At 69.2% G+C, this 56,655-nt stretch carries 50 protein-coding genes and 2 pseudogenes (2 of these 52 cut by a window edge); 14 read left to right on the forward strand and 38 right to left on the reverse strand.

Annotated features, from left to right (window positions below; all coding sequences use genetic code 11):
• The 8 genes from tsaE to BHS09_RS21950 form a co-directional block, all read right to left on the reverse strand.
• Positions 1 to 456 carry the 5' portion of a tRNA (adenosine(37)-N6)-threonylcarbamoyltransferase complex ATPase subunit type 1 TsaE gene (tsaE, locus tag BHS09_RS21915; RefSeq protein WP_140792900.1) on the reverse strand. It extends 30 nt beyond the left edge of the window, so 456 of the gene's 486 nt are visible here — the first part of the coding sequence; its start codon is at positions 454 to 456; its stop codon lies beyond the left edge, outside the window.
• Positions 453 to 1,988: an NAD(P)H-hydrate dehydratase gene (locus tag BHS09_RS21920; protein WP_140798838.1), complete on the reverse strand. Its 1,536-nt coding sequence runs from the start codon at positions 1,986 to 1,988 to the stop codon at positions 453 to 455. The genes tsaE and BHS09_RS21920 overlap by 4 nt, the downstream gene beginning before the upstream one ends.
• Positions 1,989 to 1,992: 4 nt before the next feature.
• Positions 1,993 to 2,373 (reverse strand): holo-ACP synthase, encoded by a 381-nt coding sequence (gene acpS, locus BHS09_RS21925; RefSeq protein ID WP_011554351.1) that lies wholly within the window; start codon positions 2,371 to 2,373, stop codon positions 1,993 to 1,995.
• 6 nt (positions 2,374 to 2,379) lie between these two features.
• Complete coding sequence (locus BHS09_RS21930) at positions 2,380 to 3,105, reverse strand: pyridoxine 5'-phosphate synthase (protein ID WP_140792904.1); 726 nt, start codon at positions 3,103 to 3,105, stop codon at positions 2,380 to 2,382.
• Positions 3,106 to 3,216: 111 nt separating this feature from the next.
• A complete protein-coding gene (gene glmM, locus BHS09_RS21935; protein WP_140792906.1) occupies positions 3,217 to 4,611 on the reverse strand; it encodes a phosphoglucosamine mutase in 1,395 nt (464 codons plus the stop codon).
• 261 nt (positions 4,612 to 4,872) lie between these two features.
• Positions 4,873 to 6,087, reverse strand: coding sequence for a dihydropteroate synthase (gene folP, locus BHS09_RS21940; protein WP_140798841.1), 1,215 nt, complete (start codon positions 6,085 to 6,087; stop codon positions 4,873 to 4,875).
• A gap of 86 nt (positions 6,088 to 6,173) precedes the next feature.
• Complete coding sequence (locus BHS09_RS21945) at positions 6,174 to 6,578, reverse strand: OsmC family protein (RefSeq protein ID WP_140792910.1); 405 nt, start codon at positions 6,576 to 6,578, stop codon at positions 6,174 to 6,176.
• A gap of 72 nt (positions 6,579 to 6,650) precedes the next feature.
• Complete coding sequence (locus BHS09_RS21950; RefSeq protein WP_140792913.1) at positions 6,651 to 7,199, reverse strand: YceI family protein; 549 nt, start codon at positions 7,197 to 7,199, stop codon at positions 6,651 to 6,653.
• 134 nt (positions 7,200 to 7,333) lie between these two features.
• On the opposite strand from BHS09_RS21950, the gene BHS09_RS21955 reads away from it, so the two are divergent.
• The 3 genes from BHS09_RS21955 (at position 7,334) to BHS09_RS21965 (ending at position 9,997) form a co-directional block, all read left to right on the forward strand.
• Positions 7,334 to 8,215: a LysR family transcriptional regulator gene (locus BHS09_RS21955; RefSeq protein WP_140792915.1), complete on the forward strand. Its 882-nt coding sequence runs from the start codon at positions 7,334 to 7,336 to the stop codon at positions 8,213 to 8,215.
• Positions 8,216 to 8,343: 128 nt separating this feature from the next.
• Positions 8,344 to 9,039, forward strand: coding sequence for a pirin family protein (locus tag BHS09_RS21960; protein WP_140792917.1), 696 nt, complete (start codon positions 8,344 to 8,346; stop codon positions 9,037 to 9,039).
• A 31-nt stretch (positions 9,040 to 9,070) separates the two neighbouring features.
• A complete protein-coding gene (locus BHS09_RS21965) occupies positions 9,071 to 9,997 on the forward strand; it encodes a pirin family protein (RefSeq protein ID WP_140792919.1) in 927 nt (308 codons plus the stop codon).
• 99 nt (positions 9,998 to 10,096) lie between these two features.
• Here BHS09_RS21965 and ftsH read toward each other — a convergent pair whose 3' ends face one another.
• Both ftsH and tilS read right to left on the reverse strand, forming a co-directional pair.
• On the reverse strand, positions 10,097 to 12,013 hold the full coding sequence (gene ftsH, locus BHS09_RS21970) for an ATP-dependent zinc metalloprotease FtsH (protein WP_140792921.1): 1,917 nt from the start codon (positions 12,011 to 12,013) through the stop codon (positions 10,097 to 10,099).
• Between the two features lie 180 nt (positions 12,014 to 12,193).
• Complete coding sequence (gene tilS, locus BHS09_RS21975) at positions 12,194 to 13,549, reverse strand: tRNA lysidine(34) synthetase TilS (protein WP_140798842.1); 1,356 nt, start codon at positions 13,547 to 13,549, stop codon at positions 12,194 to 12,196.
• 454 nt (positions 13,550 to 14,003) lie between these two features.
• Here tilS and BHS09_RS21980 point away from each other — a divergent pair, with 454 nt between their 5' ends.
• Both BHS09_RS21980 and BHS09_RS21985 read left to right on the forward strand, forming a co-directional pair.
• Positions 14,004 to 14,207, forward strand: coding sequence for a TIGR04563 family protein (locus tag BHS09_RS21980; protein ID WP_002638649.1), 204 nt, complete (start codon positions 14,004 to 14,006; stop codon positions 14,205 to 14,207).
• Positions 14,208 to 14,213: 6 nt separating this feature from the next.
• Entirely contained in the window at positions 14,214 to 14,474 is a 261-nt protein-coding gene (locus BHS09_RS21985; RefSeq protein WP_140792925.1) for a TIGR04563 family protein, read from the forward strand.
• 36 nt (positions 14,475 to 14,510) lie between these two features.
• On the opposite strand, the gene BHS09_RS21990 is transcribed toward BHS09_RS21985, so the two are convergent.
• Both BHS09_RS21990 and BHS09_RS21995 read right to left on the reverse strand, forming a co-directional pair.
• Positions 14,511 to 15,350 carry a 5'-nucleotidase C-terminal domain-containing protein gene (locus tag BHS09_RS21990; protein ID WP_140798844.1) on the reverse strand — a complete coding sequence of 280 codons (840 nt, stop codon included), beginning with the start codon at positions 15,348 to 15,350 and terminating at the stop codon, positions 14,511 to 14,513.
• Complete coding sequence (locus BHS09_RS21995; RefSeq protein WP_140798846.1) at positions 15,350 to 18,166, reverse strand: TonB-dependent receptor domain-containing protein; 2,817 nt, start codon at positions 18,164 to 18,166, stop codon at positions 15,350 to 15,352. Before BHS09_RS21995 ends, BHS09_RS21990 begins: the two co-directional genes overlap by 1 nt.
• A 114-nt stretch (positions 18,167 to 18,280) precedes the next feature.
• Between BHS09_RS21995 and BHS09_RS22000 the strand changes: the two genes are divergently transcribed.
• Positions 18,281 to 19,822 (forward strand): ChaN family lipoprotein, encoded by a 1,542-nt coding sequence (locus tag BHS09_RS22000; RefSeq protein ID WP_174258861.1) that lies wholly within the window; start codon positions 18,281 to 18,283, stop codon positions 19,820 to 19,822.
• A 6-nt stretch (positions 19,823 to 19,828) separates the two neighbouring features.
• Here BHS09_RS22000 and BHS09_RS22005 read toward each other — a convergent pair whose 3' ends face one another.
• The 4 genes from BHS09_RS22005 to BHS09_RS22020 all read right to left on the reverse strand — a co-directional run bounded on the left by BHS09_RS22005 (position 19,829) and on the right by BHS09_RS22020 (position 22,992).
• Entirely contained in the window at positions 19,829 to 20,749 is a 921-nt protein-coding gene (locus BHS09_RS22005) for a hypothetical protein (protein ID WP_237079756.1), read from the reverse strand.
• A gap of 144 nt (positions 20,750 to 20,893) precedes the next feature.
• Entirely contained in the window at positions 20,894 to 21,295 is a 402-nt protein-coding gene (locus BHS09_RS22010; RefSeq protein WP_140798848.1) for a hypothetical protein, read from the reverse strand.
• Between the two features lie 139 nt (positions 21,296 to 21,434).
• Positions 21,435 to 22,226 (reverse strand): class I SAM-dependent methyltransferase, encoded by a 792-nt coding sequence (locus tag BHS09_RS22015; RefSeq protein ID WP_140798849.1) that lies wholly within the window; start codon positions 22,224 to 22,226, stop codon positions 21,435 to 21,437.
• A complete protein-coding gene (locus tag BHS09_RS22020) occupies positions 22,216 to 22,992 on the reverse strand; it encodes an SDR family NAD(P)-dependent oxidoreductase (RefSeq protein WP_140800736.1) in 777 nt (258 codons plus the stop codon). The genes BHS09_RS22015 and BHS09_RS22020 overlap by 11 nt, the downstream gene beginning before the upstream one ends.
• 243 nt (positions 22,993 to 23,235) lie before the next feature.
• Here BHS09_RS22020 and BHS09_RS22025 point away from each other — a divergent pair, with 243 nt between their 5' ends.
• Positions 23,236 to 24,405 carry a serine/threonine-protein kinase gene (locus BHS09_RS22025; RefSeq protein ID WP_140798851.1) on the forward strand — a complete coding sequence of 390 codons (1,170 nt, stop codon included), beginning with the start codon at positions 23,236 to 23,238 and terminating at the stop codon, positions 24,403 to 24,405.
• A gap of 15 nt (positions 24,406 to 24,420) precedes the next feature.
• Here the strand turns inward: BHS09_RS22025 and BHS09_RS22030 are convergent, their stop codons facing one another.
• Positions 24,421 to 24,759, reverse strand: coding sequence for a helix-turn-helix domain-containing protein (locus BHS09_RS22030; protein WP_140792938.1), 339 nt, complete (start codon positions 24,757 to 24,759; stop codon positions 24,421 to 24,423).
• 199 nt (positions 24,760 to 24,958) lie between these two features.
• Here BHS09_RS22030 and BHS09_RS22035 point away from each other — a divergent pair, with 199 nt between their 5' ends.
• Positions 24,959 to 26,800, forward strand: coding sequence for a serine/threonine-protein kinase (locus BHS09_RS22035; protein ID WP_140798852.1), 1,842 nt, complete (start codon positions 24,959 to 24,961; stop codon positions 26,798 to 26,800).
• A 47-nt stretch (positions 26,801 to 26,847) separates the two neighbouring features.
• A complete protein-coding gene (locus tag BHS09_RS22040) occupies positions 26,848 to 27,750 on the forward strand; it encodes a DUF2381 family protein (RefSeq protein ID WP_237079757.1) in 903 nt (300 codons plus the stop codon).
• A gap of 134 nt (positions 27,751 to 27,884) precedes the next feature.
• Here the strand turns inward: BHS09_RS22040 and BHS09_RS22045 are convergent, their stop codons facing one another.
• From BHS09_RS22045 to kamD, 11 genes and pseudogenes are all read right to left on the reverse strand, one after another.
• Positions 27,885 to 28,463: an imm11 family protein gene (locus tag BHS09_RS22045; RefSeq protein ID WP_140798855.1), complete on the reverse strand. Its 579-nt coding sequence runs from the start codon at positions 28,461 to 28,463 to the stop codon at positions 27,885 to 27,887.
• Positions 28,464 to 28,466: 3 nt separating this feature from the next.
• The gene (locus tag BHS09_RS39475) at positions 28,467 to 28,940 is read right to left on the reverse strand and encodes an AHH domain-containing protein (protein WP_237079758.1); all 474 of its coding nucleotides are present in this window, start codon (positions 28,938 to 28,940) and stop codon (positions 28,467 to 28,469) included.
• 440 nt (positions 28,941 to 29,380) lie between these two features.
• Positions 29,381 to 29,977 carry a hypothetical protein gene (locus BHS09_RS22055; protein WP_140798856.1) on the reverse strand — a complete coding sequence of 199 codons (597 nt, stop codon included), beginning with the start codon at positions 29,975 to 29,977 and terminating at the stop codon, positions 29,381 to 29,383.
• Between the two features lie 75 nt (positions 29,978 to 30,052).
• Positions 30,053 to 30,643: a hypothetical protein gene (locus tag BHS09_RS22060; RefSeq protein WP_237079759.1), complete on the reverse strand. Its 591-nt coding sequence runs from the start codon at positions 30,641 to 30,643 to the stop codon at positions 30,053 to 30,055.
• 100 nt (positions 30,644 to 30,743) lie between these two features.
• Positions 30,744 to 30,962 (reverse strand): annotated as a pseudogene (locus BHS09_RS22065) (DUF2379 family protein); the annotation flags it as partial.
• A 56-nt stretch (positions 30,963 to 31,018) separates the two neighbouring features.
• Positions 31,019 to 31,331 (reverse strand): annotated as a pseudogene (locus tag BHS09_RS39480) (hypothetical protein).
• 37 nt (positions 31,332 to 31,368) lie between these two features.
• Positions 31,369 to 32,196, reverse strand: coding sequence for a 3-keto-5-aminohexanoate cleavage enzyme (gene kce, locus BHS09_RS22075; RefSeq protein ID WP_140798857.1), 828 nt, complete (start codon positions 32,194 to 32,196; stop codon positions 31,369 to 31,371).
• On the reverse strand, positions 32,193 to 32,591 hold the full coding sequence (gene kal, locus BHS09_RS22080; protein ID WP_201799732.1) for a 3-aminobutyryl-CoA ammonia lyase: 399 nt from the start codon (positions 32,589 to 32,591) through the stop codon (positions 32,193 to 32,195). Before kal ends, kce begins: the two co-directional genes overlap by 4 nt.
• A complete protein-coding gene (kamE, locus tag BHS09_RS22085; RefSeq protein ID WP_140792954.1) occupies positions 32,588 to 33,373 on the reverse strand; it encodes a lysine 5,6-aminomutase subunit beta in 786 nt (261 codons plus the stop codon). Before kamE ends, kal begins: the two co-directional genes overlap by 4 nt.
• A gap of 4 nt (positions 33,374 to 33,377) precedes the next feature.
• Positions 33,378 to 33,857 (reverse strand): hypothetical protein, encoded by a 480-nt coding sequence (locus tag BHS09_RS22090; RefSeq protein ID WP_140792956.1) that lies wholly within the window; start codon positions 33,855 to 33,857, stop codon positions 33,378 to 33,380.
• Entirely contained in the window at positions 33,854 to 35,404 is a 1,551-nt protein-coding gene (gene kamD, locus BHS09_RS22095) for a lysine 5,6-aminomutase subunit alpha (protein WP_140792958.1), read from the reverse strand. Before kamD ends, BHS09_RS22090 begins: the two co-directional genes overlap by 4 nt.
• A 261-nt stretch (positions 35,405 to 35,665) precedes the next feature.
• On the opposite strand from kamD, the gene BHS09_RS22100 reads away from it, so the two are divergent.
• Positions 35,666 to 37,201, forward strand: coding sequence for a catalase (locus tag BHS09_RS22100; protein ID WP_140792960.1), 1,536 nt, complete (start codon positions 35,666 to 35,668; stop codon positions 37,199 to 37,201).
• Positions 37,202 to 37,377: 176 nt separating this feature from the next.
• Positions 37,378 to 37,995 (forward strand): ankyrin repeat domain-containing protein, encoded by a 618-nt coding sequence (locus BHS09_RS22105; protein WP_140792962.1) that lies wholly within the window; start codon positions 37,378 to 37,380, stop codon positions 37,993 to 37,995.
• A gap of 89 nt (positions 37,996 to 38,084) precedes the next feature.
• Here the strand turns inward: BHS09_RS22105 and kdd are convergent, their stop codons facing one another.
• From kdd to BHS09_RS38895, 3 genes are all read right to left on the reverse strand, one after another.
• Positions 38,085 to 39,116: an L-erythro-3,5-diaminohexanoate dehydrogenase gene (gene kdd / locus BHS09_RS22110; RefSeq protein ID WP_140792964.1), complete on the reverse strand. Its 1,032-nt coding sequence runs from the start codon at positions 39,114 to 39,116 to the stop codon at positions 38,085 to 38,087.
• 173 nt (positions 39,117 to 39,289) lie between these two features.
• Positions 39,290 to 40,297, reverse strand: a complete 1,008-nt coding sequence (locus BHS09_RS22115; RefSeq protein ID WP_140798858.1) for an alpha/beta hydrolase — start codon at positions 40,295 to 40,297, stop codon at positions 39,290 to 39,292.
• Positions 40,298 to 40,325: 28 nt separating this feature from the next.
• Positions 40,326 to 41,390 (reverse strand): uracil-DNA glycosylase, encoded by a 1,065-nt coding sequence (locus BHS09_RS38895; protein WP_174260572.1) that lies wholly within the window; start codon positions 41,388 to 41,390, stop codon positions 40,326 to 40,328.
• 199 nt (positions 41,391 to 41,589) lie between these two features.
• Between BHS09_RS38895 and BHS09_RS22125 the strand changes: the two genes are divergently transcribed.
• Entirely contained in the window at positions 41,590 to 42,021 is a 432-nt protein-coding gene (locus BHS09_RS22125; protein WP_140792966.1) for a PaaI family thioesterase, read from the forward strand.
• On the opposite strand, the gene coaBC is transcribed toward BHS09_RS22125, so the two are convergent.
• The 6 genes from coaBC to BHS09_RS22155 all read right to left on the reverse strand — a co-directional run bounded on the left by coaBC (position 42,018) and on the right by BHS09_RS22155 (position 49,402).
• Positions 42,018 to 43,238, reverse strand: a complete 1,221-nt coding sequence (gene coaBC / locus BHS09_RS22130; RefSeq protein WP_140798860.1) for a bifunctional phosphopantothenoylcysteine decarboxylase/phosphopantothenate--cysteine ligase CoaBC — start codon at positions 43,236 to 43,238, stop codon at positions 42,018 to 42,020. The genes BHS09_RS22125 and coaBC overlap by 4 nt on opposite strands.
• 51 nt (positions 43,239 to 43,289) lie before the next feature.
• Positions 43,290 to 46,259, reverse strand: a complete 2,970-nt coding sequence (locus BHS09_RS22135; RefSeq protein ID WP_140798861.1) for a carboxypeptidase regulatory-like domain-containing protein — start codon at positions 46,257 to 46,259, stop codon at positions 43,290 to 43,292.
• A gap of 102 nt (positions 46,260 to 46,361) precedes the next feature.
• On the reverse strand, positions 46,362 to 46,784 hold the full coding sequence (locus BHS09_RS22140) for a hypothetical protein (protein WP_140798862.1): 423 nt from the start codon (positions 46,782 to 46,784) through the stop codon (positions 46,362 to 46,364).
• 107 nt (positions 46,785 to 46,891) lie between these two features.
• Positions 46,892 to 48,175 (reverse strand): Stp1/IreP family PP2C-type Ser/Thr phosphatase, encoded by a 1,284-nt coding sequence (locus BHS09_RS22145; RefSeq protein WP_140796553.1) that lies wholly within the window; start codon positions 48,173 to 48,175, stop codon positions 46,892 to 46,894.
• Positions 48,176 to 48,236: 61 nt separating this feature from the next.
• On the reverse strand, positions 48,237 to 48,749 hold the full coding sequence (locus tag BHS09_RS22150) for an FHA domain-containing protein (RefSeq protein WP_140798863.1): 513 nt from the start codon (positions 48,747 to 48,749) through the stop codon (positions 48,237 to 48,239).
• 47 nt (positions 48,750 to 48,796) lie between these two features.
• On the reverse strand, positions 48,797 to 49,402 hold the full coding sequence (locus BHS09_RS22155) for a hypothetical protein (RefSeq protein ID WP_140792974.1): 606 nt from the start codon (positions 49,400 to 49,402) through the stop codon (positions 48,797 to 48,799).
• 146 nt (positions 49,403 to 49,548) lie between these two features.
• Here BHS09_RS22155 and BHS09_RS22160 point away from each other — a divergent pair, with 146 nt between their 5' ends.
• Positions 49,549 to 49,752, forward strand: coding sequence for a hypothetical protein (locus BHS09_RS22160; RefSeq protein ID WP_140792976.1), 204 nt, complete (start codon positions 49,549 to 49,551; stop codon positions 49,750 to 49,752).
• 24 nt (positions 49,753 to 49,776) lie between these two features.
• On the opposite strand, the gene BHS09_RS22165 is transcribed toward BHS09_RS22160, so the two are convergent.
• Positions 49,777 to 50,721 carry an arginine deiminase family protein gene (locus tag BHS09_RS22165; protein ID WP_140798865.1) on the reverse strand — a complete coding sequence of 315 codons (945 nt, stop codon included), beginning with the start codon at positions 50,719 to 50,721 and terminating at the stop codon, positions 49,777 to 49,779.
• A 195-nt stretch (positions 50,722 to 50,916) separates the two neighbouring features.
• On the opposite strand from BHS09_RS22165, the gene BHS09_RS22170 reads away from it, so the two are divergent.
• Positions 50,917 to 56,655: the 5' portion of a non-ribosomal peptide synthetase/type I polyketide synthase gene (locus tag BHS09_RS22170; RefSeq protein WP_140798866.1), read on the forward strand. It continues 2,490 nt past the right edge of the window; the window shows 5,739 of its 8,229 coding nt (coding positions 1-5,739); it begins with the start codon at positions 50,917 to 50,919; the stop codon falls past the right edge of the window.

Genomic DNA, 56,655 nt, shown 5'->3' on the forward strand with positions numbered 1-56,655 from the left:
AGGCCGTACACCAAACGCCTCCGCCATCAGCTCGCGTGCCTCGCCGCCCGCGTGCTTCAGCGTGACGCGCAGGTAGTCACGCGGCGCAGCCTGCGGAATCTTGTCCAGCCACTCCACCAGCATCGCGCTCTCGGTGCCTTCCAGGTCCAGGAAGCCCGTGGCGTACAGGTCGTCGTAGTCCGTCAGCCGGTACAGGTCCGCGTGGTACAGCGGGATGCGTCCCGAATACGGATACACAATCGCGAACGTGGGGCTCGCCACCTCGGAGCGAGGAACGTTCGCCCCGTCCGCCACTCCTCGCACCAGGTGCGTCTTTCCCGCGCCCAGGTCGCCAATCAGCCCCACGAAGTCACCGGGCTCCAGCAACTCACCCAGGCGCACACCCAGCCGGTGCGTCTCCTCGGGAGACTCCAGCCGTACCGTCCGCACACGCGCAGCCGACGCTTCCGTGCTCATCGTTCCCACCGCAGCCACACCTCGCACAGCCCCTGCTCCACGATGTCCCCTGCAACCAATCCCAGTTGCCCGCGCTTCGCCGCCGCCAGGTCCCCAGCGAGCCCGTGCGCGTACACCGCCGTCCAGATGGCCGAGGGCACTGGAAGCGACTGAGCCAGGAACGCGCCACAAATCCCGGACAGGACGTCCCCCGAGCCACCCGTCGCCATGCCCGGGTTGCCCGTGGTGTTGAGGTACACGCGTCCATCCGCGCCACTCGTCAGCGTCCGGTCCCCCTTCAGCACGAGCGTCACCTGAAGCCCCTCGGAGAACTGCCGCGCCACGTCCAGCCGGTGCGCTTGGACTTCCTTCGTGGACTTGCCCGTCAGCCGGGCCATCTCTCCCGGGTGCGGCGTCATCACCACTGGCCCCTTCGCCCGGCGCAGCACCGACAAGTCCGTGGCCACCGCATTGAGCGCGTCCGCATCCAGCACCGCGGGCACCTCCACGCGCGACAACAGCTCGCCAATCAGCGCCCCCGTCTCCGGGCCCCGAGGAATCCCCGGCCCGATGACGAGCGCATCCTTCCCCTCCGCCGCCGCCACCAGCGCGTCCAGGTCACCCATGCCCAGCGGCCCGGAAGCCTCCAGCGGGATGCCCATGATTTCCGCCGAATGCGCCTGGATGGTGTCCAGCGCGTCCGCGCGAGCCGCCACCGTCACGAGCCCCGCGCCTGAGCGCAGCGCCGCCTTCGCCACCAGGGCCGCGGCCCCCGTCTTCCCCCGGCTCCCCGCCACCACCAGGACGTGGCCGAAGGTCCCCTTGTGGGAGTCCGCCTTGCGCACCGGCAGCGTGCGCCGCGCGTCCGCCTCCTCCACCACGAAGAGCTCGGGACCGGAGACCTCCTTCGAGGACTCGCCCCCCATGCCGATGTCCACCTGGTGCACGCGGCCACACAGCGAGGCCCCCGGCTCCAGCACCTGCCCCGGCTTGAGGAAGCCGAAGGCCACGGTGGCATCCGCCTCCACACACGGAGAGAAAGGCTCCCCCGTGTCGCTCTGGAGCCCGGACGGCACATCCGCCGCCACCACCTTCGCCCCCGCGGCCCGCCAGCCGCGAATCGCCGCCACGGCGTCCGCGAAGGCCCCAGCGGGCGCGCGGCTCAAGCCCGTACCAAAGAGCGCATCCACCACCACGTCGCCCCGCCCGGGCGGCACCACGACCTCCAGCGCGCGCGGCGTCACACCGAAACCCTTCACCGCCTCCAAGTTCCGGCGCGCCTCGGGCGTCAGCTTCGCGGCGTCGCCCACCATCACCACCGACACGCAGGCGCCGCCCTCCCGGAGGAAGCGCGCGGCCACCAGCCCATCCCCTCCATTGTTGCCCGGTCCACACACCACCACGAAGCGCCCACCCGAGCCGATGAGCCCCCGAGCCACCTCCGCGAGCCCCCGCCCGGCATTCTCCATCAGCAACGCGGAGGGCATGCCGTGGCGGGCTTCGGCGGCCTGCTCGGCCTGACGCATCTGGGCGGCGGTGAGGACGCGCAACATGGCTTCAATCCCCTTTCGATTGGAGCACCACCGTGGCGGCGGCGACGTCCGCATCGTGGGTCAGCGCGAGGAAGGCCTCCAGCCCTCGCGCCTCCATGACCTCCAGGGCCACGCCGGACAGTGCGAAATAAGGCGCTCCGCCCTGCCGCCGGACCTCCATGTCCTTCCAGCGGATGCCCGGCGGCGCGCCCAGCGCCTTCACCAGGGCCTCCTTGGCGGCGAAGCGCGCGGCATAGGCACTGGCCGCGTCACTGCGCCGGCCGCACAGGGCCCGCTCCGCCTCGGTGTAGACGCGGTTCAGGAAGGGCTCCGCGCGAGGCCCGTCCAGGATGCGCTGAATGCGGGAGATGGAGCAGATGTCCAGGCCCAGGCCGCGGATTCCCATGGCGCCCTACCCCGGGTTGCGCATGAGCTCGAGCATCTCGCGCACCGCGCGCTCGAAGCCCACCAGCACCGCGCGCCCCACGATGGCGTGCCCGATGTTCAGCTCGTCGATTTCGGCGATGCGAGCAATCGGCTGCACGTTGTCGTAGTTGAGCCCGTGGCCCGCGGCCACGCCCAGGCCCAGCTTGGTGCCCGCCTTGGCCGCGTCGATGATGCGCGCCAGCTCCCGGGCCCGCTCCTTCTCGTTGCGCGCCTCGCAGTAGCGGCCGGTGTGCAGCTCGATGCGGTCCGCGTTCACCTTGTGCGCCGCCCGCACCTGGTCCAGGTCCGGGTCGATGAAGAGCGAGACGGAAATCTCGCCGTCCTTCAGGTTCTTGATGATCTTCGCGATGTGCTCGCGCTGGTTGGCGACCTCCAGGCCGCCCTCCGTGGTGAGCTCCTCGCGGCGCTCGGGCACCAGCGTCACCACGTCTGGCTTGTGCTCGTAGGCGATCTTCACCATCTCCGCGGTGGCGGCCATCTCCAGGTTCAGGAGCGTCTGCGTCGTCTCACGAAGGATGCGCAAATCCCGGTCCTGGATGTGACGCCGGTCCTCGCGCAGGTGGATGGTGATTTGCTGCGCGCCGGCAAGCTCCGCCAGCGCCGCGGCCGTCACCGGATCCGGATACGTGGTGCGCCTCGCCTGACGCAGCGTCGCCACATGGTCCACGTTGACACCCAGTCGCTGTCCCATCGACCGCACCTCGCTCGTGCGCGGCCATGGGATTGTCGAAGGGCCCCGGTGCGCGCCGGCCCTTCTTCACGCCGGCTGCGTCCGGAAGTCAACCGCCGTTCGCAGCGGCCCTCAGACGCTGAGGGCCTTGGACAGCGCGTCCGCGATTTCCTTCGCGTAGGCCTGGTTGCGGGCGGCGTCCTCGCCCTCGATGAGGACGCGGGCCTTGGGCTCGGTGCCGGAGAAGCGCACCAGCACCCGGCCGGAGTTGCCCAGCCGCTGCTCCACGCTCTTGATGACCTTCATCACCGTCGGGAGCTCGCCCAGCTCCTTCTTCTGCTTCACGGCGACGTTGACCAGCGTCTGGGGCACGGGCTCGAAGATGGAGGCCAGCTCGCTCAGGGGCTTGCCCGCCCGGCACATCACCGCCAGCAGTTGGAGCGCCGCCAGGGTTCCGTCACCCGTGGTGGTGTGGTCCAGGAAGATGAGGTGGCCGCTCTGCTCGCCGCCCAGGTTGTAGCCGTTGCGGCGCATCTCATCGACGACGTAGCGGTCCCCCACGCGCGTGCGCGCCACCTTCACGCCCCAACGCGCCACCGCGCGCTCCAGGCCGATGTTGCTCATCACCGTGGAGACCAACATCTTCTTCTTCAGTTGCTTGCGGGCCACCAGCTCGCCCGTGCAGATGGCCATGATGGCGTCGCCGTCGACGACCTTGCCCTTCTCGTCCACGACGATGAGGCGGTCGGCGTCACCGTCCAGGGCGATGCCCAGATGCGCGCCGTGCTTCACCACCGTCTTGGCCAGGTTCTCCGGGAAGAGCGCGCCGCACTTGTGGTTGATGTTCTTGCCGTCCGGCGAAACGCCGAGCGCAATCACCTTGGCACCCAGCTCCTCCAGCACGGCGGGCGCCGTCTTGTAGGCCGCGCCGTTGGCGCAGTCGACGACGATGGTCATCCCCTCCAGCGTCAGCTCGCGCGGGAAGGTGGCCTTCAGGAAGACGATGTAGCGGCCCCGCGCGTCCTCCATGCGAAAGGCCCGGCCAATCTTCGTGGCCGTGGGCCGGATGGAGTCGATGGAGCCGCTGGACACCAGCTCTTCAATCTTGCCTTCCGTCTCGTCCGGCAGCTTGAAGCCGTCGCGCCAGAAGAACTTGATGCCGTTGTCCTCGTAGGGGTTGTGGGACGCGGAGATGACAGCGCCCGCGTCCGCCCGCATGGAGGTGGTGATGTTGGAGATGCCCGGGGTCGGCAGCGGCCCGACGAGCTCCACGTCCACGCCCATGGAGGTGAGGCCGGCGGCCAGTGCCTGCTCCAGCATGTAGCCGGACAGCCGCGTGTCCTTCCCAACAATGACGCGGTGGCGGTGCGGGCCGTTGCGGATGAGGAACGCGAGCGCCCGCCCGAGCTGCATCGCGACCTCGGCAGTCATGGGATAGACGTTCGCCTTCCCACGAACACCATCCGTGCCGAACAGCTTCTGGGAAGCCTGCGCCTCCTTGGGAGGCATGTTCATCCTGTACGCCATGTGTGCCGCTCCGCCTTTCCCACGCCGGGCCTGCGCCGGCCTCTCGACGTCGGGGCTTATACCCCGCCCACCACGCGGGCTCGAAGTTAGGAACCCACTGCCCCCTGGGCAACCACCCAGGCATGCGGGCCGGCGCAGACTAAAAGAGGTTGCGAAATCAGTACCAACCGAATCGCCGCCGTCCATACACGGCGGCTCGGGGAGCGGCCAGCGGAAGGTGAAGTTTTCGGCCACAGCCTGAGGGCTGTAAGCCACACTTTGTTACCGGGCGTAGAGCGTTCCTCCGTCTTCGCACCGCCGGATGGCGTCCGTGACGGCCAACGCGTCCCGGGCCTCGGTCACGTCATGGACGCGGACCACGTCGGCCCCGCCCAGCGTCGCCATGGAGGCCACCGAGCCCAACGTCGCCGCCAGCCGTTCGGAGGCCGGCTTGCCGCCCGCCAGCCGACCGAGGAAGCCCTTGCGGCTGGTGCCCACCAGCAACGGCAGCCCCAGCACGCGCAGCTCCGGGAGGCGGCGAAGCAGGAAGAGGTTGTGCTCGAAGGTCTTCCCGAAGCCGATGCCGGGGTCCAGGAGGATGTGCCCCCGGGGGATGCCCGCCGACTCGGCCCGGATGATGGCGGCCTCCAGGAAGGCCAGCACGTCCTCGACGACGTCGTCGTAGCGCGGCGCCTGCTGCATCGTGGCCGGAGTGCCCTGGATGTGCATCAGGCAGCAGGCGGCGCCGGCCTCGGCCACCACGCGGGGCAGGTCGGCATCGGCGCTGAAGCCGGTGATGTCATTGATGAGGTGCGCGCCGGCCTTCAACGCCTCGCGCGCCACCGCGGCCTTGGTGGTGTCCACGGACAGGGGCACGTCGGTCCGGGCCCGCAGGCCCTCGATGACGGGAACCACCCGCGCCAGCTCCTCGTCGGCGCTCACCGGCAGGGAGCCGGGCCGGGTGGACTCGCCGCCCACGTCGAGCAGGTCCGCCCCCGCCTCGGCCAAGGCCAGCCCGTGGGCGATGGTGGCTTCCGTCCCGGCATAGCGCCCGCCATCCGAGAAGCTGTCCGGCGTCGCGTTCACCACGCCCATGACGTAGGTGCGGGAGCCCCACTCGAAGCGCCGGGCGCCCAGCGTCAGCACCGCCGGCGCCACACCCGCGGCCAGCGCGGACGCCACCGCCGATGCCAGCGAGGACAAGCCCCGGGCGTCGGTGCGAGCGGCCGTCACCAGCCGCTGGAACTGCTCAGCGCGTCCCGTCAGCAGCCCCGTCCCCGGGCGGGCCTGTGCGTCACCGGGAAGCCATGCGGGGAACGCGTCAGACAGCGTCTGCAGGAAGGCTTCGTCCTGGTGACTCAGCCCGGTGAGGAGGAGCCGTGTGAAGGGCAGCGTCTCCAACAGGGCCCGTTGCGTGGGCTCCGTCAGCCCCATCCGCCGGAAGGCCAGGATGAGGTCCTCCGGGGGCTCGGAAGTCAGGGGGCGGGCGCGAATCATCGGGAGGCTCCAGGGAGGGGGCCGCGTACCGTCACCAGGACGGGACGCGCTTCCCTACCCTACCGCTCCCGAGCGCGCCCGGGGGCTCAGGCTTCGAGCGGCTCGGTCACGATGTCCACCGTGGACGTCGTCATCAGCTTGTGGACGGGGCACTGCGCGACGGCGTTGTACAGCCGCTGCTTGTCCGCCGGTGACAGCGCCCCATGGAACGCCAGCTTCACCTTCAGCGTGTAGGTGCCCTGCCGCTCCCGCGAGTCATCCCGTTCGACGTGCGTCTCCACGCGCTCCAGTGCCAGGCCGTTGCGCTTCGCGTACCACGTGGCCGTCAGGGCCTTGCATGCCGCCAGCGCGGCGTCGAAGTAGTCGTGCGGGCCGGGCGCGGAGTCCTCGCCGCCCAGCGCGGGGGCCACGTCCGCATGCAGGGTATGGGTGCCGGTCTGCAGGACCTGGCGAAACGCTCCGGGCTTCTCGGTCTGGCTGTGGGTCGTCATGGGGGGCTCCGGGAGAAGAAGGTGGACCGGAGGCCCGGTGAAGGTGCCTCCGGAGCGGTCCGCGTGGGTGGCTCAGGCGGCCTGCTCGGCCTGCGCCTTCACCGCCTGGACCTCGATGGCGATTTCAATCTTCTCACCGACGAGCACGCCGCCCGTCTCCAGCGCCTGGTTCCACGTCAGGCCGAAGTCGCGGCGGTCCACGGACGTCTTCGCCTCGAACGCGGCCTTGACGTTGCCCCACGGGTCCTTGCCCACGCCGAGCTGCTCGGCGTCCAGCACCACCTCGCGGGTGACGTCGCGGATGGTCAGGTTGCCCGTCACCTTCAGCCCGTTGCCGGACGCCTTCTCCACCTTCGTGCTCTTGAACGTGATGCTGGGGAACTTCTCCACGTCGAAGAAGTCCGGCGAGCGCAGGTGGTTGTCACGCTGCTCGACGCCGGAGTCGATGCTGGCCGTCTCGATGGTGACGGCGACGGAGGACTTCGTGACGTCCTGCTCGTCCAGCGAAACGGCGCCGCTGTACTTGCGGAAGCTGCCGCGAACCTTCGCGATGACCATGTGGCGGACAGAGAAGTGGATGCCGGAGTGGGTGGTGTCGATGTTCCAGGTCGTGGTGGCCATGAGGTGCCTTCCTTTTTGTGTGAAGCGGTGTGTTCGACGAGGAGGAAGGTAGCGGTGTCCCCCGGGCTTGATTAGATGGGCCAGACTGGAAGAACTGTTCCACCCACGGAACAACGCTCCGGGAAGGGCAGGAGATGGACCTCAACGAGCTGCTCGTCTTCGCACGCGTGGTACAGGCAGGCAGCTTCACCGCGGCGGCACGCGGGCTGCGGATGCCCAAGTCCACGGTGAGCCGGAAGGTGTCGGAGCTGGAGACGCGGGTCGGCGCGCAGCTGCTCCAGCGCACCACGCGCAAGCTGCGCCTCACCGACGTGGGCCGGACGTACTACGAGCACTGCGCGCGCATCGTCGCGGAGGCGGAGCAGGCCGAGCTGGCCGTGACGCGGATGCAGGCCGCCCCCCATGGCCTGCTGCGCGTGACGACGCCGCTGACGTTCAGCTTCATCGGGCCACTGGTGTCCACCTTCATCAAGCAGTACCCCGAGGTCCAGCTCGAGATGGTGTGTACCGACCGCAACGTGGACCTGATGGCGGAAGGCTTCGACGTGGCGATTCGCGCCGGGCGGCTGGCGGACTCGTCACTCATCGCGCGGCGGCTGGGCATCGTGGAGCGCGTCGTCATCGCGGCGCCCAGTTATCTCAAGGCGCGCGGGACGCCCAAGGCTCCGAAGGATTTGGAGAAGCACGACTGCCTCCTCTTCGGCGCGGGCCTGGAGAACAACGTCTGGACGCTCCACTCCGGCAACCGCTCGGTGGACGTCAAGGTGCCCGCCCGAGTCGTCGTGAATGAGCCGGACATGCTCTACGCGGTGGCGCGGGCAGGCTCCGGCATCGCCCTGCTCCCCAACCTCCACTTCACCTCGGAGCTGGCCGCCGGGCGCTTGCAGCGCATCCTGCCAGACTGGAGCTCCACGGGCGCGCCCGTCCACGCCGTCTACCCGAGCACGCGGCACCACTCCCCCAAGGTGATGGCCTTCGTGGAGTGCCTGCGCGAGCACTGGCCCATCCCCGGCTGAACGGGACATCGTTCCATCCGTGGAACGATGCTTCCCATTGTCCACGCCTAGTCCTGAAAGGCCCTCACGCACATCATGACTCTCGAAACAGCGGCCGCCATCCAGGCGCTGCCGCGGAAAGGAACGTCATGATTGCCATTCGCCCCTCGGAAGCCCGCGGTCACGCCAACCACGGCTGGCTGGACTCCCACCACACCTTCTCCTTCGCCGGTTACTACGACCCGGACTTCATGGGCTTCCGAGCCCTGCGCGTCATCAACGAGGACCGCGTCGCGCCCCACCAGGGCTTCGGCACGCACCCTCACCGGGACATGGAAATCATCACCTACCCGCTCAGCGGCGCCATTGCCCACCGCGACAGCACGGGCGGCGAGGGCCTGCTGCGCGCCGGTGAAGTCCAGCGGATGACGGCCGGCACCGGTGTGCTGCACAGCGAGATGAACGGCGCGGATGAGAACCTCCACTTCCTGCAGATCTGGATCATCCCGGACCGCAAGGGCCTGACGCCTGGCTACGAGCAGAAGGCCTTCCCGGAGTCCGAGCGCCAGGGCCGCTGGCGGGTGGTGGCCAGCCCGGACGCCCGCGACGGCAGTCTCACGGTGCACCAGGACGTGGTGCTTCACGCGACGCTGCTGGGCACAGGCGAGCAGGCGACGTACACGCTCGCTCCGGGCCGCCACGCCTGGCTGCAGCTGGCGCGGGGCAAGGCCACGCTCAACGGCGTGGAGCTGAAGGCCGGGGACGGCGTCGCGGTGGCGGACGAGTCGCAGCTCGTCCTCTCCGCCACGGAGCCGGTAGAAGCGCTGCTGTTCGACCTGGCCTGAGGCCACCTCGCTGAACGAAAGAGAGCACGACATGAGCCGGGACGACTTGAACGCGGAGCAGCTTCCCCCTTCGATGGAGACACTCATCGTCGCGCCCTCACGCGACCTGGGCGACGGGTTCGAGGTGCGGCGCGCGCTGCCCTCGGCCCGCCGCCGAATGGTGGGGCCCTTCATCTTTCTGGACCAGATGGGCCCCGCTGGCTTCCAACCCGGCCACGGCCTGGATGTGCGGCCCCATCCGCACATCGGGCTGGCCACCGTCACCTACCTCTTCGACGGCGAAGTCATGCACCGGGACAGCCTGGGCACGGTGCAGCCCATCCGCCCCGGCGCGGTGAACTGGATGACGGCGGGCAACGGCATCGTCCACTCGGAGCGCACCGGCCCCGGCCCACGCGCAGCGGGCAGCAAGCTCTTTGGCATGCAGGCGTGGGTGGCGCTGCCCAAGCGCCACGAGGAGACGGCCCCGGCCTTCGTCCACCACCCCGAGGACCAGATGCCCTGCCACGAGGGTGAGGGTGCGCGGATGCGCGTCATCACCGGCACCGTGCACGGTCAGCGCTCGCCGGTGCGGACGCTGTCGGACATGTTCTACGCGGACGTGGCGCTGGAGGCCGGCGCGCGCTTCGTGGTTCCGGCCGAGCACGAGGAGCGGGCGATGTACCTCGTCCAGGGCACTGTGGAGGTGGACGGCATGGCCTTCGAGCCAGGAGAGCTGCTCGTCTTCCGGCCCGGCAGCGCCGTCACCCTCCACGCCACCGCGGCGGCGAGGCTGCTGGTGCTCGGCGGAGAGCCCATGGACGGGCCGCGCTACATTTTCTGGAACTTCGTCTCCAGCTCGAAGGAGCGGCTGGAGCAGGCCAAGGAGGACTGGAAGGCCGGCCGCTTCGCCGCCGTCCCAGACGAGACGGACTTCATCCCCCTGCCCGAGGCCCCCCTCCCGGTGCGCTACCCGTAGGCGCGCGGGCCCCCGGGAGCCCGCAAAGCAGAAGGCCCTTCCCAGCAGCGTGGGAAGGGCCTTCTTCATTTCAGCTCAACCGCTGGAAGCGCGTGAGGCTCAGGCCTTCTTCGGCTCCATCGCCGGCAGGCCCTCGAGCGCGTCGAGGATCTTCCGCTTGTCCTTCTTCTCCGTCGCCTTCGGGGGCGCATTCACGCGCGGGGGCGGACGCTCACGGGTCAGCTGCCCGCCCTGGAGGAGGATGTTGACGTCCTCGGCGTCCAGCGTCTCGTACTCCACCAGCGCGTCGGTCACGCGGCGCAGGGCCTCGATGTTCTCCGTCAGCAGCTGCTTGCCGCGCTCGTAGCAGCCCACGACGATGCTGCGGACCTCGGCGTCAATCTGCCGGGCGGTGTCCTCGGAGTAGTCCTTGGACGAGTTGAAGTCGCGGCCCAGGAACACCTCACCGTCGCTCTTGCCGAACGCCAGGGGGCCCATCTTCTCGCTCATGCCCCAGCGGCACACCATGGCGCGGGCCGTCTCGGTGGCACGCTCGATGTCGTTGGCGGCGCCGCTGCTCATCTCGTCGAACATGAGCTCTTCGGCGATGCGCCCGCCCATGGCCATGGAGATCTGGTCCAGCATCTGCTTCTTGTAGCCGTTGACCTTGTCCTCGGTGGGCAGGCTCCAGGTGACGCCCAGGGCCTGGCCGCGCGGGATGATCGTGACCTTGTGGAGCGGGTCGCAGCCCGGAAGCAGCTTGGCCAGCAGCGCGTGGCCCGCCTCGTGGGTAGCGGTGTTCCGCTTCTCCTTCTCGGTCATGATCATGGAGCGCCGCTCGGGACCCATGAAGACCTTGTCCTTGGCGGCCTCGAAGTCGCTCAGGTCCACGCGCTCCTTGTTCTGACGCGCGGCCATCAGCGCCGATTCGTTGACGAGGTTCTCCAGGTCCGCGCCCGTCATGCCCGGCGTACCGCGAGCGATGACCTCCAGGTCCACTTCCGGCGCCAGCGGCACGCGGCGGGTGTGCACCTTCAGCACGCCCAGGCGGCCCTTCACGTCGGGACGCGGCACCACGATGCGCCGGTCGAAGCGGCCGGGACGCTGGAGCGCCGGGTCCAGCACGTCCGGACGGTTGGTGGCGGCAATCAGGATGACGCCGTCGTTGGACTCGAAGCCGTCCATCTCCACCAGGAGCTGGTTGAGCGTCTGCTCGCGCTCGTCGTGTCCACCGCCCAGGCCCGCGCCACGGTGACGGCCCACGGCGTCGATTTCGTCGATGAAGATGATGCAGGGGGCGTTCTTCTTGCCCTGCTCGAAGAGGTCACGGACGCGGCTGGCGCCGACGCCCACGAACATCTCCACGAAGTCCGAGCCGGAGATGGAGAAGAACGGCACGCCGGCCTCGCCGGCCACCGCGCGGGCGAGCAGCGTCTTGCCCGTTCCCGGCGAGCCCATCATCAGCACGCCCTTGGGAATGCGGCCGCCCAGCTTGGTGAACTTCTTCGGGTCCTTGAGGAAGGCGACAATCTCCTCGAGCTCTTCCTTGCACTCGTCCGCGCCGGCCACGTCCGCGAAGGTGACCTTGTTGTGGCTCTCGCTGAGGAGCTTGGCCTTCGACTTGCCGAAGGTCATCGCCTTGCCGCTGCCACCCTGCAGCTGGCGCATGAAGAAGATGAAGAACAGGAACAGGAAGACGACCGGCATCCACTGACCGAGGATGGTCAGCCAGAGGCTGTTCTGCTCCTCCCGCTCGTACTTCACGTCCACGCCATTGCTGCGGAGCTGGTTCAGCATGGCCGCATCCGGCGCCGGCCCCGTCGTGCGGAACTTCTCCGACGTGTCGGTGAACTTGCCGGAATAGGTGTTGCCCTTGACGGCAACCTCCTTGACCTTCTTCTCCTCCACCTTCGTCAGCAACTGGGTGAAGGACGGTTCCTGGACCTGGTCGTTGCCCTGGGAGAAGAAATTGTAGAAGGCGACGAAGAGGACGATCAGGATGACCCAGAGCCCGATGGTCTTGTAAGTCGAACGCACGTGTCAGCTGCCCTTTCGGAACTCGGCGGGATGAGGGCCGCGCTGGGAAGAACCCCAGCTTTATCCATCACTTGGCCGACACCAGGCGAGCTACCCAGCGGCGGACCGTATCAGCAACAGCAAAAAGCCCTCAACTATTTAGGGGGCCGCGCCCATCCCCCGAACTGCGACTCTGCCACTCTATAACGCCGCGGTCCGCTGAATGCTCGAACCGGGGGGAACCGCCCAGAGGTACTCCCTGGCGGCCGCACGCGGAACCACCGGTGGCCAGAGGCCGGGGAGCCACAACACCTGCCCCTCGGCATCCGCCACCACCGGCCGCGTGGCCCGTGCTTCCGCGGGCACCCGAAAATCAACCAACACATCTTGAAGCTTGCGTTGTCCCCCAGCAGTGCACACCCGGTCGCCGGGGCGACGTGTCCGCACGGTCAGCGGCCAGCGCGTCCCGTCCCCGAGCGCCAGCCCGAGCACGCCCGCAGGTGGAGGTCCGAACTCGACGGAAAAATTCCAACCCGTCCCCGCGAGCGCGCCCCGCGCCCCCGCGTGCTCCAGCCGAAGTTCAGCCGGTGGGGGGGGCGGCACCTGCCGCACGCAGCGCACCCGTCCGCTGGTCGCGCGCAGCACGTAGCCCCGCCCCAACGTGGCCGTGCCGCCCTGGGCCACCGCGCGCTGCACGCGGGCCAGCGTGGCCTCATCCACCACGGCCTCCGTGCTGGCCACCAGCCGGGCGAGCACCCGCCGGCGCAGCGCGGGCTCCAGCGCGCGCACGCCCACCGCATCCAGGGCGCCATCCTCCAGGCGCAACCGGTCGAAGGCCGCGTCCGCCATGGACGCCAGCAGCGACTCGTCCTCCGCGGCCACCCGCGCGAAGGCGGCCAGGTGCTTCTCCACGGCGAAACCGGCGGCGCGCGACAGAACGGGTAGCACTCCAAGGCGAACGCGCGTCCGGAAGTGGACAGGGTCGGCGTTCATCGGGTCTGTCGTGTAGGCGACACCCTGTTCCGCCAGGAAGGCCACCACGTCCTCCCGCGTGCACGACAGCAGGGGGCGCACCAGTCCGGGGCGCGTTTCGTGGATGCCCACCGCGCCGCGCAGGGCGGTGCCTCGTGCCAGGCGCATGAGCAGCGTCTCCGCCTGGTCCGTGGCGGTGTGCGCGGTGGCCACCACCTCCAGGCCCCGCTCACGGCGGAGCGCCTCCAGCGTCGCGTAGCGAGCCTCCCTCGCGCGCGCCTCGATGCCAGCCCCTGGACGAAGTCGCAGCGCCTGGACGTGGCAGGGCAGCCCGTGAGCGGCCGCCAGGACGGACACCTGGCGGGCTTCCTCCGCCGCTTCGGGGCGCAGGCCATGGTCCAGCGAGGCCACCTCCACGCGAAGCCGGAGTCGCTCGGCGACGTGCGCGGTTCCCACCAGAAGGGCCGTGGAGTCCGCGCCGCCGGAAACGGCGAGCAGCACCGACCCTCCCTCGAGTCCCAGCCGGGTGTACGCCTCTTGAAGCGTCGTCGTCAGCAACTGCGTGGCGGAATCATGACGGGGCATCGGACCGCGGTGGAATGGAGTGTCGGGTGAGCGGGTTACAGAGGCACGTGCGGTTGAAGGCAGGGGGGCTGATTCTTATGATCGTCACAACATCGAATCGGCGTTGATGCGGTAGCGGAAATACACGCGGCCGAGAACGCTGTTCTTGAGACGGTCGAATTTTGAGCTGTTGGACCTAGGGGTCCCCCCCCTCCCCCTCTGGGTCCACGGGTCCGCCTGGAGATTTCTCCTGGCGGTCCCTCTTTCCGAAGCGCCCCGGACTTCCTCGTGGAGTCCGGGGCGTTTCCTTTTTCGCGCATGGTTGCACAGCTTACGTGCAACTGGACGAGCAAGGGGACGGACCGTGCGACCTCGGAATGAGTCCTTGGAAACCGTTGACCCTCTTGGGAGTCTGTCGGATAACGGCCCAGGTGTGTTCAGGTCGTCACCCCGAATCCGCCCCGGAGACCCAAGTATGGCAGGCACCGACAAGCGCAAGCAGTCGCTGTACTTCCCCGAGGAGATGCTGAAGGAGATCCAGGAAGAGGCGACCCGTCAGGACCGCTCCCTTTCCTGGGTCGTGCAGCAGGCGTGGAAGATCGCCCGCGAGCGCATCAAGTCGTTCCCCGCCGTGAATGACGTGACTGGCGACGAGCGCCAGGACCCTCGGGAGGAGTAACGACGGATGGCTACGACGGACCATCGTAAACAGAGTCTCTATTTCCCCGAGGACATGCTGGAGGAGATCCAGCGTGAGGCGACGCGGCAAGACCGCTCGCTGTCCTGGATTGTCCAGCAAGCGTGGAAGGTGGCGCGCGGGGACATCCGGAAGATGCCGTCGGTCAACGACGTGCTCAGCCCGCCTCTTCGTCCCGCGGCCCCCGCGCCCGCCCCGGCTCAGCCGGTGACGGCCGTCGCGGCGGCGCCTTCCGAAGAGCCCAAGTAGTTCCGGAGGGCCGGCTCCACGCCCGGTCCCCCACCCTCACCTGCCCGCGGGCCTCGCGGGCAGGGCGCAGTTCTGGAAGACGACACGCGACTGCTCGCGCAGCGCCTGCACGGGCGTTGGGTGCTTCGTCTTCATGTACGCTGACGCGAGGTTGGCTTCCATCCCCCCCAGCCTACGCACCTGCACCGGGTTGCGGTCGGGGTTCTGTCCCGCGTTGCCCAGCGCCGCGCCGTAACCGTCTCCGCCCTCCAGGATGTACGCGTTCATGGCCACGCGGTAGCGGATGGACGCGTCGTCGCGCGGCGGCAGCTCCACAGGCACCCCACCCACCGTCAGTTCGCGCACGCGCGAACCTCTCGGTTGGGCGCAGTCCACGCGCAGCGAGCTGCCCTCGGACACGTGGAGGAAGGCGCCGGAGGGCGAGGCGATGCTCTGCCCTTCCAGGTACAGCGAGCCCACGGACAGCTCCATCATGTCCACGAGCTCCTTCTCCGTGAGGTCCACCGTCACGACGAGGTTCTCGAAGAGGATGAGCTCATGCAGCACGCCGTCGGTGAGCGCACCCTGGCGCAGCGAGGTCCGCGTGACGCACAAGCCCTCCTGGCGCAGCGAGCCTCCGTTGACGACCCCCAGCACCGCGGGGCGCGTGGATTCATCCTCCGCGTGGAGGAGCGCATCCGCGACGAGCTGGCCCAGCGCGTTGTTGTCGTGCCGGGTGTAGACCTTGTCGAGGAGCACGTCGTGGGCCAGGTAGCCCACGACGGCGTCCGGGTCCTCCACCAGGGGCTGGCACGAATCGTTGTAGGCGATGCAGCCGCCGTGGAAGGCGCCCAGGGCGAAGGTGAGCGCGGTGAAGAGGGAGCGGGAGCGCGGCATCAGTAGTGGGCCCTCACGGTGAGGAATCCGGACATGCCCTCGCGCGGCAGCAGGCCGGGGACGCGGTCCGGACGGGGCACGTCGTCACGAAGGTCGTTGTCGAACAGGTTGTGCGCCACCAGGGCCACCTCGAAGTGCTCCAGGATGGGCTCGGTGCGCAGCTGCGCGGTGATGAGGCTGTAGGACGGAATCTTGTAGCGGCGGATGAGCTCCAGCACGGAGCGGCTGTTGTTGCGCCGCTCCGCGCCTGTGCGCACCACCACGTCGAAGTTCACATAGGCGCCGATGGGCATCGTCACGCCCGCGTTGAAGCGCGCCTGCGGCGTGTCGGTGAGCAGGCGGGACTGGGCGGGCAGCTCCAGGTCCTCCGCGCGGGAGATGCTGGCGTTGAGCCACGCATACGCGCGCTTGGAGGCCTCCAGCCGGGCCTCGCCCTCCACGCCGTACACGCGCACGCCCAGCTCGCGGTTGCGCAGCGGGACGATGTTGCCGGACGTGTCCACGGGGACGATGGGCGAGCCGAAGAAGGCCACGTACGCGTTGGCGCGCAGCCGCACACGTGCGTCCCCCGCCGCCTGGATGAGGTCGGCGCCCAGCTCGAAGGTGTCCACCGTGGCGGGCTGGAGGCGCGGGTTCCCCTCGAAGCGGCCCTGGTTGTAATCCGTGTCTGGAATGCGCTCGACCAGCTCCTGCAGCGTGGGGGCGCGGAAGGCACGCCCGTAGAGGGCCTTGAGCACCAGCGCGTCGGTGGCCGCGAACACCAGCCCCACGCGCGGATTGAGGGTGGGCACGAAGCGGGTGCCGTTGATGGCGCCGGACGCATCCACGGTGGGCAACTGGGTGGCGTCCATCCGCACGCCGAACGTGAGCGTGAGCGCGCTGACGACGGTCCACTGGTCCTGCGCGAACAGGCCCACGTTGAGGCGGCGGGACGCGGCACCGCTCGTCAGGTCCACCAGGCCCTCCGGCCGCGCCAGGCCGTCCGGACGCACCTGGGCGTCCAGGGTGTAGTTCGTCACGTAGTCGTATTCGCCCAGCGACTGCTGCTCCACCACCGCGCCCACAGAGAGGCGGTTGTAGGCGCCCAGGGCCACGTCCGCGTCCACGGAACCGGTGAGCGAGCGCACGGAGACGCGCGTCTGCTCCTGCATCCCCTCTTCGAACAGGCGGTTCGTGCCCGTGCCGGTGCTGAAGTCGTGAGGCGTGATCTGGAAGAAGCGGTCGGTGGACTGCTGGTCATACGCGGCCCGCGCGCGGAGCGTCACGTCGGGTCCGAAGGAGCGCTCCCAGGTCAGGTCCGCGAGGAAGACATTCCAGCCCAGCTTGGAGTCCTCGCCCACCGTGTCGAAGAGGCCCACCAGGGCGCTGCGGCGCTCGGTGAGGAAGCGCGCGGAGGCCCCCAGGCGGCCCGCGTCGCCCATGGCGTAGGTGGCGCCCGCGCCCGCGTTGAAGAGGAAGCGCTCGTCGCGGGTGCGCCCCGCGGGGTCCGTCACGTCGCGTAGCCCCTGCGAGCGCGTCTCGTCGTCCAGGCCGTCGTTCTCGATGACGGTGGAGTCACCGGCCTGGCTCCACACGTCAATGTCCGCGAAGACGCGCAGGTTCCCGGCGGTGTGCCCCGCGGAGAGGTGTCCGTTCCCCGTGACGGCGAGCCGGTCGTCCTGGCCCGGGTAGCCGCCGACGGACACGGCCGTCCGAACGCCGTCCGACGTGTCCGTGACGATGTTGACCACGCCCAGGAAGGCACCTGCGCCATAGAGAGCGGAGCCGGGACCGCGGATGACCTCCACCCGCTCCAGGTTCTCCACCGGCAGGTTCATCAGCGCCTTGCCGTCGAAGAAGCTGTTGAGGCGGTGGCCGTTGAGGAGGAAGAGCACCTCCGCGTCATTGCGCAGGCCACGAATGGCGGTGCGGTGGAAGCCCTGCACATCCCTGCTGACCGACAGGCCGGGCACCACGTCCAGGACGTCCGCCACGGTGCGCGCGCCCAGGGAACGCAGCTGCTGCTGACTGAACGAGGCGCCAATGGCGGGCACCGTCCGCACCGCCGCCTCGTGGCGCGTGGCCAGGGCCAGCGTGTCCTCGGCGCTGTAAAGGGCCAGGTCCTCCTCCAGCTCGGAACGTGGGGTCGCCGGCTCACGCGACGCGGGCGCGCTGCCTGCCGTCGCGGAGGTCCGGGACGGCCGTGCCGGCGACGAAGCCTCCGTGGGCGCATCCGCGGGCAGGTCCGCCGCGAGCGCGGCCATGGAGTCGTCCTGCGGCGTCGACGGGGGTGCATCCTTTCGCGGCGCCTCCACCTGCGCGCGGGAGCGCTCAGGCGGCGGCGTGCGCTCGGGAGCCGGCGTACGCTCGGGCGGAGCGGCGCGCGGTGGCGTCCGGCTCGGCGGGGGCCGGCGCTCGGGAGGCGGCGTGGGCCGGACGATGGACGCACTGGCCGGCGTCTCGCCGCCCACGAGCACGCGCGCGGGGCGCGCGGCGGACTGGAAGAGCGGCACGCGCTGGCCATCCGCGGTGAGGCCCTCGACGTAGTACTCGATGCCGGGCGGGACGACGTGCTCCGCGGGAATCACGGCCCGGTACAGGTCGCCGTACTCCCGCTCCATGGGGCGGCGGGCGTAGGGCTCGCCCGGGCCTCGGTAGCGCACGTACAGCTCGAGGACGCGGCGGCCTTCCACCAGCGTGCCGTCGAGTTGCAGCGCGACACGCGGCTCGGCGCGTTCTGGCGGGGAATGCAAGAGCCCCGGTTCCTCGGCGCGGCCGGGCACCGCCATGATGAGGACCAGGCTGAGGAGGGTCGCGCGAGCGTGTGCGGTCTTCAAGGCTGAGGGCCATGGTCCATTGGCCCTCCGTCCCAGTCAAGGAACGCACCCGACACGCGGACGCGCCGTTTTTTTGCCGGGCCTGCGGTGGCGTGCGAGGGATTGCGGTACTCCATGCGCGCTTCGCTCGCCTTGCACCTCGCCCTGTTCCGACGCCAGCGCGCGCAGATTGCCCGAGTGGTTGACGGACAGACGGCATCATTCCGAACCTACGAGGCCCGCTTCCGGCGGCGCACCTCGGGATACCGGAGCGTCACGACGCTGCCCGCCGTGTACCAGCAGGTACAGGCGGCGGACGTCGTCTACGTCGGCGACTACCACACGCTCCCGCTCGCGCAGGAGACCTATCTCGCACTGGTGGAGCGGGCGCAGGCCTCGGGCCGCCGCGTCATCATGGCGCTGGAGTGCGTGGAGGGCCGTCACCAGGCCACCGTGGATGCCTGGCGCGCCGGCCGCGTCACCGAGCGCTCCCTGCTGGCGAAGCTGGGACACGGCTCGGGGGTCTGGTCCAATACGCGCGCCCTGCTCTCCTTCGCGCGCAAGCAGAAGCTGGAAGTGGTGGGCATCGACCGCCGGGCGCAGGGTGAGCGCTCGCTGGAGCTTCGCGACGCCTACGCCGCCGAACGCATCGCCCGCGCCGCCCGCGCGCCGGACCGGCCGCTGGTCATGGTGCTGGTGGGCCAGTACCACGTGGCGCCCTGCCACCTGCCCGCGCAGGTGGAGCGCGCGCTCGGCACGGAGACGCGCAAGGGGCTGGTCGTGTACCAGAACGCGGAGGGCGTCTGGTGGCGGCTGGCTCGCGAAGGCCGCGTTGGCGCCGCGGAGGCCGTGGAGCTGGCCGACGGCACCCTGTGCCTGATGAACGCCTCGCCCGTGGTGTGCCAGCAGAGCTTCCTGGACTACCTGGAGGCGGAGGCCGGAGACGCCCCGCTGTTGGATCGCGGCGCCGCCGAGCGCTTCCGTGAAATGTCCGCGCTGATCGGCCGGCTCGCCGGCGTGCCCGTGGGCCGTTCCCTGGACACGGTGGACGTGGCCACCGCCGCGGACGGCGACGTCCTGGCGCGAATCCAGCGGCGCGGACGCTTCACCCAGGCCGAGCTGACCCAGCTTCGCCGCCACATCCTCTCCCGCGAGAGCAGCTACATCCCGCGCGCGCGGGTGGCCTACCTGGCGTCGCTGTCACTGAACCACGCGGCGGAGGAAGCGGCGCACTTCGTCCGGCACTGCGCCGTGGGTGACGCCATGGACGCGCCGCGCGGCGCCTCGGAGGCCTTCTACGCGCGCTGTCTGGAAGAGGCGCTGGGCTTCTTCGGCTCGAAGCTGGTGAACCCCCGGCGCACCTGCCTGGGCGTGGCCGAGTGGGCCAAGCGCTTCGGCGAGAGCCGCGGCGTGGAGCGGCAGATCGCCGCCTTCGTGCTGGCCCACAAGGCCACGGAGGCGGAAGCGCCGGAGGAAGCCGTGAAGCTCCTCCCCCTGCGCAAGGACCGGCTGTTCCACGGCGTCAGCCACGCCCTGGGCTATCTGCTCGGAGACCGGCTGTACCAGGCCTTCGACAGTGGCCAGGTGGCCAAGGCGGAGGTGCAGGCCCTGTTCCGCGACCCCTTCGTGGACCCGCGCGCGGCCTACTTCGCCTGGGCGGAACGCCTGGGCATCTGAGCCCGGCTACAAGTCAACCTGTCCCGAGGGAGGCGGAGGCGCGGCTTCCTCCTCCATGTCGAGCGGGCCGAACGTCCCATCCGGCTTCAACATCCGCTGCCGCTCCGGCGCTTCGCTCAGCACCCGGATGGCTCCGTCCGGGGTCAGGAAGTAGGCGATGCGGGACGCGGCGTGGATGACCGTGAGCGCGCCCAGCTCCGGGTAGAGCATCAGCGTCGCCAGCTCCGTCTCCAACGGCCCCCCGAAGAGGACGTGGGAGTGGGCCGAGCCCTGGTACAGCTCACCCTCCGGCCCAGGCTCCAGACTGATGGCGAAGACGTTCTGGTGCAGCCGCACCGCCTCCCGCTGCGTGCGCCCGTCAGGGCCGTAGCGGAACCGGATGTCCCCACCGAGATAGAAGCGCATGGGGTCCCGCGTGCCCTGGAGGACATAGACGGTGAGGTCACCATCCTCCTCCACGAAGACCACCGGATTGATGGTCCCCCGTTCGAAGGCCTCCACCGTGGCCAGCATCGACGTCTTCACCGCTCGGGCGACGGGGCTGAAGTCCCCGGGCAGCTCGTTGAGTGGCAGCGGAGCCATCTGCTCCGCGTCGTCACGCGGAGCCTTGAAGGCATAGGCCGGGGTGAAGGTGCCCGCATCGTCCAAGGTGCCGAAGAGGGCGTACCACCCGTCCTCACGAGGCACCGTGAAGAACCACTCCATGCGCGAGCGGTCCAGCGCGTCCTGGATGAGGAGCCGATCCGTGGCGAAGATGGCGGCGCGCTCCGCATCGAAGAGGTATTTCGCCCGCGTCTGCACCCGGCGCAGCTCCGCGTCATCCGGAACGGCCACCGTGGACTCCGGGCCCTCGGGCTTCACGCGGCCCGAGCGCGCGCCGCAACCGAAGAAGAGAACGGCGACGGCCAGCAATGGGAACACGCGCATGAGGACCTCGTCCGCGAAGGCAGGTCCACGCATTCTGCGCCAGCCGCCCACGACGCGCCACGCCGCGTGCGCCGACACGGTGTCCGCCACCGCCGGAGGGTCGGCGGCACATCCGCCGCCCCCTCCCTGGCGTTTGGCACGGGACTACGTCTTCTGCGGCGCGTTCGCCTGCATGGCCGACTTCACCTTCTCGCGGAAGGCGCGCATCTTCGATCGCATCTCGTCCTTCTGCGCGTCGGAGAGCTGGCCGCCCGAGGCTTCACGCTGGGCCTTCATCTCCTCACGCAGTTGGCGGCCCTCGGCCTTGAACTGGTCGGCCTGGGCCTGGGAGAGCCTTCCCTCGGCCACGGCCTTGTCCATCCGGTGCTCCATACGGGCCATCTTGTTCCCGTGCTTCTTGCCCTTGTGCCGGTGGTGCCCACCGTGCCCCTTGCAGTCCGCGGCAGGCGGATTTGCGGACTCGGGCGCGGCCGTCTGGGCCAGCACGGGCGCGGTGATGAACAGCGAGGCGACAGCAACGGAACGCAGGGCGGTCATGAGCTTCATCGTGGTTTGCTCCTCAGGGTGACTGAGGCTTCGGGGGCCGGCCTTCCCGTCACCTCATGCCCTGAAAAACCCCGCGCGGCGCGAAAGGTTAAATCCGCCCGAGCGGACGCCTTTCGCGCCTGCTTCCCTGCCCCACGCCCTACCGCGATGGGAGCTTCATCGCGCGGGTGGCGATGAAGCCGTTGTAGTACTGCGACAGGGCATCTTCCGGACCGAACGAGTCCTCGAAGAGGCCAATGATGGCGAGCCCCGCATCCGCCTGACCGCCAAGCTGGTCCTCCAGGGAGTGCCCCACACAGAGCGGCTCGCCCGCGTCCGTGAAGCGGCGGCGCTCCTCGTCGGACAGGCTGGTGAAGTCCGAATAGGGCATCCGGTACTTCAACGTGAAGATGCCCTGCTTCTCCAAGGAGAGGTCGAACAGGTAGTTCACGGGGTTGGTGAAGCCGGTCAGCAGCACGCCGCCGGGGCGCAGCACGCGCGCCGCTTCACGCCACACGGGGCGCACCGCGTCCACGAAGCCGTTGGAGCACGGGTGGAAGATGAGGTCGAAGCTCGCGTCCTCGAAGGCGGAGAGGTCGCGCATGTCGCCCTCCACCAGCCGCAGCTCCAGGCCCTCGCGCTCCGCCACCATGCGGTCCTGGCCGAGTTGCGCGGGCGAGTTGTCCAGCACCGACACCCGGGCGCCCGCCGCCGCCAGCACCGGGGCCTGCTGTCCACCCGAGCCCGCGAGGCAAAGGATGTCCTTGCCCCTCACGTCGCCGAACCACTCGCGCGGCACCGGCTTCATGGGAGTGAGGACGATGCTCCACTCGCCTTTGCGCGCCGCGGCGATGACCTCTGGGCTGACGGGAAGCGTCCACTTGTTGCCCGTGGCCACCTGACGGTCCCACGCCTCGCGGTTGTACGTCCGCACGTCCAATTCAGTCGTCATGCAGCACCCTTCCTTCCATGCCTCCGGCGACAGTGACGACTTCACCCGTCACATGTCCGGAGATTCGATCCGACGCGAGCGACACCACCGCCCGCGCCACGTCCACCGGCTGCGCCACCTTGCGCAGCGGCATCGTCCGCGTGACGCGTTCAACGAAGCCCGGCTGGGCCAGTTTGTCGCGGCTGCGGTCCACCGCCGTCCATCCCGGGCACACGACGTTGACGCGGCCCAGGGGCGCGATGCGGCCCAATTCGTTCTTGAGGCTCTTGAGGAAGCCACTCGCCAGCGCGCCCTTGGCGGCGGCGTAGTCAGCATGTCCTGCTTCACCGAACAGCCCCGCCGTGGAGCTGATGATGACGATGCTGCCCGTCTTCGTGGTGGCCACGTGCCGAAGGAAGGCGCGGCAGCACAGGAAGACGCTGTCCAGGTTCTCCGCCAGCGTGCGGCGCCAGCGCGTCAAGGACATCTCCCAGACAGGTTCATCCGGGGCGGGCCATACCCCCGCGTTGCACACCAGCACGTCCAACCGTCCCAGCGCGGCCACCGCCGCGGGAACCAGCGCGTCCACGTCGGCCTCCACCGTCAGGTCCGCGCGCAGCGCGGCGCCGCAAACGTCACGCGCCAGCGTCTGGGCCTTCTCGGTACTGGAGTGGTAGTGCACTGCCACCTTCGCGCCTTCTTCCGCGAAGGTATGGACCAGGGCGGTGCCGATTCCTCCGGCGCCGCCCGTGACCAGGACGCCTCTGCCCTGCAGCTCCGTGTCCATCCAGGTGTTCTCCTCGGGTCGTGCTTTCACGGGGCCGCTTCGCGGCGGAGTCCCGGGCACACCGGTGGCGTCCGGCGGCTCACGACGAGAAGCGGCCCCGGCGCCTGACAAGAGCCCGTCCATTGACGTGAAGGCCAGCGGAAAAATCCGCCCTGCCCCCCGCGCCGGGACCGGCTTCCTCTCCGCGCCAAATCCATGTTTATCTAGGCATAACCCTTTCAAGTCTACATCAAGGAGTCGCCATTGGCCTCGCACCGCCTCACGACCACCCCCCAGGACGAACCTTCCATCTTCACGTTCGAACGGCGGCACGTTCTCTTCTCGGTGGAGCACACGCGGTTCGAGTTCGTCCGCATGCTGGAGCGCCGGGCCAATGGCGAGGAGTTGCTCCTGGCCGACCGCTACCAGCGGCACGGGCTCGCCGGCCCCGTCGTCATCAAGCGCGTGCGCAGCCCCGCGAGTTCCGCGCGCCGGCACCGGCTGGTGGAGGAAGTGCAACTGGCCTACCGCCTCCACCATCCCAACGTCGCCCAGGTGCACTACTTCAAGATTCACCGGGGCAAGCCGTACATCATCATGGAGCACGTGGACGGGCCGTCGCTGGAGACCGTGCTGGACCTCATGGCCATGCGGGGGAAGCCCGTGTCCCTGGCCTTCGCGCTCCACGTCGCCGCGGAGCTGGCGGACGCCCTGCACCATGCCCACTCGCTCAAGGACGCGCAGGGCCGGCTCCTGGGACTGATTCATCGCGACGTCAGTCCCCGCAACGTGCGGGTAGCGCGTACGGGCGAGGTGAAGCTGACGCACTTTGGCGTGGCCTATTCACACCTGGTCGGCCGGGAAGAGACGGCGGAGGCGCTGCTCAAGGGCGACGTGGCCTATGCGTCCCCCGAATACCTCGCGGGCAAGACGCTGACCGCCGCCTCGGACCTCTTCTCGCTGGGGCTGGTGCTGTTGGAGCTGGCCACGGGACGGCACCTGTTCGCGGCCGCGGCGGATGCGCTGGAGCCACCGCGTGCGAAGTCGCGTGAGCTGCGCTTGGAGGAGCCCCCTTCCCTGCCGCTCACACAGATGCTGATGCTGCTGGAGGAGCATGGTCCCCAGGACGTGGAGCGAGCCGCCGCGAGCCTGCCGCCCGAGGTGCGCGCCGTCCTTCACGGGATGCTGCACAAGGACGCGACGAAGCGTTTCGGCTCGGCGGGAGCGCTGTGCGAGGCACTTCGGGAATGCCTCGTCCAGGAAGTCCGTCGCACCGGCCGCCCTTTCGGCAGGGCCGACATGGCCGCGGAGCTGACACGGCTCATCAGCGACGCCAGCGCGGTACGCGACGAGGTCGAACTGCTCGACGAGAGTCTCTTCCCATCGGGCCTCGAGGCCCATGAGCTGTCGGGGCGGGGCCCCAAGGACGCTTGAAGCCGGGCCCTGGTGCTAACGGGACAAGGCGCTCGCCATCACGACGAGCGCCTTGAGCTTCTCGTCGTCCAGCGTCTCCGAGAGCGTCATCAGCCGCCGTTGCAGCGAGGACTGCTTCTTCGCGCCCGCGCGGCCCTCTCGGGCGAGGCCCAGCAATTCATCCGTGGAGGTCCGCAGCACCATGGCCACCTTCCGGAGCGTGGACACGCGCGGCAACATCTTCCCCCGCTCCATCCGGCTGTAGACCATGGCGTGCATGTCCAACAGCGCCGCCACTTCCACCTGCGTCAGCCCCAGCCGCGCTCGCGCCTCGCGCACGGCCTTTCCAAACGTCGCTCCCAGTTCTTCGTCCATGGCTCGTCCGGAAGCCTAGCCCAAACCCCGGGGGCCGCCGAGTGGATGGCACGGCCCTAAACCCTTCAGGACCATGTCAGGCCAAGCACTTTCATCTTCCCTGGCAGTAGCGAGAACGGCATCCTCCCGGCGAGGTCCTGCTGGCGTCTGGTGACACTTCAGGTGGGGCCCGCCGGGTGGGAAGCTTCTGGGAGACGGCATGGCGGAAGCGCAGAGGCGAGAAGATTCGCCGGGGACACGCATCGCGGGCTTCACCCTGGGCAAGCGGCTGGGCAGCGGCGCGTGCGGCGACGTGTACCTCGCGATGCGCGACGGCGAGGAGGTCGCGCTCAAGCTCCAGTACCTCCACCGGATGGCGGGGTGGCCGGAGCGCGAGTGCGCCATCCTCCTGCGCCTGCGCCACCCCAACGTGGTGGCCTTTCGCGCCTGCGGCAAGTTCCCAGGCGTGGAGCCCCGGTTGTTCTACCTGGCGATGGAGTGCGTGCGAGGACGGACCCTGCACCAGTGGGTGGAAGAGGAGAACCCCAGCGCTCGACAGGTGGCACGGCTGCTGCGCGGCATGGCCCTGGGGTTGGAGGCCACGCACGCGGCGGGGGTCGTGCACCGCGACCTCAAGGAATCCAACGTCATGGTGCGGGAGCCGGACGGTGAGCCCGTCCTGGTGGACTTCGGCGTGGGCGACTTCGCCGGAGCCCCCCGCCTCACCCAGGGCGTCCTGCCGCCGGGCACCATGCGCTATCGCAGCCCGGAGGCGCTGGCGTTTCGCAGGGCCAGCAGCGCGGCCACGGACCCCCGATACCGGTGCGGGCCAGCGGATGACGTCTACGCGCTCGGCGTCGTCTTCTACTGGATGCTCACCGGCCGCCCTCCCTTCCTGGAGGTGGTGACCCCCACGGAAATCGAGGCCGTCATTTCCGAGGCGCCTTGCGCTCCCCACACGGTGAATCCGCGCGTGCCACCGGCGCTGAGCGAACTGTGTCTGCGGCTGCTGGCCAAGGCCCCCGAAGCCCGAGGGAGCGCGGAGGCACTGAGCGCGGACGTCGAGCGGGCACTCGCAGCCGCCGACGCGGCATGGGACGCGCCTTTGTGCGACTGGCGGCAGGATGCGGAAACACCCGGCCCCGACTCCGGGTCCGAGGACGACAATGACGCCGCGCTGGCGATGTGGGTCGAGGCAGGTGACGCTCGCAGGGACTCGCCCAGGCGCGGGCCCCTGCCCCACAAGCCGCCGCTGGAAATACGTGCCCCCGAAGCCGCGGCGCCACGAACGCCTGCGCGGGGACGTGTGGCTCGCTGGGCCGTGGTGCTCGCGGGGCTGGCGTGCGCGGTGGGTGCGTGGCTCTGGGTGGCGACACCCACGCCGGGTGCCGTGGGCAATCCCATCCGGGAAGTGGCTTTGCCCGGTGGCCCGCCGGAAAGTGAGCAGGCCGCGACCCTGCCCAGTCCCGGGCCCACCCTCGCGGCCGTCACCGCCGAGGTGGCGCACCCGAAGAAGGAAGAGCTCCCCGTGAAGCAGATGCCCGACAGCGTGACGACTCCCCAGCAGCCCGCCTCCAGCGCGCGGGCCCTCAAGGCAGCGGCCCGGACGATGGTGGCTGTCGCCGCCTGCTCGGGCCTGGGCTGCCCCAGCGGCCCGCAGGTGCGGCCGGCGCCTCCCGGCGAACCTTGTCCCCCCGGCGCGGTGGAAGCCATGAAGCGGGCCGGTATTCGCATCGGCGACGCCACCAGCCTCGCCTTCGTCGACGACAAGGACTTCGGAGAGCCCGTCCTCGTCCGGGAGGGCCGCGTCCAGGTCGAACTCGGAACAAACTTTGGCCCCCTGACCTCGGGAAAAGCCGTGGGCGAACTCATCTTCGCGGACCGCGTCTATGGCCGCTTCACGCAGGCCTACACCCGTGGAGGTGACTTCATCCCCGTGTGCCTGGAGATGGTCGAACAGTACGGAGTACGCGGCATCCGGCGGAAGGGCGGCGACCCGAGCCCGGGCACTGCCACGGTCAGCAACACCGCCGTGCTCTACGCCGTGAATCGCTTCGAATAGTGACCTCCGCCACCGGCTTGTTCCGCCAGCCAGGGAAGTGATTGTCCGTGCCCACGCCACTGCCCATCCCTCTTGCTCTCGCTTTCCTGCTGGCGGCGGCGCCCGCGCGCGCCCAGCCCGCCTCCTGCCGGGAGCCGACGGAACGCCCCGTAGAGCTGGACACGGAGCGGTGCGGCCGGCCACCCGAAATCCGGGTCGGCGAGGGCGTCGCCACGGTGCTGCGCTTCGACACGCCCCTGGTGCGCACGGAGGCGTCCGGACCGGGACGCTACCGGCAGGTGGTGGACGGCGAACTCCTCATCCTGGTGCCCGAGGAGCCGGTGGCCGACGAGTCCCGAACCACGCTGACCGTCTACTTCGCGGACGACGCGGTCCCCACCCAGGCCACGCTCCAACTCGTCGTGGCGACGCCCGCGCGGGCGGAGCGGCAGGTGGAGCTCTTCCGGCGAGCGCGCACGGCCGCCTCGCTCCAGCGGGAGCTGCGGGAGACCCAGCGAACGCTTCAAGAGCTGCGTGAGGAGAATGCGCGGCTGAAGGCAGCGCAGGCGCGTCCTGACGGATTGATGGGACTGTGGGTGAGTGGAGACATGGGCCGCACTGGCATCGCCGCAAGAGAGTTTCTGGACGTCCGGAAGCACGCGAGGAACAGCCTGGTGCTCCGGTCCGCGCTGACCTTCCGGGCCAGGAGCATGCTGGTGGTGGTGGGCCTGAAGAACCCGCTGGGCGCGAAGCCCTGGCAGGCCACCGGCGCGGCACTTGTGGGGCCGGATGGCGCGGAGTTGAAAGTCGCGCGAGTGTGGGCACCCGCCATCCTCAACCCCGGCGACGAAATGGACGTCCTGGTGAAGACCGAACCCGTGGAAGGCGCGCCCCGAGGCCCCTTCACCCTGACGCTGTGGGCGGAGGACGGCAAGCGCCCCATCATCCTCGGCAACATCGAGTTCCCGTGAGCTGACGGGGCGGCCAGGTGTTGCCGCGCACGTTTGTTGATGGCCTGGAGCGCCTCCACGGAGAGGTGAAGCGCCGCATCCGCTCCGTGGGTCGAGATGCAACCGAGCGCCGTAATTAGCCCTCAAGTCTTCGCTCACCTGAATCCGGAAGAATCCCCCCACTCTGCCAAGAGGATGAAGCGCAGTCCTTCGGGGGGAGGCGACAGGGACAACACCTTCACCACCACGGTGCGATGGAATAGGTGGACCACGGACTCCGCGAGGCGGAAGGCCAAGCGCTCTTCGAGAGGAACCTCTCCAAGCACCGCCTCGTCGAGCACCAGTTTGTCAAGGCTCAGGAGGAAGTGGCCGTCCGCGTCTTCCTCGAAGACTGAATTGCCCCGGTCCATGCATGCAAGCCGCCGCCACATGTGGACAAGCCAGTATCGCAATACGGATTCCCCTACCTGAACGTCCGCGGGAACCAGTTGAACACCATGAAGACGCTCCCGCGCGAGCGCGTCCTTGACTCGGCCGGACACCACGGGCGAGGGCAAACTGTGGTAGTCGGCCATGACGAGCTTTGGTGGCACCGGCTCGCTCAGCTTCAACTTCACAGGCGCAACTACCTGCACGGGCTTCCCTTTCCGAAATGCGGAGGCCGACTGGTCCCACGCCAGCAGAGGGTGTTGCTGGGAGCGGGCGCGAATGAGGACAAAGTAGTCGTCTTGCATGGCCTACTCCCCCACCTGAAGCGCACGCCGCTGTAGCGGTTCCCTGGTGTCGCTGTGACTGCGCCCGACGGGGCATGCACGGCGCGGCTTGTCCTGGATGCTCGTGGCGCCGGCACAACCTCTCCCCCCAGGCAGGTAGTCCAGCCCATCGGTGGTGAGCGTCCACTTCCCGCTGGCCAGCTTCGTGAGAATCTGGCGACTGATCCGGTCCAAGGACTGCGTCAGCGCCGCAGGCTTTTGGCAGTAGTCGCCCCGCTCCACGGCATCAGCGACAGCTTCCAGCGCTCCCTTCACCGCATCTGGGTACGCCATGTCCATGTCGAAAGCCCACCCTCCTGAATGAGGACCGATGTGGACAGGGACGTGGAGTTCGCATGCCACGGCCATGACCATGGGCAGCATGACGCCATTCTCCCGCCGGTTGATGTCGTAGCCGAACTCCCGACAGAACCGGGCCCAGTTCTCGTCATCCGCCATGGCCTCCGAGCAGATGAGGTGGTGGGCGGCGATGGACCAGCGCCCCGTGTACCAGGGGGTGCTCGCTGGACTCCCGGCCCGCGAGGATGTTCTCCCGCAACTCCGTTGAGTTCCCCACGTGCCAGCCCCACGCGGCGGCGAACTTGTGCCACGCCTTCCCGCAGTACTCACACGGTGGGCGCGGAGGCGGCTTCGGCCCCTCGCCCGGCTTCGTTTTCAGAAATCGGACTCGGGCACCACGGATGATGACGGGCATGCCTGGAAGCACACACCCGCCACGCCGACTAATGAATGGCACGCGGGCGCAGGCGAACACGCACTTTCCTACAGGAGTCCTGAGCCACACCAAGCGCCTACCAGCAAGCAGGCTGCCCTACACACGATTCGGGCCTGGACCCTTCCGCGTCGGCTGCGTAGGCAATGGGCTCACGGTCAGTGACTCACTCCGGATAAGAGCTCTTCGCCGCTTCCGTGCGAGCGCGCTCCGCGGCCTTGCGCTCCTGCCACATGCGCTCACTCTCCGCGTTGCGCTGGATGGAGCGAGCAAGCGCCTCGGGATACTTCTCCACGATGAGGGGCGCGAGCCGTTCGAGCGACTGCTTGAGGTCGGGGAACGCGGTCTGATCCTTGTCGACCAGGATCTTCCAGGGCGCGGAGACGGAGCTTCGCGTCATGTCAAAGGCGACTTGAGACGACTGAAGCTCCTCCGGAACGCTGATGGAGACATAGGAAACCGACGCCCCACTGCACGGCGTGACGGAGGCGGACTTCCGGGAGCCCGTCGAGCGGTGCGGCAGCGCGCCTGACCGCACTCCGTACTCAATGTGGCATGCATTCAGGGGCAGCAACTGCGCCTGGACCGCGGCGAGTTCCTGAAGGCCGCTGACGTCGGTATTCAAGCCGCCCCGGCCAAACCCGCCCCCCACGACCAGAAAGGCCCCGCCGCCCATGAGGCCAACCATCATCACCACCGCGACGATGATGATGATGGCGGAGTTGCCGGACTTCCGCGCCGACTGCGTAGACGATGGATTCATTGAGGCACGAGCCTAAGTGGAGCGAGCGCACACTGAAAATCCGTCAACAGGCGGCACGCCAAAAAGGCGAGACATTCACTCCGGATAAGAATTCTTCGCTTCTTCTTTGAGAGCGCGTTCAGCGTCCTTCCGCTCCTGTCTCTCGCGTGCCAGTCGCACCTTCAAGTCGGCGTCTTCCTGGCGCTCGATGGGGTACTGCGTGAGCAAGAAGGGGGCGAGTTGTTCGAGCGACTGCTTGAGCGCGGGGAACGCGGTCTGATCCTTGTCGACCAGGATTTTCCAGGGCGCGGAGACGGAGCTTCGCCTCATGTCGAAGGCGACGTCGCGCACCTGCCGCTCCGATGGCACACGGACGGAGATACGATAGGAGGACGGAGTCCCGCAGGGCGTGACGTAGGCATATTCCTGGGAGCCAATCCAACGCCTCCCGCCCGATCCTCTTCGACTCCCGTACTCGACCTCGCATGCATCCAGGGGCAGCAACTGCGCCTGGACGGCGGCAAGCTCCGGAAGGCGCCCCACGTTCGTGGTCCGAATCCAGCCCATGGGCCGGATGCCCAACGTCACCACCCCGGTGAGCGCGATGCCCAACGTCACAACGGAAAAGCCGATGATGTTCTTCTTGACCACGGACATCCGCGCGGGTGGCGTAGGCAATGTCTCCATTGCCGCCGCAACCTAGCCGAGCCCACACAACCTGGACAATCCGGCGACGGGCACCGCCCGGCGGGGTTCGCACCGGCGTCAGTCACGCCCAGCGGCCGTTCTACGGCTCGTCGTCCATGTCGTCGAGTTGGTCTTGTGCAAGCTCCCGGTAGTACGGCACGACTTCGACGGCCAACACGTCGCGCATCAGTTGCCGCGCGCTGTTGTAGTCCCCAGCCCGCTGGTGCTGCCACATCACGTGCAGCGCATCGGTGAGCCTGTTTGAGCCGTCCGTGATGCGGCGTCCAGTCTCACGCATCAGTGCCAAGGCCCCCTCCTCAACACGCGGCGGGAGAGTGCGCGGAACAAGTCCCAGTTAGGGCGGTTGGCCATGGGTCAGGGCCTTTTCTTCCGCTTCGGGCCGCACATATCAAGGGGCCAATCCTGCTGCCCTTCACACATGCGAAGGCAGTCGTAGCAGGGCCCGGCGAACAGCCCCTCTTTGCAGTCGCCGTAGTTCCGAATGCAGCGGCGCTTCCATCGCCTCCATGGCCATCTTGACGCCCGCCATGTGAGAGGCGGCCTCGCCCGCTGTGAGGCCACACGCCTCGGGCACACCAGGGTTGCGCTGGAGGCAGCACGACACCGTGTCGGTACAGGACGCCAGGGCATAGGCATCGCGGCGGTTGGCCGCACCGCCGCCCGACAGGACTCGGGCGGCGGCCGTTACGCGGCGTTCGGAGGTGCTACGACAACCGCAACAACTTGCGCGCCTGCTCCGGCGTAGCGGGCTCGCGGCCGTGGGCACGCGCGCGCTTCGCCGCCTCGGCGACGAGCTCCCAGTTGCCCTTCGCGAGCACGCCCTTGGACACGTAGATGTTGTCCTCCAGGCCCACGCGCGCGTTGCCGCCCCGCTTCGCCGCCTCGTCCACGTAGGCCAGTTGGTGCCGGCCCACGCCCGCCACCGTCCAGGTGGAACCTTCGGGCAGCGAGGCGATCATGAAGTCCAGCACCTCCGGACGCGGCTGCAACGTACCCGGCACCCCGAGCACGAAGTCGAAGTGCGCCGGCAGGTCCACCAGGCCTTCCTTCGCCAGGTAGCGGGCCTCGTCAATCATGCCCACGTCGAAGCACTCCAGCTCCGGCCGCAACCCGGCTGCGCGGATGCGCCTGGCGATGTCACGCACCAGCGGCCGGGGATTCCAGAAGACCTCCTCGCCGAAGTTCACCGTGCCCGTCGTCAAGGTGGCCATGTCCGGCCGGTCCTCGCCGGTGAGCGTCAGCGGCCCGCAGCGCTGGTCCACCGTCATGCCCACCGCGCCGCCCGTGGACGTCTGGATGAGCACGTCCGTGCGCTTGCGGATGGCGCGGATGGCCGCGCGGAACAACTCCGCGTCCTGCGACGGCTTGCCGTCCGCCGTGCGCACGTGCAGGTGCACCATCGCCGCGCCGGCCTCGCGGCAGCGCGCGGCGTCCTCGGCGATCTCCTCCGCGGTGATGGGCAGGTGCGGCGTCTGCTCGCGCGTCGTCTCCGCGCCCACCATGGCCGCGGTGATGACCATGGGCGTGCTCATTTCTGGCCTCGCTGCTTGTCCTTGGGCACCACGCACGTCCCCGTGGCCCGGCACACCACCACCGGCTCCGTCAGGACGTCCGCCGCCGAGTCATTCACGTCCGGCCGCGGCTTGATGACCTTGCGCGCCTCGAAGCGCATCTTCCGCGACGTGTTGCCCGCGCTGACGATTTCGCCCTCCGCCTCGATGAAGTCGCCCGCGTACACCGGGGCCAGGAACTCCACGGAGTCATAGGCGCGGAAGAGGCCCTCGTCCCCGTCGCTGCGGATGCACAGCTCCGTGGCCACGTCGCCAAAGAGGCCCAGCATCCGCGCGCCGTCGACCAGGTTGCCGCCGTAGTGCGCGTCGTGGCTGCTCATGCGCAGCCGGATGACCGCCTTCGTTCCCGTGCTCACTGAGGCTCTCCCTGATAGTGCGCGTCCTTCGGCTCCTTGCCTTCCTTCTTGAGGAGCGCGTGGACGATGTAGTTGGCCACGTCGGACGGCTTGGTACCGGGCCCAAAGCCGGCGTCAAAGCCCAGCTCCAGCGCCAGCTTGTGGTCCACGCGGGGCCCGCCCAGCAGCAACTGGACCTTGCCGTGGATGCCAGCGGCCTTCGCCGCGTCGATGAACTGCCGCGAGTTGTCCTTGTGCACGTCGCGCTGGGTGACGACCTGGCTGACCAGGATGGCGTCCGCGTTGCGCGCCATGGCCTTCTTGATGAGGTCCTCGTTCGGCACCTGGCTGCCCAGGTTGAAGGCCTCGAACCCGGGGTATCGCTCCAGGCCGTAGTCGCCCGCGTAGCCCTTCATGTTGAGGATGGCGTCGATGCCCACCGTGTGCGTGTCCGTGCCCGTGCAGGCGCCGAACACCACGATGCGCCGCTTCACCTTCTCCTTGATGAAGGCGTTGAGGTCGTCGAAGGACATCTTCTTCACGACGACTTCGGGCACGTCGATTTCGGCGTAGTCCAGCGTGACGGCTGAACGCGCGTAGACGATGAAGAAGGTGTAGGTGTCCGCGGCGCGCTCGGCGGCGGCCACCTTCACGTCGGTGAAGCCCATCTTCTTCGTGAAGACGGCGGCGGCCTCCTTGGCCTTCTCGGACAGCGGCACCGGCAGGGTGAACGACAGCTGCACCACGCCGTCGTCCCGCCGGTCGCCGTAGGGACGGATGATCTGCTTGCTCGGCTTCACCATCGGCTCACTTCCCCCCGGCCCGCTGAATCTTGACGCTGGAGCCCACCTTCTGGGCCAGCGGCGCGAACCGCTCCTTCTTCGTCTGCTCCAGGTAGAAGACGACGGACCACGTCGTCTTTCCGTCGCAGCCCACATACGTCACGGAATCCACCGCGCCACTGCCATCCGGCGCCACGTCCGTCTCCTGACGCTTCGCCGCTGGCTGGGCGCCCACCTTCAGACGCTCCCAGCCCCTGCCGCCAATGGACGCGACAATCTTGTCCACGCACGTCTGAGCCTTCATGCCCGCCGTCTGCACGGCGCCCACGTCAACCAGGAAGTAGGCGTCCCCGCTGGGCGCCTGGAACTTGAACGTCCCCGCATCCTCGGAGCGGTTCCACGAAGCGGGAACCTGGAGGGAGACGTTCTTCACCTGGACCTGCGCCAGCGCATCCGCGGAGCCGCCCGCGGAGAGCACCATGGCAAGGATTGAACCGAGCATCACTGCGCCTCCAGGAGTTCCAGGAACGGGTTGAAATAGTCCGGCGCCTTCTCCAGCACGCCGTCGAGGCCCTTGCCGCCGGTCTCCTCGCGCTTCACGTCACCGAAGTGGCCCCGGCCGATGGCGGTCACCATGCCCTCGTCGCGGCACTCCTGGAGCAGCTGCTCCGCCCGGGCGAACACCTCGCGGGCCCGGTTGGCGATCTTCCCGTCCTCGCGGACGGTGAACTCCTCGTCGATGCCTCGCGCCGCGCGGTGGATGTAGGCCGCGGACTTGAGTGCCACGTAGCGGTCCGCCAAGAGCGGCGTGTGCATGGCCTCCGTCATCATGCCCAGCAACTGGATGCCCTGCCGCGTCCACATGGCCACCAGGTTCGCCATCACGTCGTACGCGTGGCTGAAGAAGATGTCCGTCTCCTTGTGCTTGGTGGGCGGCATGTACTTCAACGGCGCGTCCGGGAAGCAGCGGCGCACCAGCATGGCCTGGGACAGCTCGAGCAGCAGCGTGTCCTCGCGGTACGGGTCGATTTCGTACGCGTGGCCGATGCCCAGCTGCCAGTCCTTGAGGCCCGCGCGCTTGGCGAAGCACTCGTTGATGAACTGGCTGGCGATGACGGTGTGGGCCGCGTCGTACGCGTCCGCGGTGGTGATGTAGTTGTCCTCGCCGGTGTTGATGATGATGCCGGCCAGGGCGCAGATGCGGCGGCTGAAGTACTGGTCGATGAACGTGCGCCGCATGTTGATGTCACGGAAGAGGATTCCGTACATCGCGTCGTTGAGCAGCATGTCCAGCTTCTCGTAGGCCGCGCAGAAGGCGATCTCCGACATGCAGAGGCCGGACGAGTAGTTGGTCAGCTGGATGTAGCGCTTGAGCTTGCGGCTCTCGTCATCCAGGGCCTCGCGCATGATGCGGAAGTTCTCCTGGGTGGCGTAGGTGCCGCCGTAGCCCTCCGTCGTCGCGCCGTGGGGCACGTAGTCCAGCAGCGACTGCGCCGTGGACCGGATGACGGCGATGACGTCCGCGCCCGCCTGGGCCGCCGCGCGCGCCTGGTCCACGTCGTCGTAGATGTTGCCCGTGGCCACGATGACGTACTTGTGTGGCGCGGGGGGCATGGGGAACTGCTTGCGGAGCTCTTCGCGCTGAGCGATGCGGGCCTTCAAGTCATCGAGCGCGGCGCGGGCTTCCGCGCGGACCTCCTCACGGAGGTTGTGCTCCTGCTCGGGAGACAGGGGGGCCAGCTTCTCGGTGGGGAGCGCCGTCAGCCGCTCCACGGCCTCCAGCGGGCTCTTCGCGCCCAGATGCAGCGCGCGGCCGTACCAGTAAGCGGCGCCCTTGTTGAGCACCCCGGCGGCCTTCAGCTTGTCCACCATCAGGTTGGCGAGCGGCACGCCCCGCGCGCCAGCTCCAGAGAGGCCGAAGAAGCGCAGCACGGTGCGCTCGGTGGATACAGTGGTGTTACGGCGGATGAGGTCGAAGATCGGGTTGACGATTTCGTCCGCCAGCTTGCGCGCATGATCAATCCGCGCGTCTTCAATGAACGGGCCTGGCATGGGCGCACCTTACCCGCCCGAACGACAGCCGGTAGCGCCGATGCGCACCTGTATGACGTTGCCGCACCGCATTATCGGTTCCGAGTTCAAAGCACCGAAGGGCCGGTGAGCTCCTCCACCGACAGGACGGTGATGCCACCGGCTTTTCGGTGGAGTCTCTTAAGCACAACGCTCAACTCACTGGAATCATTCAGACTCTGACGGTGGCATGGGACCTGCTTGGGACGGGACTGCCTTACCCCCTGAGACAAGGAGAATCCCTTGCAAGCCCGCTCCCTGCTTCTAACCGCCATTCTCTTTGGCGGATCGGCCGCCGTTGCCGCGACGCCCCCTCCCCTGACGACGGACACCGGCTCCCCCGTGGGGACCAACCAGAACTCCAAGACGGCCGGCCCTCGTGGCGGCATCCTCTTGGAGGACTTCCACCTCATCGAAAAGCTGGCTCGCTTTGACCGTGAGCGGATCCCCGAGCGCGTGGTCCACGCGCGCGGCACCGGCGCCCACGGCACCTTCGAGAGCTACGGCGACTTCTCCAAGCTGACGCGCGCGTCCGTCTTCTCCGCGAAGGGCAAGAAGACGCCGATGTTCGTGCGCTTCTCCACGGTCATCCATCCGTCGGGCTCGCCGGAGACGCTGCGCGACCCTCGCGGCTTCGCGCTCAAGTTCTACACGGACGAGGGCAACTGGGACCTGGTGGGCAACAACCTGCCCATCTTCTTCATCCGCGACGCCATCAAGTTCCCGGACATGGTGCACTCGCTGAAGCCGTCACCCATCACGAACAAGCAGGACCCGAACCGCTTCTTCGACTTCTTCTCGCACCAGCCCGAGTCGACGCACATGCTCACGCAGGTGTACTCGGACATCGGCATCCCGGCGAACTACCGCCAGATGAACGGGCACGGCGTGCACGCCTTCAAGTTCGTCAACGCGAAGGGCGAGTACAAGTACGTGAAGTTCAACTGGAGCTCGCAGCAGGGCGTGAAGAGCCTCACCGCCGAGGACGCCGCCCGCGTGGTCTCCGAGGACCACCAGCACGCCACCACGGACCTCTACGCCACCATCGGCGCGGGCAAGTTCCCTTCGTGGGAGCTGAGCGTGCAGGTGCTGGACCCCAAGGAGCTGGACAAGTTCAGCTTCGACCCGCTCGACGCGACGAAGATCTGGCCCGAGGCGCAGGTGACGTCCATCAAGCTGGGCAAGTTCACGCTCAACAAGATGCCGGACAACTTCTTCGAGGAGACCGAGCAGGCGGCCTTCTCGCCCGGCGTGCAGCCGCCGGGCATCGAGCCCTCCGAGGACCGCCTCCTGCAGGGCCGCCTGTTCTCCTACGCCGACACCCAGCGCTACCGCATTGGCGCCAACTACCAGTCGCTGCCCATCAACCGGGCTCGCGCGACGGTGAACAGCAACAACCAGGCGGGCAGCATGAACGTCGCCAACACGAAGTCGGACGTGAACTACGAGCCCAGCGTCACCCGTGAGACGCAGGACGCGCCGCAGTACCTCTTCTCCAACGCGCCGCTCAGCGGCACCACGCAGCAGCGCGGCATCGAGAAGACGGACAACTTCGCGCAGGCCGGCGCCTTCTATCTGGCGCTCGACGCGGGCGGGAAGGACCGCCTCATCAAGAACCTGGCCGCGGACCTGAACCAGGTGCGTGACGCCAAGGTGAAGGCGCGCATGGTGGGCCACTTCTTCATGGCCAACCCTGACTACGGCACCCGCCTGGCCAAGGCGGTCAACGTGAAGGTGGACGACGCCAAGGCCGCCGTGGCCACGCTCGCCGCCCGCTGATTCACTCTTCTCCGGGCCCTGGCAGGCGTGCTTCCGCCAGGGCCCGGCGTTTCCCGCCACTCCCCCTGGGAGAAGGCCGGGATGTGGTGGCGCACGGCGACTTCCCCCCTCTCGCCGCCCGTCACATCCCGGTCTTCCCTCAGCGGGAGCAGGCCCCCTCTCTTCTGGAGTCCGTCATGATTCGCAAGCTGCTGCTGGGAACGCTGGGCCTGTTGATGCTGGGCGCTGGGGTGTTGACGGCCGCGTGGATGTCCCTGCGCGCCACGCCCGCGCCGCAAGGGCGCCTGCTGGCCACGAGCGAGGCGGAGCGCTACCTGCTGGCCGCCGCCCGTGCCGGGGAGACGGACATCGTCGCCGGACTCGTCCAGGCGGGGACGCCGGTGGAGGCGCGGGATGCTCGCGGCTTCTCGCCGCTCATCCTCGCCGCGTACCACGGGCATGCGGACACGGTGCGCGCCCTGCTCGCCGGGGGCGCGGATGCGTGCGCTGGCGACAACAACGGCAACACCGCGCTCATGGGCGCGGCCTTCAAAGGCTATGCGGACATCGTCGGATTGCTCAACCAGCAGCCCTGCGCGGTGGACCAGAGCAACCGCTTCGGCCAGACGGCGCTGATGTTCGCGTCCTTGTTCGGCCGCGAGGAGGTGGTGGACCAGCTCCGCCAGCAGGGCGCCTCCCCCGACGTGCGCGATGGCAGCGGCCGCAGCGCCCAGGACTGGGCGCGCACGCAGGAGCCCAGCGCGCCCGTGCCGCAGGCGCCCACCGCGCCGGAGACCTCCGCCTCGGCGCGATGACACGAAGGCATTGCCCGGCCCTGGATGAGGCCCAGGAGGCCCCATCCCGGTGAAGACGCCGCCGGGAATCAGGCCAGACGGCCCGGCTGCTAGACGTACCGTGTGCCGAAGAGCTGGAGCAGCTCCGGCTCGGTGCGCAGCAGGTCCAGCGTCAGCGCTGCGTGGCCGGGCACGTAGCCGTTGCCCACCACCATGGTGACGTCCTTGCCCACGCCCTCGGCGCCCAGGGCCGCCGCGGTGAAGCTGGTGGCCATGGAGAAGAAGATGGCCGTGCCGCCGTCCTTCACCGACAGGATGGTGGCCATCTCCGTGTTGCCCACGCTGGCGCAGTTGACCACCAGGTCGCAGAGCTGGCCATCCGTCGCCCGGCTCACCGCTTCCATGACGTCCACGCCCTGCGTCGCGTCCACCTTCAGGGCCACGTCGCACAGGCCAATGCCGGACAGCAGGTCCAGCGCGCCCTGCGACACGTCGAGCGCCAGCAGCTTGCCCCGGCTCTCCAGGTTGCGCCGCGCCTGCGCCAGACACAGCGCCCCGCTCTTGCCCGCGCCCAGCACCGCCACCGTCATGCCCGGCCGCACGTGCCGGGCCACCAGCGCGGGCGCGCCACACACGTCCAGCGCCGCGAGCGCCAACGTGTCCGGCATGTCCGTGGGCAGCTTCGCGTAGATGCCGCTGGCGAACAGGAGCGCGTGTCCGCGGATGTCCACGCGGTCGATGTCCGCGTGCACCGCCTTCACCTCTTCGATGACCAGGGGCGTCAGCGTCAGGCTCACCAGCGTGGCGATGCGGTCGCCCACCTTGAGCAGCTCGCGCGCGGGGTGCCTGGCGCCCAGCTCCTTCACGCGGCCAATCAACATGCCGCCCGAGCCCGTCACGGGGTTCTGCATCTTCCCGCGCTCACGGACGATTTCCTGGATGCGCTCGCCAATGCGCTTCGCGTCGCCGCCCACCTCGCCCTTGATCTGCTTGAAGGACGCGGCGTCGATGTTGAGGCTCTCCACGTCGATGAGCAGCTCGGACTCGCGGCACGGCAGCGCAGGGTCCAACTGCTTCGCGCGCTGGGGCAGCACGCCCTTCTCGCCGACGACGCGAGACAGCCCGTAGAGGTCGATGCTCATGTTCCCGTCTCCCTGAAGGTTCTCGGGCGCCCGGCCCCGCCGCGGCGGGGCGCACCCAGGGAGGCGTCTACCCGCTTGGGCAGGGAAAAGGCCAGCGTCACGTCACGCGCGGTGGGCCGGGGCGTCCCCCAGCGGGCATCCCGTCCACCGCGAGGAGGCCCTGGCCCCGTGCGTCAGTCCTGCGCCAGGTTCGGCACCAGGACGGACAGCGAGCGCGCGAAGCGGTACGACACACCGGAGTGGCCGTCCTCGAACTCCTCGTGGACGCGCTCCACGCCCGCGTTCTTGAACTCCTCCGCGAGCATCCGCGTGCCCCAGCGGATGTTGAACTCGTCACGCGTCCCGCAGTCCAGGTACACCGTCTTCAGCTTCCGGAACGCGTCCATGAACTTCGGCACGAAGCGCACCGGATCGTGCACCAGCCACCGGTTCCACACGTCCAGCCGCAGCCGGCCCGTGTTCGCGTCGAAGGGCAGCTCCACGTTGAGCGGCTCGCCCTTCTTCGGCGAATACGCGGCGGCCATCGCCAGGACGTTCACCACCGGGAAGTCGTCCCCGCGCATCTTCGTCTCGCTCACGCGCGCCCGGAACTCGGAGTGCCACGCCTCCACGCCGCCGGCCTTCAGCAGCGCCGCCGCGGCCTTCGGCAGGTCCGGCAGGTAGCAGTATTCGAAGTAGGAATCCGCGGCGTGCGCGCCCACGTGGGAGAACAGGTCCGGGTGGTAGCGGCCCATCACCAGCGCGCCATAGCCACCGGAGCTGTGCCCCACCACGGCGCGCGAAGCCGCCTTCGGCAGGGTGCGGTAGGTGCGGTCCACGAAGCCCACCACGTCCTTGGTCAGGTAGTCGCGGTACCGGCCAATGGCGTCGCTGTTCACCCACTGGCTGCCGCCCAGCGACGTCCAGGCATCCGGGAAGACGCCAATGACGGGCGGAATCGCGCCCGACTCGACGAGCGCGTCCAGGCGCTGGGGGACGGTGGGCGCGAAGCCCGACGCGTTCGTCCAAGAGCCGCCGCTGTTGCCGAAGGCATGCAGGAAGTAGACGACGGGGTAGCGCCGATCATCCGCGCCGTAGCCCGGCGGAAGATACACGGTGATCTTGCGGCGAGCCGGGTCCCCCAGCGGGTTCGACTCCAGCGCGGGCGACAGCAGCTCACTCGACTCCAGCAATCCATTCATCCGTGCATTCCCTTCATCGGGCCCGCGGCTACGCGCGCGAACCGGGTTGCTTCCCCAGCGCCTTCATCACCGCCTGGAGGTCCTCCCACGCCTTGCGCTTCTCCGCCGGGCTGCGCAGGAGGTACGCCGGGTGGAAGGTGGGCATCAGCTGGATGCCCTCGTAGGTGCGCCAGTTGCCGCGCAGGCGGGTGATGGGCGTGCTGTCCCGCAGCAGCGTCTGCGCCGCGAACTTGCCCAGCGCCACCACCACCTTGGGCTGGATGGCGGCCAGCTGCGCGCGCAGGAAGGGCTCGCAGGAGGCAATCTCCTCCGGCTCCGGATTGCGGTTCCCCGGTGGCCGGCACTTCACGACGTTGCAGATGTAGACGTCATCGCGGCGGTAGCCCATCGCGCCAATCATCTTCGTCAGCAGGTCGCCGGCCGCGCCGACGAAGGGCACGCCCTGCAGGTCCTCGCTCTCACCAGGGCCCTCGCCCACGAACACCAGCTCCGCGCGGGGGTTGCCCGAGCCGAACACGAGGTTCTTGCGCGTCGAGCACAGCGTGCAGCGCTGGCAGTCACCCAGCTCCCGGCGAATCTCGTCCAACGTCGGCCGCTCGCCGTTCGCCGCTCCAGGCAGCGCCCCAGCGGGCCGCGACGTGGGCGGCGGCGCATCCACACGCATCCCAGCTCCCGGCGTCCGGGGCGCCGGAGGCCGGCCCTCAACGGAGCCAAGAGCCATGCCCCCCGGACGGGCTGGGGGCGGCACCCGGGCCGGCGCTGCGACACCGTGTCCGGGCAGTCCCGCTGCACCAGCAGGAGTCGCCGGGCCCGGCCGCTCCGTGCCGATGGAACGGGGCTCCGGTGCCTGGCTTGCCAGCGGCGGCCGGGGCAGCGGTGCCTCGGGGAGAGCAGGAGGCCCAGCGTCCGCGGCCCCCTGGGTCCGGGCGAAGCGCGCACGCAAGGAGGGAGCCGAGCGTTGGAGCTCGAGCGCAGCCTTGGCGTCAATCATCAGCACCCGGCCAGCGGCCTCCTCCTGCCAGAGGAGGTGGCGGCGCACATCGTCCAGCAGGGCGCTCAGGTCCTGCGAGGCCTCGGGCGTATCATCAATCACGGTCCTGGATCGGTATCGGACGTGGCGCCCGTGCGCAAGGAAGCGGACGCCCGAGCCGGCTGTTCGCCTCCCGCCAGAGCAGTTCCAGGCCCACGCCCGGAGTCCTACCCCGCCCTGCCCCCAGTCATCCGCCCCGGAGGCGCCCCTGGCCCACGCTATCTTGCGCCCCCAACCCGGTGTCACGCAGCGAGGAGCCGCCATGGAGCACCAGAACCCGGATTACCGCCAGGACACGGAGGCCCTGTTCACAACGGCCGCCTTCGTCATGGACCTGGGCATCCAGCCCGTGGACATCCGCCCCGGCGAGGTGGAGGCCCGGCTGGTGGTGCAGCCCCGTCACCTGCAGCAGGATGGCGTCATCCACGCTGGTGTCCAGGCGACGTTGGCGGACCATACGGCGGGCGCGGCGGCCTTCTCCGTGGTCCGCAAGGGCCAGCGGGTGTTGTCCACCAGCTTCACCGTCCACCTGCTCCAGACGGCGTCCGGTGAAGAACTTCGGTGCAAGGCCCGGGTGCTCCGCGCCGGCCGCCGGCTCATCGTCACGGAGTCCGAGGTCCACGCCATCTCCGGCGGCACGCCCCGGCTCGTGTCGAAGACCACCGTCACCCTCGCGGTGATGGAGCCCCGTTAGGACGGTGACACGAGCAGCAACTGGATGAGGGCCCGCGCCACCTCGTGCTTGCTGCCCTGGAGTTCATGCTGCGCGCCCGAGCGCGTGAGCACCGTCACCCGGTTGGTGTCCGTGCCAAAGCCCGCGCCAGGGGCCGTCACGTCGTTGGCGACAATCGCGTCCAGCCCCTTGCGCTCCAGTTTGTCGCGCGCGTGCGCCACCACGCGCTCCGTCTCCGCCGCGAAGCCCACCAGCACCGGCCGCTTCGGCTGTCCCACCACCTGGCGGGAGGCCTCCGCGAGCACGTCCGGCGTGCGCACGAGCGTCAGCGCCTCGGGCGACGTTGAAGCGCCCTTCTTCACCTTCTGCGGCGCGCGCGTCTCCGGGCGCCAATCGCTGACCGCCGCCGTGGCGATGAACGCATCCACCGTGCCCACCCGTGAGAGCACCTCGCGCGCCATGTCGTCCGCGCTCACCACGTCCACGACGTCCAAGCCGCCGCGCTCCACGGTGCCCACGGGACCGAGCACCACTGTCACCTCGGCGCCCAGGGTCCGGGCCGCGTGCGCGAGCGCCATGCCCATCTTCCCCGTGGAGGGATTGGAGATGAACCGCACCGGGTCCAGGAACTCGCGCGTGGGGCCCGCCGTCAGCAGCACCCGCTTCCCCGCCAGCGGGCCAGCGCCAAAACGCGCCGCGACCGCCTGGACGATGGCTGGAACGTCCGCCAGTCGCCCCTCCCCCACGTCACCACAGGCCAGCATCCCCGCGCCTGGGCCCACGCGCGAGAAGCGCGGATAAGCCAGCAGGGCCACCAGGTTCTCCTGCGTCAGGGGGTTGTCCCACATGGCCACGTTCATCGCCGGCGCCAGCACCACCGGCCCCCGGAAGGCGAGCAGCGACGTCGTCACGGCGTCGTTCCCCATGCCCGCGCGGATGCGCGCCAGCAGGTCAGCGGTGGCCGGCGCCACGACGAACGCCTCGGCCCAGCGAGCCAGGTCCAGGTGGCCGAAGTTCCCCTCCTGGGCAGGGTCGAAATAGTCCGTGAGCACAGGGTGCCCGCTGAGCGCCTGGAAGGTGAGCGGGGTGACGAACTGGCGCGCGGACTCCGTCATGGCCACCCGCACCTCGGCGCCCGCACGCGACAGCTCCCGCACCAGCTCGCAGGCCTTGTACGCCGCGATGCCGCCACCCACGCCAACGACCACCCGGCGGCCCTTCAGAGTCGTCACGTCCATGCGGCTTCCTAATGCGCGGGGAGGCGGGCTCGCAACCGTCCCGGCAGGGCCTCAGTGGGCCATCATCACGACGTCACTGCTCGAAGGCACATCCACGACGCGGACCTCCGGTCCGCCTGGGGTCTCCACGTGGAAGTTGCCCCACACCAGCGTGTACCGCCCGGGACGCAGGCCGCTCAGGCGGACCTGCTCCGACCGGGGCTGGTACACGAGCTGCGCCCAGCGCGAGCGCATCAACGCCACCGCCGGAGGATTGCCCACCGCCCCCAGCTCTCCCGCGACGACCCACAGCGCCCGGCCCCGCTCCGGCTTCACCTGGACGACCAGCGACGCGGTGCCCGGCCCCGGGCCCAGGTCCAGCGACATCTCCGAGCCGCCCACCTGCACCACCAGCGCCGGCTCGCCAGAGAACTCCCGGTTCGCGCCCAGCGCGAAGCGGTAGTTGCCCGGGGAGACCTCCACGCTGTAGCCGCCATCCGGCCCGGTGACGATGGTGAGCGGTTCGCTGCGGTCCGCGTTGACGGCCTCGACCTCGAAGCCCGCCGCGGGGCTCCCGTCCTGGCGGTACACCCGGCCGCTCAAACGCGTGGCCTGCCGCAGCTTGAGCTCCACCGGCCCCCGCGCGCCCCGCTCCAACGACTGGGTGGCGCTCAACCGCCCCTTGCGCGCCGTGAGCGAGTAGCGCGTCACATAGGGCGGGCTGGCCACCGTGAAGGTGCCGTCCGGCCCGGAGAGCACGGAGTCGTCACAGACGTCGCACGACACCACGGCATCTGGCACCGGCCCGCCGCCCTCGTCGACCACGCGGCCCGAGACACCCGGCAGCTTCTCCAGCACCAGGTCTCCCAGGTCGGGTGAGACCGGGCGATCCACCATCAGCGGCTCGTAGCCCGCCGCGTCCACCGACGCGATGACGCGGTCGCCTGCCGAGGGCAACGGCAGCTCGAAGCGGCCATCCGGTGCATTCACATCGTGCTCGTCCACGCGGAAGCGGCGCACCGGCTCACCGTCATCGCCCATGACGCGCCCGCGGTAGACGTCGCGCTTCTTGAGCACCACTCGCACCGGTGGGCCACCCGCCTTGCCCTCGGCGCGCTCGATCTGATCATAGCCCGGGTGCCGCACCTCCAAGCGGTAGCCCCGGTCCGGCCGCAGCGCACGGAACTCGAAACGGCCGCTCGCGTCGGACTGCACGGGCTCCGCGCCACGGGGCACCACCACCAACGTGGCGCCCGCTACCGGCGCGTTCTGCCCGTCCACCACCTCGCCACTGAGCGGCGCTCCGGGCTTCAGCTCCGCCTCCAGCTTCAGCGACTGCCCTTCCGTCAGCGTCACCTCCCGGCGCTCCGACGGCTGATAGTCGGGATGGGACGCCATCATCGAATACGTGCCCGCCGGCATCCCGCGCATCGGGACCATGCCATCCGAGCCGGACGGCCGGTCACTCCGGAAGATGCCCTGCTGCTCCACCCACAACACCACGTCCGCGCCTTCCACGCGGCGGCCCTCGGCGGAGACCGTCACCTCCAACGACGCGCGAGGCTCCAGCGCCAGTTGCACGTCGGTGGCCGGCGCCGTCACCTTCAACTGGCCACCGCCCCACTCCGAGTGGTGCGCATGCAGCTCGTACAGCCCCGGCGTGGGCACCTGCGCGATGAAGCGCCCTTCCGCGTCCGCCAGCGTCGACGCGCCCGTGGGCTGCACCAACACGGACACGCCCGGCGCGGGCCGGCCATAGACATCCAGCACCTGTCCGCTGATGACGGTGGCGCGCTCCATCTCCAGTTCGAGCGCCGTCTCCCCTGGCGCCACCTTCGCGGGCAGCTGCGCATCACGGAAGCCCTCGGCCTGTCCGGTCAGCACGTAGTTGCCCACGGCCAGGGGGCCCAGCGTCACCAACGCGCCGGTGCCACCGCGCTCCTGCCGGACGACTTCCCCCGTCGGCATGCGCAGCAGGAGCTCCGGTTGCGGCACGGGATGGCCGTCCTCGTCCACCACCGTGACGAGCAGGCTCCCTGCTTCCTCGAGTGCCAACGTCACCTGGGTGACGCGCTCGTCCAGTGCCAAGACGCGGGGCACGGACGCCAGGCCCTTGGCCTCCGCGGTCACCACCAATTCGTCCGGATACAAGCCGGTGAAGCGCACCGGAGCGCCGTCCGTGCGCAGCTCCCGCGACAGGTGGTCCGCGCGCAGCCGCACCAACGCGGCCGCGGGGGACCCGTTCCGGGTGACGCGGACCTCCAGGGTGCGCGCGGGCGTCAGCCTCAGGCGCACGGGCTGTGGCCCCGCCTCCACCTGGGACTCCACCGCGGGCAGGTACCCCTCCGCCGTGGCCAGCACATAGAAAGGCCCTTCGCCCAGGCCCGTCAGGGTGAAGCGGCCATCCGAGCCAGTCGTGGACTCGAAGGGCAGCGGCGCCCGCCGCGACATTCCGTGCACGTGAGCCCCCGCCAAGGGCCGGCCGGCTTCGTCCACCACCTGCCCCACCAGGGTGCGCAGCGGCGGCAGGTACAGCTCCACCGGGTCTCCCGGCGCGGCCCGCTCGCGGAGCGCGACGCCCAGCCCTGGCGCGCGGGCCCACACGGAGAAGGACACGCCAGCCAGTTGCTCGAAGCGGAAGCGCCCGTCCGCGTCCGTGCTGACCGTGGCCCGCGGCGTCAGGAAGCCCTGCTGCTGCTCGAAGAACGCCAGCGTGTGCAGCGCCGTCTCACGCGCCGGGCAGGACAGGAGCGCCTGGCCACACGCATCACAATGGACGCCCAGGAGCGTCCGCTCCGCGCTGGCGGCCAGGAACACCTCCGCGCCCGCGACGGGACGACCCGAGGCGTCCAGCACACGTCCCGTGAGCGCCAACCCCTCGCCCGCGGAGGCCACGTCCACGGCGGCGAACTCCGGCAGGGCCTTGCCAGTGGCGGCGTGCCTGTCGCGAGCGGCGGGCCCCGTCTCCGTGCCGGGCCACAGCCACACCACCCCTGCCGCGAGCAGGGTCGCCATCACGCCTATGACAATCCAGTTGCGCATGCGCAGACGGCGCGGACGTTAGCCCGGGACCGGGCGCGGAACGGCCGATTCCCCCTGAAAATTCCGGACGCGTCCTTTCCCGGACGCATGGGCGAGCCGCGCCTACAGCTTGTCTTCGAGGTCATCCAGGCGCTTCTCGACCCGCTCGAAACGCTCCTGGGTCGAATCCGCCATGGAGGTCAGCAGCCGGGCCATGCGGCCCGCGTGGGCCTCCATCCGGCTCATGCGTCCCGACACGGAACGCAGCCCCACAATCATGGACTCCACGGTCGACATCATCGTCTCCATGTTGCCCATCATGGAGTCCATGTTCGTCTGCATGGCCGCCATGTTCGACTGCATGGCCACCATGTTCGACTGCATGACCGCCATGTTCGACTGCATGGTCGCCATGTTCGACCGCATGGACACCATGCCCATCGCCATGCCTTCGACGTCCCCTTGCGTCGCCCTCAGCTCCTGGCGCAGCTCGACCACCTCGCCCAGGAACTTCACCACCACGTCGCCGCCCACCGCCCTCGCCATGCGCCGCCCTCCGACAACGGAACGGCGCGAACGTACCTGGGGCGTCTGACGAGCTTGAGATTCGGGACGAAGCTGCTTCGGTCGACGAGGGGCCATGACGCGTCCTCCTACTCCTCGGCGAACGGAGCAATCGCCTGGGCCACGGCCAGCTCCTGCCGCGCCTCGCTGAGCTCCGAGTTGGTGGCGCGAAGCCGGTCGCTGAGCACTTGGACGAAGCTCCAGAGCATCTTCACCGCGAGGATGGACTCGCGCTTCATCAGGCCCATCAGGTCCGGCCGCGAGATGACCATGGTGCGCGTGGGCTCCGTCGCCCGCACCGTCGCCGAACGCGGCGCGTTGTCGATGAGCCCCATCTCTCCGAAGTGGCCACCCGCGCGCAGCTCGGCGATCTCCACGCCGTTCTTCTCGATGGCCACCCGGCCCCGGATGACGACGAAGAGCTCCTCGCCCGGCTGCCCCTCCACCACGATTTCACGCCCCGCGGGATACGTGCGCGTGGTCGCGATGGACAGCACCGCCGTCTGCTCCTTGTAGGTGAGGTGACGGAAGAGCGGAATCTTGCGCAGCGCCTCCATGCGCGACTGCGCTTCGCTCGACTCCTCGCTGACGGTGGCGCCTTCGCCCGCGACCTTCACCACCACCGCGGTGATGTTGTCCTTGCCGCCGCGCTCGTTGGCGACATCGATGAAGCGCTTGGGCAGGTCCGCGGGCGCGATGCCGGAGATGAGCGGAAGGACCTCCTCGTCCTCGACATAGCCATGCAGGCCGTCCGAGCAGAGGATGAACATGTCCCCGGGCACCAGGTCCACGATGAGCGTGTCGACCTGGACGGACTCCTGGATGCCCACCGCGCGGGTAATCACGTTGCGGTACTGCGAGTTGGCGGCCTGGTCCTTGGTAATCGTGCCGGCCTTGAGCTGCGCGGCGACCAGCGTGTGGTCCTCCGTCAGCCGGTGACACTGGCCATGCCGCACCAGGTAGACACGGCTGTCACCCACATGGCCGATGACGCCCTTGTTGCCGCCCACCGCGAGGCACACGAACGTCGTGCCCATGCCGCGCTTGGTCGCGTCCGACATCGCCGTCCGGTAGATGTCCGCGCACGCGCGCTGGACGGCCACCTCGACGAGCGCCGCCGCCGCGGAGCGGCTGTCCGGCGTCGGGTTGTTGCCCAGGTCCTTCAACAGATGGCGGTTGGCGGAGATGTGCTGCTTGACGACCTCCGTGGCGCGGTTGCTCGCGACCTCGCCGGCCGCGTGACCGCCCATGCCGTCAGCCACCACGTAGAGGCCGAGTGCCGCATCCACCAGCATCGCGTCTTCGTTGTGCTGCCGCCTGCGGCCGACGTCGGTCAGTCCAAAAGCTTCTGTGGTCAAGGCCACCGCGAACACTCCCGTGTGTGACAGAGGGCGACTCCGCACGTTACGCAGGCCCACGAAGACGTGGCAAGGCTCAGGGAGCCATCCTTACGGCCAGCATCCGCACAAAACCGCTGGCCGTGTAGAAGCCGACCTCCACCTGGCCGAAGCGCAACCGAGCCCCATCCGCCACCGGAACGGCCTTCCGGGGCACCAGGCGGACGCCCCCCGCCCAGGAGCCATTCTTGGACCCGGCATCCGTCAGCAGGAAGCCCGCATGGCCTTCCTCCCGACTGAACCAGGCGTGGAACCGGGACACGCTCCCGTCGTCCAGGACCACGTCGTTGTTGCCCGTCCGCCCCACGGTGATGCCCCGCCCGAAGGCGTTCGTCCGCGATTTCACGACGGGAAACGCCAATGGCCCGCTGGCCCCCAGCGTGGGGGTCCCCGCGTTCGTCACCGTCTTCAGACGGTACTCCTCCCCGTCCCCGCCGCTGCCTTCCTCCGTCGCCGGAGTGAAGACGAGCAGCGCGGCTGGCAGGTTCCGCTCGAAGACTTCTCGGTTGCGGAGGTATCGCGACACATGGGCGCTGAGCGGCTCGGGCATACGCGGCGTGCGAACAGAGTGCTCGCAAGCCGCACTCTACGCAAAGCCTAGCGCCAATCCACGAACAACCCGACCATCGGGCCACCTACGAAGAAGCGGCCAAGGCTGCGGCGCTTGTAGCCAAATGCCTCGGCATACCCCACAGCGAGCCCACCGGCGATGTCCCCGAACTGGTAGCCCAGGTGGACGCGGCCCTCGATGAGGCCCGCCACGCGCCGGTCCTTCTCCAGCCCACCGTCGAAGTCCGCGCCGTAGAAGACGGGACCGCCGGTGACCTGGAAGCCCCAGTGCACCTGGCCGGGCAGGTGGTTCCGGTAGCCCACACCCAACTGCGGGCTGTGCTGGTAGAAGGAGCGCACCGCGTTCTGCGGCTTGCCCTCCTCGGCATCGGGGAACGCGAGCCCCCACGACAGACTGCCCTCCAGCAGCAAGGCGAAGGCGTCCTTGCGGTCCTGATAGAAGGTGAACTGCCACTGCACCTTCGTCTGGGAGGCCACCAGACCATCCTGGGCGCTGACCCCCAGAAGCACGCCGCGAGGCGCCCAGGCGGGCGTCGGAGAGCGGTGCTCCGGAGGCCGCTGCGCCTCCTGTGCGCCCGCGGAAGAGGCCAGACCAAGAACACCAACCAGCAGAACGGGAAGCTTGCGGAGCATGGGAGCCTCTTCCCGCCATGGCGCGGCCCGCTTGTCAACGGACTGTTCGTTTGGTTATGACACGCCTTTGTTACCTTCGGATGGGCCCAGGCCGGGGATGTCCTCCCGGAACCGCTCGCCGCGGGGCACAAGGAGCGGAACCCCGCATGCCAGTCGTGACAGTCCGGGCCGGAAACAAACAGCGCCCGGGTAGGTTCGACGTACTCGTCCGCAAGACCACGGAGAAGGTCTCCGACCTGCTGGAGGAAAGTGACCGGGTGCTCGTCGTCTACGAGCAGGGCTGCGCGAGCCTCTACTACGAGCGCGAAGGCGACATGCCCCACCCGCCCACGGTGAACCGCCCTTCCTGAGCGTGGTTCGCCGGCGGTCCTTCGCTACACCGCGCGCCGGCGAAGGGGCATCGTGAGGCACCGGACGCTGCCGTTGCCCCGCTCCAGCGCCTCGATGTCGACGCTCGCCACCTCGATGCCGGCCTCCTTCGCCAGAGGACGAAGGGCCACCGAGGCGCTCTCCGAGGCGAGAATCAGGTCGGGCCCCACGTAGATGAAGTTCGACATGAAGCCGCTCTCCCCTTTCGGCTCGAAGGGGATGACGCGGCGGCCCCGCTGGGCGAAGTAGCCGTCAAAGGGCTCCCAGTGCGGCGCAACGCCCTGTGCGAACACCTGGATGGGCGTGTGGCGAAGAAAGGCCCGCGCCACCACCGCCCGCGGCCCAAGCACGTTGAAGGCCAGATCCAGGTGGATGATGCCCAGGCTCTCCGGGATGCGGACGACGGCGGCCTCGCGGAAGCCCGAACGCCACGCCAGCTCCAGGAAGGGTTGAAGCGCACGCGCGTCGCTGCGCAGCCCCACGTTGACCAGCAGCCGCTCCGCGTCGAGCACGAAGACGTCCCCGAACTCGATGCGCGCGGACGTCGCGACCTCGTCGCTCGACAGCTCCGGCTGGAGCTGCGACAGCGCGCGGTGCGCCACGTCGAACTCCGCCAGCCGCACGGGAAAGGCCGCCGTGCCCGTCACCAGCTGACGCCCGAGCACCGCCGCGGTGTCGCGGACAAACACCCGGTTCACCGTGGTGTCGCTCACCGCGCGCTCGCGCTCCGGTAGCAACTCCCACAGGTCAATCGTCTGGCAACCGAGGCGCGTCAGCGTGTCCCGCAGCCGGCCAAAGGCGTCCTCCGCCTCACTGCGCGTGACAGGCCGCATGAAGCCGACCGCCGCCGCCTCCTCCGCGCTGGTGACATCCAGCGCCGCGGGCCGGAACACCGCCACGCAATCCAACTGGCCTGATTCGGACCAGCACTCGAACTCGCTGAACGCCATCTGCAAGCACCTGTCGTCACAGCGGTGAGTCAGCCCGGACTCCTGGCGCCGAGACCCCACCTGGAAAGCGCCAACCCCCTGCCTGAGCGCTGGCACCAGAAATTTACCTCGGAACTCCGTCAAGACTAGTCGGATTCAGAACGATTTCATAATAATCCAGATCTGTAGGATTTCACCTCAGGTCCGTGAGTTTCGATGAAGCCATCTTTCGGTGTCTCACAGGCCCCTGTGGATTCCCCTCTGGTCCCCGGTGTGTCTGGAGACCGCACGCGTGACGAAATCGCGGCGTGGCTCAGGGCCTATGTGGCCGAGTCCGCCGAGCTCGCGCCCGAAGAGGTCGACGCTCAGGAACCCTTCGTTCGTTACGGGCTGACGTCGAAGGACGCGGTGTTCTTGTCGGGTGAGTTGGCGGACTGGCTGGGCCGCGACGTGTCGCCCACCATCCTGTGGGAGCACCCCACCATCGACGCGCTCAGCCAGGCGCTCGGCCGTGGCACCGCGCCCGTGACGCACGCGCCCGCGACGCCCGTCACCGAGGCCGCGCAGGACGAAGCCATCGCGGTGGTGGCGCTGGGGTGCCGCTTCCCGGGAGCTCCGACGCCAGAGGCATTCTGGGCGTTACTCCAGCGCGGCGGGGATGCCATCACCGAAGTCCCCGCGGACCGTTGGGATGCGGCGAGCCTCTACTCGTCGGACCCGTCCACGCCCGCGACGATGAACACGCGATGGGGCGGCTTCCTTGAAGACGTCGGCGCGTTCGACCCGCTCTTCTTCGGCATCTCGCCCCGCGAAGCCGTGCGGATGGATCCACAGCAGCGCCTGCTCCTGGAAGTCGCGTGGGAGGCGCTGGAGCGCGCGGGACAGGCACCGCAGGGACTCCAGGGCAGTCGCACGGGCGTCTTCGTCGGCATCAGCACCAGCGACTACGCGCAGCGACAGTTCGGCGACCGCTCGTTGTTGGATGCGTACGCGGGCACTGGCAACGCGCACAGCATCGCGGCCAACCGGCTGTCGTACGTGTTGGGTCTGCGAGGTCCCAGCATGGCCGTGGACACCGCGTGCTCGTCGTCGCTCGTCGCGGTGCACCTGGCCTGTCAGAGCCTCCGCGGCCGCGAGTGTGATTTGGCGATGGCGGGCGGCGTCAACCTCATCCTGTCGCCCGAGCTCACCATCGCCTTCTCGCAAGCGGGGATGATGGCGGCGGATGGACGCTGCAAGACGTTCGACGCGTCGGCTGACGGCTACGTCCGCTCCGAGGGTTGCGGCATCGTCGTCCTCCAGCGACTGTCGGACGCGCTGGCCTCGGGCGCGCCCATCCTGGCCGTCATCCGCGGCTCGGCAGTGAATCATGACGGGCTGAGCAACGGCCTCACCGCGCCCAGCGGCGCCGCGCAGCAGGACGTCATCCAGCAAGCCCTCCGTCAGGCCCGGCTGTCGCCAGAGCAGATTGGCTACATCGAAGCCCACGGCACGGGAACGCCGCTGGGCGACCCGATTGAACTTGCGGCCCTGAGCGCCGTGCTGTCACCGGGGAGGACGGCGGAGCAGCGCTGCTTCATCGGCTCGGCGAAGAGCAACATCGGCCACCTGGAGGCGGCGGCCGGCATCGCGGGGTTGATGAAGACGGTGCTGGCCCTGAGCCATGGAGAGATTCCGCCGCAGGTCCACCTGCGCGAACTCAATCCGCACATCGCCTTGGATGCGTGCCGATTCCCGATTCCAACTCGCCGGGAGCCGTGGCCTCAAGCGCCCGGCGCGCGCATCGCGGGAGTCAGCGCCTTCGGCTTCGGTGGCACCAACGCCCACGTCATCCTGAGCGAACCTCCGTCGCGTCTCGCGGATGCACCTCGCGTCCCCGAGCGCGGCAGCCATGTCCTGACGCTGTCCGCCCGGAGCGATGCGGCCCTGCGGAACATGGCCCGGCAGTACCAGGAGCACCTCTCCCGGCCGGACGCACCTGCGCTAGCGGATGTCTGCTTCACCGCGAACACCGGCCGGAATGCGTGGCCGCATCGGCTCGCGCTCACCGCGAGCTCGCATGCGGAGATGGCGTCGCGGCTCGAGTCCTTCGCCCAAGGGCATGATGTGCCCGGGCTGCATCAGGCCGAGGCGCAGCGTGGCGCAGCGCCGCGAATCGTCTTCCTGTATCCCGGCCAGGGCACCCAGTACCCCGGCATGGGACGGCAGCTGTTCGACAGCGCGCCCGTCTTCCGTGAAGCCCTGGAGCGCTGCGACGCGCTTCTCCGTCCGCACCTGGATGTCCCCCTTCTGTCAGTGCTGTTTCCGACGACGGACGCCACCGCGCAGCTCATCCACCAGACGCGCTACACCCAGCCTGCGTTGTTCGCGCTGGGCCATGCCCTGACGGAGCTGTGGCGTTCGTGGGGCGTGGTGCCCGACGCCGTCATGGGCCACAGCGTGGGCGAATTCACGGCCGCGCACGCGGCGGGCGCGCTCGGGCTGGAGGAAGCACTGGCCCTGCTGGCCACGCGCAGCCGGCTCATCCAGGCATTGCCCCAGAACGGCGCAATGGCGGCCGTCCTGACGGATGAAGCCACGGTGCGCACGGCGCTGGAGGGCGAGCCGCTGATGGACGTCGCCGCCATCAACGGGCCACGGCACGTCGTCATCTCCGGTGAGCGTGAAGCGGTCCAGCGCATCATCACGGCGCTTCAGGCTCAAGGTATCGAGTCACGGCCGCTCACCGTCTCCCACGCGTTCCACTCGCCACTGTTGGAGCCGATGCTCGATGGCTTCGAGCAGGTGGCCCGCGTCCTGCCCGCCCACGCGCCACGCCTCCCGCTCATCTCGAACCTCACGGGCGAGCGCATGTCCCAGGCCCCCGACGCCGCCTACTGGCGACGACACGCGCGCGCGCCCGTCCAGTTCTTCAAAAGCCTCCAGACGCTGACGCAGGCGGGCCCCGCGCTGTTCATCGAGATGGGCCCGCACGACACGCTGCTCGGCATGGCGAAGCGCTGCGTGCCCGAGAGCGCGAGCCTGTGGCTGCCCAGCCTGCGGCGTCAGCAGGATGCCTGGGAGACGCTGCTCGGCAGCCTCGGTGCGCTGCACACGCGCGGCGTCGCCATCCCATGGAGCGCAGTGGACGCGAACCACCCGCGACGGCGTGTCCCGCTGCCCACCTATCCCTTCGAGCGTCAGCGGTACTTGCTGGACTCCACGCTCCCCTCCCCTGCCCACAGCCCGACGATGATGACCCAGACCTCTGCCGCAGCGCCCGTCGTGTCACGCAAGGAGCGCCTCCTCACGGAGCTCCGCGCGGTCGTCGCCTTGCTGCTCCAGGCACCTCCCGAGAAGCTCGACCCGCGCATGTCCTTCCTGGAGATGGGCGCCGACTCCCTCGTGTTGCTGGACGCCATCCGCAACGTGGAGAAGCGCTTCGGCGTGAAGCTGGCCATCCGTCAGCTCTTCGAGGAACTGACGACGCTGGACGCACTGGCGAGCCACCTCGACCAGACGCTGCCCGCGAGCTTCGCCTTGAGCCCCGCGCCAGCCGCGGCGAGTGTTCCCGCTCCGCTCCCCGTGAGCGCGCCTCCCGCCGCCGCGAACACACTCTCCGCGCCTCCGGGAAGCGCCGTCGAGCAGCTCATCCAGCAGCAGTTGCAGCTCATGGCGCAGCAGCTCGCGCTCCTGGGCGGACGTCCCTCAGCGCCGCTTTCGCTCCCCGTCGCGGCGCAGGAAGCCCCCGCCCCCAAGGCAGCGCCCGCGAACACCGCGAAGGCTGGAGGCGCGTCACCATTTGGCGCGGGGCCGAAGTCCGGAACGCCCGAGCGCGAGCTTCCCGCGGTGCAGCAGCGTCACCTGGACGCGCTCATCGCGAAGTACACCGCGCGCACGAAGCGCTCGAAGGAAGCAGCCGTCCGCTACCGCTCGAAGTGGAGCGACGTCCGGTGGCTGATGAACTTCCGCGCCGAGCTGAAGGAGGTCTGCTACCCCATCGTCAGCGTGCGCTCGAAGGGGTCGCGGGTCTGGGACGCGGACGGCAACGAGTACATCGACTTCTCCATGGGCTTCGGGGTGCACCTGTTCGGTCACAACCCGCCCTTCATCATGGAGGCGCTGCAACAACGTCTGGCGGAGGGCATGGAGCTGGGCCCTCAGTCGGACCTGGGCGGACAGGCCGCGGAGCTGCTCTGCGAGCTGACCGGGATGAAGCGCGTCACCTTCTGCAACTCCGGCACGGAGGCGGTGATGACGGCGCTCCGGCTTGCGCGCGCCGCGACGGGCCGCACGAAAATCGTGATGTTCACCGGCTCCTACCACGGCCACTCCGACGGCACGCTGGTGGTGGGGCGCATGGTCAACGGCGAGCCCCAGTCGCTGCCCATGGCGGCGGGCGTGTCTCCCAAGGTCGTCGAGGACGTCCTCGTACTGCCCTACGGTGAGGACCGCACGCTGGAGCTCATCCGCGAGCACCTGCACGAACTGGCGGGCGTCCTCGTCGAACCTGTGCAGAGCCGCCGTCCCAATCTCCAGCCACGGGCCTTCCTCCAGGCGTTGCGAACGATGACGCGCGAAGCAGGCGTGCCCCTCATCTTCGACGAGGTCATCACCGGCTTCCGGCTCCATCCGGGTGGCGCTCAGGCGTGGTACGGCATCGAGGCGGACCTGGTCACCTATGGCAAGGTGCTCGGTGGCGGCATGGCCATTGGCGCCGTCGCGGACCGAGGCGGCTTCGTGGACCGAATCGACGGGGGCGATTGGAACTACGGTGACGCGTCCTACCCCGCTGTCGAGACGACCTTCTCCGCGGGCACGTTCTGCAAGCACCCGCTGACCATGGCGACCACGGTGGCCACCTTGAGCCACCTCAAGGCCCAAGGGGCCGCGCTCCAGGAGAACCTGAGCCGTCGCGCCGCGGAGCTGGTCGCGCGCCTCAACGACATCTTCCAGCGCGAGCAGGCACCCATCGAGGCGGTCCACGGCGGCTCGGTGCTGCGCTTCTCCGCCGCGGGCAACACCAGCTACCTGTACCAGTCGCTGGAGATGGACCTGTTCTTCTGCCACCTCATCCAGCGCGGCATCTACATCTGGGAGGGGCGCACGTGCATGCTCTCCACCGCGCACTCGGACGAGGACCTCGACACCATCGTCCGCGCCGTCACCCAGACGGTGGCCGACATGCGCGCGGGCGGATTCTGGCCACGCACGACACCGCCCGAGCCGACCCTCGTGGAAGCACGCACGCTGCCGATGACAGAAGCGCAGCGGCAGCTCTGGGTGCTAGCCCAGATGAACCCCGGCGGCTCCATCTCATACAACCTGTCGATGAGCCTGCGGCTCGAAGGCGTGCTCCAGCGCGAGCTGCTCCAGCGCGCCATCCAGCACGTCGTCGACCGGCATGAAGCCCTGCGCATCCACGTCCAAGAGTCCGGCGAGCAGCAGACCGCGGCCGCTTCGCTGGCGCTTTCCCTGACGTTGCACGACCTCTCCATCCTGCCCGCGCCGGAGCAGGCCGAGCGCCTCTCCGCCTGGTACGAGCAGGAGAGCAACACACCGTTCGACCTGCACCGCGGTGCGCCCTTCCGCGTCAACCTCCTGAAGCTGGGCGCGCAGGAACACGTCTTCGTCCTCACCGCGCACCACGTCGCGGTGGATGGCTGGTCAATGGGTGTCATCGTCCGCGAGATTGCGGCCCGCTACACCGAGCTCCGGGGAGGCAAGAGCAGCCCGCCTCCGCCCGCGATGCAGTGGGGCGAGTACGTGCAGTGGCTCCATGAGCAAGCCGGAACCAAGGAGCAGTCGGCCCACGAGCGCTTCTGGCTGAGCCGGCGCGTGGAGACGCTACCCGCGCTGGAGCTGCCCATCGACCATGGCCGCCCCGCGCACCGCAGCTACCGGGGTGCCCGGGAGACGCTGCGGCTGGACCGCGCCACCACCCAGTCCCTGCGGGAGGCAGCGGCGCAGCAACAG

The sequence above is a fragment of the Myxococcus xanthus genome, from assembly GCF_006402735.1.
Lineage (GTDB): Bacteria > Myxococcota > Myxococcia > Myxococcales > Myxococcaceae > Myxococcus > Myxococcus xanthus_A.

Bases quoted from the DNA above. Each gene is read 5' to 3' on its own strand.
- BHS09_RS21920 (WP_140798838.1), bottom strand. From the start codon at position 1,988: ATGTTGCGCGTCCTCACCGCCGCCCAGATGCGTCAGGCCGAGCAGGCC.
- acpS (WP_011554351.1), bottom strand. From the start codon at position 2,373: ATGGGAATCCGCGGCCTGGGCCTGGACATCTGCTCCATCTCCCGCATT.
- BHS09_RS21930 (WP_140792904.1), bottom strand. From the start codon at position 3,105: ATGGGACAGCGACTGGGTGTCAACGTGGACCATGTGGCGACGCTGCGT.
- glmM (WP_140792906.1), bottom strand. From the start codon at position 4,611: ATGGCGTACAGGATGAACATGCCTCCCAAGGAGGCGCAGGCTTCCCAG.
- folP (WP_140798841.1), bottom strand. From the start codon at position 6,087: ATGATTCGCGCCCGCCCCCTGACTTCCGAGCCCCCGGAGGACCTCATC.
- BHS09_RS21945 (WP_140792910.1), bottom strand. From the start codon at position 6,578: ATGACGACCCACAGCCAGACCGAGAAGCCCGGAGCGTTTCGCCAGGTC.
- BHS09_RS21950 (WP_140792913.1), bottom strand. From the start codon at position 7,199: ATGGCCACCACGACCTGGAACATCGACACCACCCACTCCGGCATCCAC.
- BHS09_RS21955 (WP_140792915.1), top strand. From the start codon at position 7,334: ATGGACCTCAACGAGCTGCTCGTCTTCGCACGCGTGGTACAGGCAGGC.
- BHS09_RS21960 (WP_140792917.1), top strand. From the start codon at position 8,344: ATGATTGCCATTCGCCCCTCGGAAGCCCGCGGTCACGCCAACCACGGC.
- BHS09_RS21965 (WP_140792919.1), top strand. From the start codon at position 9,071: ATGAGCCGGGACGACTTGAACGCGGAGCAGCTTCCCCCTTCGATGGAG.
- tilS (WP_140798842.1), bottom strand. From the start codon at position 13,549: ATGCCCCGTCATGATTCCGCCACGCAGTTGCTGACGACGACGCTTCAA.
- BHS09_RS21980 (WP_002638649.1), top strand. From the start codon at position 14,004: ATGGCAGGCACCGACAAGCGCAAGCAGTCGCTGTACTTCCCCGAGGAG.
- BHS09_RS21985 (WP_140792925.1), top strand. From the start codon at position 14,214: ATGGCTACGACGGACCATCGTAAACAGAGTCTCTATTTCCCCGAGGAC.
- BHS09_RS21990 (WP_140798844.1), bottom strand. From the start codon at position 15,350: ATGCCGCGCTCCCGCTCCCTCTTCACCGCGCTCACCTTCGCCCTGGGC.
- BHS09_RS22000 (WP_174258861.1), top strand. From the start codon at position 18,281: ATGCGCGCTTCGCTCGCCTTGCACCTCGCCCTGTTCCGACGCCAGCGC.
- BHS09_RS22005 (WP_237079756.1), bottom strand. From the start codon at position 20,749: ATGCGCGTGTTCCCATTGCTGGCCGTCGCCGTTCTCTTCTTCGGTTGC.
- BHS09_RS22010 (WP_140798848.1), bottom strand. From the start codon at position 21,295: ATGAAGCTCATGACCGCCCTGCGTTCCGTTGCTGTCGCCTCGCTGTTC.
- BHS09_RS22015 (WP_140798849.1), bottom strand. From the start codon at position 22,226: ATGACGACTGAATTGGACGTGCGGACGTACAACCGCGAGGCGTGGGAC.
- BHS09_RS22020 (WP_140800736.1), bottom strand. From the start codon at position 22,992: ATGGACACGGAGCTGCAGGGCAGAGGCGTCCTGGTCACGGGCGGCGCC.
- BHS09_RS22030 (WP_140792938.1), bottom strand. From the start codon at position 24,759: ATGGACGAAGAACTGGGAGCGACGTTTGGAAAGGCCGTGCGCGAGGCG.
- BHS09_RS22035 (WP_140798852.1), top strand. From the start codon at position 24,959: ATGGCGGAAGCGCAGAGGCGAGAAGATTCGCCGGGGACACGCATCGCG.
- BHS09_RS22045 (WP_140798855.1), bottom strand. From the start codon at position 28,463: ATGCAAGACGACTACTTTGTCCTCATTCGCGCCCGCTCCCAGCAACAC.
- BHS09_RS39475 (WP_237079758.1), bottom strand. From the start codon at position 28,940: ATGGCGGATGACGAGAACTGGGCCCGGTTCTGTCGGGAGTTCGGCTAC.
- BHS09_RS22055 (WP_140798856.1), bottom strand. From the start codon at position 29,977: ATGAATCCATCGTCTACGCAGTCGGCGCGGAAGTCCGGCAACTCCGCC.
- BHS09_RS22060 (WP_237079759.1), bottom strand. From the start codon at position 30,643: ATGGAGACATTGCCTACGCCACCCGCGCGGATGTCCGTGGTCAAGAAG.
- kce (WP_140798857.1), bottom strand. From the start codon at position 32,196: ATGAGCACGCCCATGGTCATCACCGCGGCCATGGTGGGCGCGGAGACG.
- kamE (WP_140792954.1), bottom strand. From the start codon at position 33,373: ATGGTGAAGCCGAGCAAGCAGATCATCCGTCCCTACGGCGACCGGCGG.
- kamD (WP_140792958.1), bottom strand. From the start codon at position 35,404: ATGCCAGGCCCGTTCATTGAAGACGCGCGGATTGATCATGCGCGCAAG.
- BHS09_RS22105 (WP_140792962.1), top strand. From the start codon at position 37,378: ATGATTCGCAAGCTGCTGCTGGGAACGCTGGGCCTGTTGATGCTGGGC.
- kdd (WP_140792964.1), bottom strand. From the start codon at position 39,116: ATGAGCATCGACCTCTACGGGCTGTCTCGCGTCGTCGGCGAGAAGGGC.
- BHS09_RS22115 (WP_140798858.1), bottom strand. From the start codon at position 40,297: ATGAATGGATTGCTGGAGTCGAGTGAGCTGCTGTCGCCCGCGCTGGAG.
- BHS09_RS22125 (WP_140792966.1), top strand. From the start codon at position 41,590: ATGGAGCACCAGAACCCGGATTACCGCCAGGACACGGAGGCCCTGTTC.
- coaBC (WP_140798860.1), bottom strand. From the start codon at position 43,238: ATGGACGTGACGACTCTGAAGGGCCGCCGGGTGGTCGTTGGCGTGGGT.
- BHS09_RS22135 (WP_140798861.1), bottom strand. From the start codon at position 46,259: ATGCGCAACTGGATTGTCATAGGCGTGATGGCGACCCTGCTCGCGGCA.
- BHS09_RS22140 (WP_140798862.1), bottom strand. From the start codon at position 46,784: ATGGCGAGGGCGGTGGGCGGCGACGTGGTGGTGAAGTTCCTGGGCGAG.
- BHS09_RS22150 (WP_140798863.1), bottom strand. From the start codon at position 48,749: ATGCCCGAGCCGCTCAGCGCCCATGTGTCGCGATACCTCCGCAACCGA.
- BHS09_RS22155 (WP_140792974.1), bottom strand. From the start codon at position 49,402: ATGCTCCGCAAGCTTCCCGTTCTGCTGGTTGGTGTTCTTGGTCTGGCC.
- BHS09_RS22160 (WP_140792976.1), top strand. From the start codon at position 49,549: ATGCCAGTCGTGACAGTCCGGGCCGGAAACAAACAGCGCCCGGGTAGG.
- BHS09_RS22165 (WP_140798865.1), bottom strand. From the start codon at position 50,721: ATGGCGTTCAGCGAGTTCGAGTGCTGGTCCGAATCAGGCCAGTTGGAT.